Annotated in this window: 52 protein-coding genes and 1 pseudogene; 30 read left to right on the forward strand and 23 right to left on the reverse strand. The window is 71.6% G+C overall.

The annotated features are described in order from the left end of the window. The first annotated feature begins 605 nt into the window (after positions 1-605). Positions 606-2162, forward strand: coding sequence for an MFS transporter (locus ABT106_RS06320; RefSeq protein ID WP_351273237.1), 1557 nt, complete (start codon positions 606-608; stop codon positions 2160-2162). A gap of 171 nt (positions 2163-2333) precedes the next feature. Here ABT106_RS06320 and ABT106_RS06325 read toward each other — a convergent pair whose 3' ends face one another. Continuing rightward, positions 2334-3095 (reverse strand): class I SAM-dependent methyltransferase, encoded by a 762-nt coding sequence (locus tag ABT106_RS06325; protein WP_351273079.1) that lies wholly within the window; start codon positions 3093-3095, stop codon positions 2334-2336. Between the two features lie 290 nt (positions 3096-3385). Here ABT106_RS06325 and ABT106_RS06330 point away from each other — a divergent pair, with 290 nt between their 5' ends. Together ABT106_RS06330 and ABT106_RS06335 are read left to right on the forward strand one after the other, a co-directional pair. After that, on the forward strand, positions 3386-4603 hold the full coding sequence (locus ABT106_RS06330) for a cytochrome P450 (protein ID WP_351273081.1): 1218 nt from the start codon (positions 3386-3388) through the stop codon (positions 4601-4603). Positions 4604-4703: 100 nt separating this feature from the next. Continuing rightward, complete coding sequence (locus ABT106_RS06335; RefSeq protein WP_351273084.1) at positions 4704-5477, forward strand: thioesterase II family protein; 774 nt, start codon at positions 4704-4706, stop codon at positions 5475-5477. Between the two features lie 160 nt (positions 5478-5637). Here the strand turns inward: ABT106_RS06335 and ABT106_RS06340 are convergent, their stop codons facing one another. Further along, positions 5638-6633 (reverse strand): TauD/TfdA dioxygenase family protein, encoded by a 996-nt coding sequence (locus ABT106_RS06340; RefSeq protein ID WP_351273087.1) that lies wholly within the window; start codon positions 6631-6633, stop codon positions 5638-5640. A 1418-nt stretch (positions 6634-8051) separates the two neighbouring features. On the opposite strand from ABT106_RS06340, the gene ABT106_RS06345 reads away from it, so the two are divergent. Beyond that, positions 8052-9032, forward strand: coding sequence for a nuclear transport factor 2 family protein (locus ABT106_RS06345; protein ID WP_351273090.1), 981 nt, complete (start codon positions 8052-8054; stop codon positions 9030-9032). A 216-nt stretch (positions 9033-9248) separates the two neighbouring features. Here the strand turns inward: ABT106_RS06345 and ABT106_RS06350 are convergent, their stop codons facing one another. Continuing rightward, positions 9249-10502 carry an MFS transporter gene (locus ABT106_RS06350; protein WP_351273093.1) on the reverse strand — a complete coding sequence of 418 codons (1254 nt, stop codon included), beginning with the start codon at positions 10500-10502 and terminating at the stop codon, positions 9249-9251. Between the two features lie 333 nt (positions 10503-10835). On the opposite strand from ABT106_RS06350, the gene ABT106_RS06355 reads away from it, so the two are divergent. Together ABT106_RS06355 and ABT106_RS06360 are read left to right on the forward strand one after the other, a co-directional pair. Then, the gene (locus ABT106_RS06355; RefSeq protein WP_351273096.1) at positions 10836-11597 is read left to right on the forward strand and encodes a class I SAM-dependent methyltransferase; all 762 of its coding nucleotides are present in this window, start codon (positions 10836-10838) and stop codon (positions 11595-11597) included. A gap of 221 nt (positions 11598-11818) precedes the next feature. Beyond that, positions 11819-12751 carry a LysR family transcriptional regulator gene (locus tag ABT106_RS06360; RefSeq protein ID WP_351273099.1) on the forward strand — a complete coding sequence of 311 codons (933 nt, stop codon included), beginning with the start codon at positions 11819-11821 and terminating at the stop codon, positions 12749-12751. A 154-nt stretch (positions 12752-12905) separates the two neighbouring features. On the opposite strand, the gene ABT106_RS06365 is transcribed toward ABT106_RS06360, so the two are convergent. Further along, a complete protein-coding gene (locus tag ABT106_RS06365) occupies positions 12906-13754 on the reverse strand; it encodes a hypothetical protein (RefSeq protein WP_351273101.1) in 849 nt (282 codons plus the stop codon). A 507-nt stretch (positions 13755-14261) separates the two neighbouring features. Between ABT106_RS06365 and ABT106_RS06370 the strand changes: the two genes are divergently transcribed. Continuing rightward, positions 14262-14843 (forward strand): isochorismatase family protein, encoded by a 582-nt coding sequence (locus ABT106_RS06370; RefSeq protein ID WP_351273102.1) that lies wholly within the window; start codon positions 14262-14264, stop codon positions 14841-14843. 245 nt (positions 14844-15088) lie between these two features. Here the strand turns inward: ABT106_RS06370 and ABT106_RS06375 are convergent, their stop codons facing one another. Next, positions 15089-15439 (reverse strand): DUF6300 family protein, encoded by a 351-nt coding sequence (locus tag ABT106_RS06375; RefSeq protein ID WP_351273104.1) that lies wholly within the window; start codon positions 15437-15439, stop codon positions 15089-15091. A 365-nt stretch (positions 15440-15804) separates the two neighbouring features. Here ABT106_RS06375 and ABT106_RS32120 point away from each other — a divergent pair. Then, a pseudogene (locus ABT106_RS32120) lies at positions 15805-16003 on the forward strand (hypothetical protein); the annotation flags it as partial. A gap of 120 nt (positions 16004-16123) precedes the next feature. Here ABT106_RS32120 and ABT106_RS06380 read toward each other — a convergent pair. The 4 genes from ABT106_RS06380 to ABT106_RS06400 form a co-directional block, all read right to left on the reverse strand. Beyond that, a complete protein-coding gene (locus ABT106_RS06380; protein WP_351273106.1) occupies positions 16124-16528 on the reverse strand; it encodes an NUDIX hydrolase in 405 nt (134 codons plus the stop codon). Further along, positions 16525-17100, reverse strand: a complete 576-nt coding sequence (locus tag ABT106_RS06385) for a flavoprotein (RefSeq protein WP_351273108.1) — start codon at positions 17098-17100, stop codon at positions 16525-16527. The genes ABT106_RS06380 and ABT106_RS06385 overlap by 4 nt, the downstream gene beginning before the upstream one ends. A 407-nt stretch (positions 17101-17507) precedes the next feature. Further along, the gene (locus ABT106_RS06395; protein ID WP_351273111.1) at positions 17508-18035 is read right to left on the reverse strand and encodes a GNAT family N-acetyltransferase; all 528 of its coding nucleotides are present in this window, start codon (positions 18033-18035) and stop codon (positions 17508-17510) included. Next, a complete protein-coding gene (locus ABT106_RS06400) occupies positions 18032-19282 on the reverse strand; it encodes a helix-turn-helix domain-containing protein (protein WP_351273113.1) in 1251 nt (416 codons plus the stop codon). The genes ABT106_RS06395 and ABT106_RS06400 overlap by 4 nt, the downstream gene beginning before the upstream one ends. An 821-nt stretch (positions 19283-20103) precedes the next feature. On the opposite strand from ABT106_RS06400, the gene ABT106_RS06405 reads away from it, so the two are divergent. Genes ABT106_RS06405 through ABT106_RS06420 form a run of 4 tightly spaced genes read left to right on the forward strand, consistent with a single transcriptional unit; the run spans position 20104 to position 23091 of the window. Beyond that, positions 20104-20277 (forward strand): hypothetical protein, encoded by a 174-nt coding sequence (locus tag ABT106_RS06405; RefSeq protein ID WP_351273115.1) that lies wholly within the window; start codon positions 20104-20106, stop codon positions 20275-20277. 9 nt (positions 20278-20286) lie between these two features. Further along, complete coding sequence (locus tag ABT106_RS06410) at positions 20287-21507, forward strand: JmjC domain-containing protein (protein ID WP_351273117.1); 1221 nt, start codon at positions 20287-20289, stop codon at positions 21505-21507. 2 nt (positions 21508-21509) lie between these two features. Beyond that, the gene (locus ABT106_RS06415; protein WP_351273120.1) at positions 21510-22268 is read left to right on the forward strand and encodes an aldo/keto reductase; all 759 of its coding nucleotides are present in this window, start codon (positions 21510-21512) and stop codon (positions 22266-22268) included. Continuing rightward, positions 22249-23091 carry an aminoglycoside phosphotransferase gene (locus ABT106_RS06420; RefSeq protein WP_351273122.1) on the forward strand — a complete coding sequence of 281 codons (843 nt, stop codon included), beginning with the start codon at positions 22249-22251 and terminating at the stop codon, positions 23089-23091. The genes ABT106_RS06415 and ABT106_RS06420 overlap by 20 nt, the downstream gene beginning before the upstream one ends. A 238-nt stretch (positions 23092-23329) precedes the next feature. Here the strand turns inward: ABT106_RS06420 and ABT106_RS06425 are convergent, their stop codons facing one another. Beyond that, positions 23330-24295: a pirin family protein gene (locus ABT106_RS06425; protein WP_351273124.1), complete on the reverse strand. Its 966-nt coding sequence runs from the start codon at positions 24293-24295 to the stop codon at positions 23330-23332. A gap of 104 nt (positions 24296-24399) precedes the next feature. Here ABT106_RS06425 and ABT106_RS06430 point away from each other — a divergent pair, with 104 nt between their 5' ends. Both ABT106_RS06430 and ABT106_RS06435 read left to right on the forward strand, forming a co-directional pair. Continuing rightward, complete coding sequence (locus ABT106_RS06430; RefSeq protein WP_351273126.1) at positions 24400-24750, forward strand: tetratricopeptide repeat protein; 351 nt, start codon at positions 24400-24402, stop codon at positions 24748-24750. 226 nt (positions 24751-24976) lie between these two features. Beyond that, complete coding sequence (locus ABT106_RS06435) at positions 24977-26170, forward strand: methyltransferase (RefSeq protein WP_502979240.1); 1194 nt, start codon at positions 24977-24979, stop codon at positions 26168-26170. 618 nt (positions 26171-26788) lie between these two features. On the opposite strand, the gene ABT106_RS06440 is transcribed toward ABT106_RS06435, so the two are convergent. Further along, positions 26789-27604: an AzlC family ABC transporter permease gene (locus tag ABT106_RS06440; RefSeq protein WP_351273132.1), complete on the reverse strand. Its 816-nt coding sequence runs from the start codon at positions 27602-27604 to the stop codon at positions 26789-26791. A gap of 37 nt (positions 27605-27641) precedes the next feature. Beyond that, positions 27642-27956 (reverse strand): AzlD domain-containing protein, encoded by a 315-nt coding sequence (locus ABT106_RS06445; RefSeq protein ID WP_351273135.1) that lies wholly within the window; start codon positions 27954-27956, stop codon positions 27642-27644. A 1199-nt stretch (positions 27957-29155) separates the two neighbouring features. Between ABT106_RS06445 and ABT106_RS06450 the strand changes: the two genes are divergently transcribed. The 6 genes from ABT106_RS06450 to ABT106_RS06475 all read left to right on the forward strand — a co-directional run bounded on the left by ABT106_RS06450 (position 29156) and on the right by ABT106_RS06475 (position 34786). Next, positions 29156-30226 (forward strand): beta-ketoacyl-ACP synthase 3, encoded by a 1071-nt coding sequence (locus ABT106_RS06450; RefSeq protein WP_351273138.1) that lies wholly within the window; start codon positions 29156-29158, stop codon positions 30224-30226. Between the two features lie 74 nt (positions 30227-30300). Beyond that, complete coding sequence (locus ABT106_RS06455) at positions 30301-30549, forward strand: phosphopantetheine-binding protein (RefSeq protein WP_351273141.1); 249 nt, start codon at positions 30301-30303, stop codon at positions 30547-30549. Next, a complete protein-coding gene (locus tag ABT106_RS06460; RefSeq protein ID WP_351273144.1) occupies positions 30546-31793 on the forward strand; it encodes a beta-ketoacyl-[acyl-carrier-protein] synthase family protein in 1248 nt (415 codons plus the stop codon). Before ABT106_RS06455 ends, ABT106_RS06460 begins: the two co-directional genes overlap by 4 nt. A gap of 47 nt (positions 31794-31840) precedes the next feature. Next, on the forward strand, positions 31841-32836 hold the full coding sequence (locus ABT106_RS06465; RefSeq protein ID WP_351273147.1) for a 3-oxoacyl-ACP synthase III family protein: 996 nt from the start codon (positions 31841-31843) through the stop codon (positions 32834-32836). A gap of 4 nt (positions 32837-32840) precedes the next feature. Then, a complete protein-coding gene (locus ABT106_RS06470) occupies positions 32841-33551 on the forward strand; it encodes a carboxymuconolactone decarboxylase family protein (RefSeq protein ID WP_351273150.1) in 711 nt (236 codons plus the stop codon). An 11-nt stretch (positions 33552-33562) separates the two neighbouring features. Then, a complete protein-coding gene (locus ABT106_RS06475; RefSeq protein ID WP_351273153.1) occupies positions 33563-34786 on the forward strand; it encodes a cytochrome P450 in 1224 nt (407 codons plus the stop codon). 19 nt (positions 34787-34805) lie between these two features. Here the strand turns inward: ABT106_RS06475 and ABT106_RS06480 are convergent, their stop codons facing one another. Continuing rightward, positions 34806-34895: an LPXTG cell wall anchor domain-containing protein gene (locus tag ABT106_RS06480; RefSeq protein WP_351273244.1), complete on the reverse strand. Its 90-nt coding sequence runs from the start codon at positions 34893-34895 to the stop codon at positions 34806-34808. Between the two features lie 755 nt (positions 34896-35650). On the opposite strand from ABT106_RS06480, the gene ABT106_RS06490 reads away from it, so the two are divergent. Continuing rightward, positions 35651-37534 (forward strand): PAS domain S-box protein, encoded by a 1884-nt coding sequence (locus ABT106_RS06490; protein ID WP_351273156.1) that lies wholly within the window; start codon positions 35651-35653, stop codon positions 37532-37534. A 55-nt stretch (positions 37535-37589) separates the two neighbouring features. Here ABT106_RS06490 and ABT106_RS06495 read toward each other — a convergent pair whose 3' ends face one another. The 5 genes from ABT106_RS06495 to ABT106_RS06515 all read right to left on the reverse strand — a co-directional run bounded on the left by ABT106_RS06495 (position 37590) and on the right by ABT106_RS06515 (position 43705). Next, positions 37590-39020 (reverse strand): dihydrolipoyl dehydrogenase family protein, encoded by a 1431-nt coding sequence (locus ABT106_RS06495; protein ID WP_351273159.1) that lies wholly within the window; start codon positions 39018-39020, stop codon positions 37590-37592. Positions 39021-39061: 41 nt separating this feature from the next. Beyond that, positions 39062-39478 carry a thioredoxin family protein gene (locus tag ABT106_RS06500; protein WP_351273162.1) on the reverse strand — a complete coding sequence of 139 codons (417 nt, stop codon included), beginning with the start codon at positions 39476-39478 and terminating at the stop codon, positions 39062-39064. Positions 39479-39573: 95 nt separating this feature from the next. Then, complete coding sequence (locus ABT106_RS06505) at positions 39574-41013, reverse strand: aldehyde dehydrogenase family protein (RefSeq protein ID WP_351273165.1); 1440 nt, start codon at positions 41011-41013, stop codon at positions 39574-39576. Between the two features lie 137 nt (positions 41014-41150). Then, a complete protein-coding gene (locus ABT106_RS06510) occupies positions 41151-42350 on the reverse strand; it encodes a thiolase family protein (RefSeq protein ID WP_351273168.1) in 1200 nt (399 codons plus the stop codon). A gap of 299 nt (positions 42351-42649) precedes the next feature. Beyond that, entirely contained in the window at positions 42650-43705 is a 1056-nt protein-coding gene (locus ABT106_RS06515) for a LacI family DNA-binding transcriptional regulator (protein WP_351273171.1), read from the reverse strand. A gap of 545 nt (positions 43706-44250) precedes the next feature. Between ABT106_RS06515 and ABT106_RS06520 the strand changes: the two genes are divergently transcribed. From ABT106_RS06520 to ABT106_RS06535, 4 genes are all read left to right on the forward strand, one after another. Then, entirely contained in the window at positions 44251-45504 is a 1254-nt protein-coding gene (locus ABT106_RS06520) for an MFS transporter (RefSeq protein ID WP_351273174.1), read from the forward strand. Positions 45505-45635: 131 nt separating this feature from the next. After that, entirely contained in the window at positions 45636-45812 is a 177-nt protein-coding gene (locus ABT106_RS06525; protein ID WP_351273177.1) for a hypothetical protein, read from the forward strand. Between the two features lie 245 nt (positions 45813-46057). Next, positions 46058-47419: an amidase gene (locus tag ABT106_RS06530; RefSeq protein ID WP_502979241.1), complete on the forward strand. Its 1362-nt coding sequence runs from the start codon at positions 46058-46060 to the stop codon at positions 47417-47419. A 105-nt stretch (positions 47420-47524) separates the two neighbouring features. Beyond that, positions 47525-47989: a type II toxin-antitoxin system PemK/MazF family toxin gene (locus ABT106_RS06535; RefSeq protein WP_351273180.1), complete on the forward strand. Its 465-nt coding sequence runs from the start codon at positions 47525-47527 to the stop codon at positions 47987-47989. A 101-nt stretch (positions 47990-48090) separates the two neighbouring features. Here ABT106_RS06535 and ABT106_RS06540 read toward each other — a convergent pair whose 3' ends face one another. After that, positions 48091-49011 (reverse strand): TIGR02452 family protein, encoded by a 921-nt coding sequence (locus ABT106_RS06540; RefSeq protein ID WP_351273182.1) that lies wholly within the window; start codon positions 49009-49011, stop codon positions 48091-48093. 106 nt (positions 49012-49117) lie between these two features. On the opposite strand from ABT106_RS06540, the gene egtA reads away from it, so the two are divergent. The 4 genes from egtA to egtD are packed head-to-tail and all read left to right on the forward strand — an operon-like array spanning position 49118 to position 53506. After that, positions 49118-50440 carry an ergothioneine biosynthesis glutamate--cysteine ligase EgtA gene (gene egtA / locus ABT106_RS06545; protein ID WP_351273185.1) on the forward strand — a complete coding sequence of 441 codons (1323 nt, stop codon included), beginning with the start codon at positions 49118-49120 and terminating at the stop codon, positions 50438-50440. Continuing rightward, entirely contained in the window at positions 50437-51759 is a 1323-nt protein-coding gene (gene egtB, locus ABT106_RS06550; protein ID WP_351273188.1) for an ergothioneine biosynthesis protein EgtB, read from the forward strand. The genes egtA and egtB overlap by 4 nt, the downstream gene beginning before the upstream one ends. Further along, complete coding sequence (gene egtC / locus ABT106_RS06555; protein ID WP_351273191.1) at positions 51759-52535, forward strand: ergothioneine biosynthesis protein EgtC; 777 nt, start codon at positions 51759-51761, stop codon at positions 52533-52535. Before egtB ends, egtC begins: the two co-directional genes overlap by 1 nt. Next, positions 52532-53506, forward strand: coding sequence for an L-histidine N(alpha)-methyltransferase (gene egtD, locus ABT106_RS06560; protein WP_351273194.1), 975 nt, complete (start codon positions 52532-52534; stop codon positions 53504-53506). Before egtC ends, egtD begins: the two co-directional genes overlap by 4 nt. On the opposite strand, the gene ABT106_RS06565 is transcribed toward egtD, so the two are convergent. The 3 genes from ABT106_RS06565 to ABT106_RS06575 form a co-directional block, all read right to left on the reverse strand. Then, positions 53389-54327: a lysophospholipid acyltransferase family protein gene (locus ABT106_RS06565; RefSeq protein WP_351273197.1), complete on the reverse strand. Its 939-nt coding sequence runs from the start codon at positions 54325-54327 to the stop codon at positions 53389-53391. The genes egtD and ABT106_RS06565 overlap by 118 nt on opposite strands. Then, on the reverse strand, positions 54324-55160 hold the full coding sequence (locus ABT106_RS06570; RefSeq protein ID WP_351273199.1) for a GNAT family N-acetyltransferase: 837 nt from the start codon (positions 55158-55160) through the stop codon (positions 54324-54326). Before ABT106_RS06570 ends, ABT106_RS06565 begins: the two co-directional genes overlap by 4 nt. 186 nt (positions 55161-55346) lie before the next feature. Continuing rightward, positions 55347-56609, reverse strand: a complete 1263-nt coding sequence (locus ABT106_RS06575; protein WP_502979238.1) for an extracellular solute-binding protein — start codon at positions 56607-56609, stop codon at positions 55347-55349. A 165-nt stretch (positions 56610-56774) separates the two neighbouring features. On the opposite strand from ABT106_RS06575, the gene ABT106_RS06580 reads away from it, so the two are divergent. Further along, positions 56775-56990 (forward strand): dodecin, encoded by a 216-nt coding sequence (locus ABT106_RS06580; RefSeq protein WP_351273202.1) that lies wholly within the window; start codon positions 56775-56777, stop codon positions 56988-56990. Positions 56991-57051: 61 nt separating this feature from the next. On the opposite strand, the gene ABT106_RS06585 is transcribed toward ABT106_RS06580, so the two are convergent. Further along, positions 57052-57543, reverse strand: a complete 492-nt coding sequence (locus tag ABT106_RS06585) for a phosphatase domain-containing protein (RefSeq protein ID WP_351273205.1) — start codon at positions 57541-57543, stop codon at positions 57052-57054. Positions 57544-57671 lie beyond the last annotated feature (128 nt).

The following is a 57671-nucleotide window of genomic DNA, read 5'->3' on the forward strand; positions in this document are numbered from 1 at the left end:
GCCCTGGTCCTCGCAGTCGGGGCGCGGGGGGGGGGGCGCGGGCGCCCGGCCGCCCGCCCGCCCCCCCCGCACCCCCCCCCCCGGGCGGCCGGGGGGGGGTCGCGGCCGGGGGCCCGCCCTGGTGTGCGTTCCGCGCGGCCGGCCTGACGGCCGGCCTGGCGGCCGCGCACCACCGCTGCGCCAGGCACGGGCTCGCCCGCGTGCGGCGCCCGCCGCCGCGCTGAAGCAGCCGACGGGCCGCTGGAGTTACCAGCCTTCACCACGGCCTCACATCTCTTCACATTCGACTCTCTCGCACCACGCGGAATGTCGGACCAAAGTTCAATTGACACTCAGGCGCAATATCGCGTAAAACACATTTCAGCATCGACCGATTTTGGCTGGGATCCAGCGCAACTTTTGTACACACCCGTGCATTTGAGGGGCAGAGGGGTTCCGGGTGCACATCGAGCCGATCATCGACACAGGGCAGGGAAATCTCTTCTGCCGGGATCTGACCTCGGATCTGTTCGAATTCCATGAGCTCCGCTGCAGCGAGCTCGTGTCGGGCGGCTCCATCCCCGGGGAACCGGTTCCGGCCGCGCGCTCCCGCGCTTCTCGTGATCATGCGGGTGGAGAGAACCGGTACACGGTCGTGGCGTGGGAAAAGTCAGATCCGCCAGCATCTGGAAGGGACCGGCGTAGTGTCAAATTATCTGGAGCGGACAGGCGACAGACCAGAGTCTGATGTCCGGGACAGCGTGGTCCGAGGACCGCTGTGGTACGTCGCGGCAATAGCGTGCGTCGCGCACTTCATGGTGCAATTCGACAACGCGGTCGTAAGCATCGCACTTCCGACCATTCAGCGCAGCCTCAGTCTGGATCTGAGCGGGCTCCTGTGGATCGTGAACTCCTACAACCTGGGAATCGCCGGGTTCCTCCTGCTCAGCGGTCGGCTCAGTGACCTCTTCGGCCGGCGAGAGGTCTTCCTCGCGGGACTCTGGGTGTTCACCCTCGGCAGTGTGCTGGGTGGTTTCGCGCAGAACGGCTGGCAGTTGATCGCGGCCCGGGCCTCTCACGGAGTCAGTGCGGCGATCCTCCTTCCCTCCTCGCTCAGCTTGATCATCGCTGCGTTCCCGGACAGGAACCAGAGGAACCGCGCGATCTCCATCTGGGGCGCGGCCAGCATCATCGGCGGCGTCACCGGGGCCGTGCTCGGCGGTGTACTGACCCAGCACTGGGGCTGGCGTTCGACGCTGTTCTTCTGCCTGCCGATCGGCTGCGTGCTGCTGGTCTTCGGCACGCGTACGCTCACCCACCGGACGACGGCGCGTCCCAAGGTCCCGTCACTGGACATACCGGGAGCGCTCTGCGTGGTGGGCGCGGTGACCGCCGCCGTGTACGCCACCATCGGTCTCAGGAAGCATGCATGGCAGTCCCCCGAGACGATCGTGCCGTTCACCCTGTCGATCCTTCTCCTGGGGGCGTTCGTCCTCATCGAGTCACGCGCGAAACAACCGATAGTCCCGCTGGGCATCTTCAGATCCCGGTCTATCTCGATGGCCAACCTGGTGTCGCTCGTGGCCACCATCTCCATGAGCGCTCAGGTCATCCTCGTCCTGCTCTACATACAGAAGGTGTTGGGCTACAACCCGCAGGAAGCCGGCTTGGCCGAACTTCCCGGTGGCCTGACCACGTTCATCGTCGCCTTCCTGACCGCACGACTGGTGAAGCGGATCGGTGCGCGGTCACTGCTGATCGTCGGTCTGCTGGTGTACGCGGCCGGCGTCGTGTGGATCGCCCGCGTGCCCGTCGACAGCGGCTACTTCAGCGCCGTCTTCTTCCCGATGGAACTGCTGTGCCTGGGCATGGGACTCACTCTTCCCTGTCTGACGATCACGGCCACCGCCGGCGCTCCCAAGGACAGCGCGGGTCTCTACTCGGGAGTGGCCACGACAACGCGTCAGATCGGCAGCGCCGTCGGTGTCGCCGTGTTCGTCAGCTATGCCGCGGCGGTGACCGCGGACGCCACCGGAACGTCTCAGGCCGTACTCGCCACCGGCTACCGCTCGGCACTGCTCGGCGCTGCCGCCGTTTCCGTCATCGCCGCCCTGATGTCGCTCGCGATCCCCAATGACCACCTCCGAACGGTCCCCGGCGACAAGCCGTTGATCACCTCGTAGGGGCTGCGGCCCCACCGGTCCCGGCCGGTGGTTCACGAGCACTCGGAGAGGGTCGCCGCCCGCCGTGGTGCGTTCCGCCTAGGAACGCACCACGGCGGGCGGCCGGCGGTTCCGGGGGCGGGGGCCCGGGCGGGCGGGCGGTGCGCTTCCGCCCCCGCACGAGCACGGGTGTCAGAGCAGCGTGGCGGACATCAGATAGGTGGAGAACGTCATGCTGAACGCCCCGCCGAAACGGTCGATGGTGCCGCCGATCTCGTCGAACAGGTTCTGCCGTACATCGGCCGGCAGCGCCGCGTGATCGGTGTGCGTGCCGAGTTCGTCGATCCACTGGTCACGCGTGTAGGTCGCACTCCACGGAAACGACCTGGCCGGCTCCTCCACCATGTGCGCGAAGGCGCGGGGTGATCCGGTCACCACACTGAAGTCGAGCGGCAGGTCGCTGGACCGGCTCACGGCATAGCCGAGGGTCATCTTGGGCGAGTCGGCCGGGAGAACCCGCTCATAGGCGGCTGCCAGCGCGTCCGCGAGATCGTCCGGGTGGTGGCCCGCGCTCCAGAACAGGCAGAGCCGGCCGCCCGGCCGGATCACGGAGGCGGCTTTCAGCGCGCTGCTGAACGGATCCATCCAGTGCCACGCCTGGGCGCACGTGACCCGGTCGAATGTGCGCCCCGCCGAGTCCCATGTCTCGAACGGAGCGAGTTCGGTGACGATGCCGTGCTGTTCGGCGACGGCGCTCATCCCGGTACTCATATCGAGCCCGATGACATCGGCGCCCCGGCTCTTCATCTGCCGCGAAGCGATTCCGGTACCGGACCCCACATCGAGCACCGACAATTCTTCGGAAACGTCGCCCAGGATCTCGTCAATCACATCATCGGGGTAGCTCGGCCTCGATCGGTCGTACTGTTCAGCCATCTGGTCGTACAGTTTCACCCGGTCTCGCCTGTCCATCGATTCCCACCCCTCTTGATATATCCTCACACGCTTAATTCACTCCTATCAAATCGCATTCGTACATGTAAATTGAACCTTCGTCCACTGGTATTTCATTCACGAGACGGGCAGGATCTCAGCGTGTGCGGAAATATCCCGCTCGATTCAGAGGAACATTCTTCACTGCCGGCCAGTCATGGCCGCGAGCGAGGTTCCGAAGGAATTTCCATGTGTGACCGGAGTCCCGCGTCTCGCCTCGGACCAGCGGCGTGGACCGAGAGGAGCAAGTGGTGACGGAATCCAGCCAGACAGCACTAGGTTCTGAGAACGAAGAGGACTACTCCGTTCCAACGGTGGTACGCGAGTTCTGGCGGCAGGCTCCCGTCCGGGAGGTCACCACCGAGGACGGTGGCACGGCCTGGCTGATCAGCGGTATGGCCGAGGTACGGACCGTCCTCTCCGACCCCCGCTTCAGCAGGGCGGAGGCACACCGCCGCGGCGCGGGAACCGGCCGCGCGGCGGTCTTCTCCCGGCCGGGGATGCACGACCTCGACCCGCCCGAGCACACACGGTTGCGCCAGGCCGCCGCATCGGCGTTCAGTGTCCGGAGAATCCGCGCGCTGCGGCCGCGGATCGAGCAGATCACCGGCGAACTGCTCGCCGGGATACACGACGCAGGACCTCCCGCCGACATCAACGCCGAGTTGTGCTTTCCGCTGCCCGTCGCGGTGATCTGCGAGATTCTCGGCGTGCCCTATGAGGACCGGCACCGCTTCCGCCCGTGGTCGGAACTCATCACGTCGACCAACGCCTACCCGCCGGACCAGGCCATGGAAGCCCGGCGGGCACTGGTCGCGTACATCGCCGAGCTCGCAGCCGACGTACAACGGTGCCCGGAAGGCAGCCTGCTGCGGGATCTGGTCACCGCGCGCGACGTGGAGGGCCGGCTGAACGAGGAGGAAGTCGTCCAGATCGTCTTCGGTGTGCTGGTCGCCGGGCACGAGACGACGGCGAACATGCTGGGCAAGGGCCTGGTCGCGCTGCTGGATCACCCGGACCAGTTCGCGGCGGTGCGCGCCGACCCCTCGCTGGTGCCCTCCGTCATCGACGAGGTGCTGCGGTACGTGGTGCTGAGCGCGAGTACCGATCCGCACGAAGGACTGCACCTGGTGACGACGTGTGAGGTCGAGCTGGGCGGCGTCGTCATTCCCGCGCACAGTGTGGTCCTGGCCAGCCCCAGCGCGGCCAACCTGGACCCGAGGGCCTTCCCGGAGCCCGATCGGTTCGACCTGGGACGGGCCAATGCCGGGGACCACGTGGCGTTCGGGCACGGAATGCACCGTTGCCTGGGCGCCCAACTCGCCCGGCTCGAGCTGGAAGTGGCCTACACCGGGCTCCTGCGCGAGTTTCCCGGGCTGAGGCTGGACGTACCGGTCGACAAGCTCACGTACACGAGCGGGATGATACTCAAGGGGCTGCGAGCGCTGCCCGTCACGTGGACCACCTGAAGAGGCGACTCACCCTTCGCGAACCGTCCACGGTGTGACGGTCGGCCGCAGTGGCCGTCACACCGCCGGTGCCAGCCCGAGCCGATCCGGAGTTCCCCACGTGACCACGCGCAGCGAGAACAGGGATCTGTGGATCCGCCGCTACCACCCTGCCGACGACAGTGCCGTCCGGCTGCTCTGCCTGCCGCACGCGGGTGGCTCGGCCAGCTTCTACTTCCCGGTCTCGCGATCCCTCTCACCGCGGATCGAGGTGCTCGCCGCACAGTACCCGGGCCGTCAGGACCGGCGCATGGAGCCCTGTCCCGAAAGCATCGCCGAACTGGCCGACGGTCTCCTGCCGTTGCTGGTGGACGAGTGGGCCGACCGGCCCCTGGCGCTGTTCGGTCACAGCATGGGCGCGTTGCTGGCGTTCGAACTGGCCGGTCTGCTGGAACAGCGGGCGGGGATCGTTCCGGTGATGCTGTTCGCCTCGGGCCGCCGGGCGCCGTCCCTCCTCAAACCGGAGGACGACGTGCACATGCTCGGTGACGAGGCTCTGCTCTCCGATGTCAAGCAGCTGGCCGGCACGGACAGCCGGGTCCTCGGCGACGACGAGGTGCTCCGCATGGTGCTGCCCGCGATCCGCAGCGACTACCGGATCACCGAGCTGTACCGCCCCGAGCGGGTGCACCGGGTGAGCTGCCCGGTGATGGCGCTGGTGGGCGACCACGATCCCAAGGCGGAGCTCGACGACACGCGAGCGTGGCAGCATCACACGAGTGGTGCGTTCACCATGGAGGTGTTCCCCGGGGGCCACTTCTATCTCACCGAGCAGGCGCCCCGGCTGATCACGCGGATCGACGACGTACTGACCGCGGTGCTGGCGGACCGCTGACGTCGACCGGGGCAGCGGCCGGACGGGGAACCGGGCCGGCGTCACGTGGTGCCGTCGCTCGGGAGCGGGCGGCGACAGCGCGGCCACCCGCTCCCCCCGGCCACGAGGGCCGCCCGTTCCAGGGCGCCGTCGAGCCGGCCGAGCACTGAGGGCATACGGCTCAGGACATCTGCTCCTGGGCCGCTCGGTCGCTCCTGTCGAAGAACGTCGAGGCGAAGGGCGGCTCCGACCCGAGACCGGGTCCCTCGATCGCTTCCGACTCCAGCCCGTCCGGTCCTACCGGCACCTCTCCGATCAGCGTCACGCGGTGCAGCACCCGCTCGACGTCGAGGTGGTCGAGGTCACGCGGAGGAATGTGGCAGGTAGCCCGGTTGTCCCAGAAGATCACGCTTCCCGGGGCCCACCGGAAGCGGACGGTGTACTCGGGCCTGGCGATCTCGTCGAACAGGTAGCCGAGAATGAGACGGCTCTCGATCGGCGACGTCCCGACGATGTGGTCGGTGTAGATCGGGTTCACGAACAGGGCCTTCTCCCCGGTCCGCGGGTGCACCCGCACGACCGGGTGGTGGGAGACCAGGGCGTTCTCCTCGGCGCGCTTCTGGAATCCGGCCACGCTGGGCTGCGGCATTCCGGACCAGTTCGCACCGTAACGGTGCTCCGCGCGCAGCGAGTCCACGAACCTCTTGAACGGCTCCGAGAGGCCCTGGTAAGCGGCCACGAGGTTCGTGTACTGCGTATCGCCGCCGTAATTCGGCAATACCTCGGAACGCAGGATCGCCCCGGCCGGCGGGTTGACGAACGGGGTGAGGTCGGAGTGCCAGCCGTTGTTCCCGGCATAGGCGTACGAGCGCTGCTTCCGCGTGGCGTCGCCGCCGAGCAGCTTCTCGAAGCGCCGGTGCTGGATCGTGTAGATCTCCGGAGCATCCTTGGGCGGCTCGTGGTGGGGGTGACCGAAGGTCAGCTCACCGAACTGGCGCGCGAACGCGGTGTGCGTCACATGGTCGAGGTGCTGATTCCGGAAGATGATGACCTTCCATTCGTCAAGCGCCTGCTGGATGGTACGGATCGACTCGGCGTCGAGCGGGCGGGAGATGTCCACGCCCTCGATTTCCGCACCGATGCGTCCGGCGGCAGGGTTGACGGTGATGCCAGTCATTCTGCGGTATCTCCTTGAGTATGGCGGCGAGGCGGGTCTCCGCTGCCGCGTTGTAGAGCGGGATGCCACTGTCGTCGGGCAGCCTCCCGCCCCGGCCTTCGGCTGGGCTGTCCGCTGGTGTCCGGGCACGGTCCGTGGAGACTCCGCCGCTTCGACGCACAGGGGAACACCGGTCGCCTCGACCCCCGGTCCGCAGGGTTCACGCGTTCGGCCGGTTCGCCCAGTACGCCTTCACGTCCTCAACCGGACGGCAGAGGCACCACCGCCGCCTGGCCGGGCCTCCCCCCGTGCCTCGAATCTCGGACAGGCCGTTCAGGGATTCGCCGCCTCATCGTGGCCGGCCCCCGAATGCGGCGTAGCGGGTAAAGCCCCGCCTCTGTCCGTGGAAATCAAAGGATCCGGAATGCATGGTCGGGAACCGACCGTTTCCGATCGACGGCCCGATCGCCTGCCCACAATGGATTAATGGTCTCCCCATTCCCACCCATGGAATTCCCTGTACAAATCAGCAGCTTACGACCTCCGAGGAGCAGCGTGAATGGGACCTTCGTGCATGCAACGTGCGACGGCTTTGGCCGGAAGGCAGCGGCGTGACCGCACGGTCTCCGCCCCGGCGTGGACGGCTGCCGGGCCCGGGCGTCTCCTCGGGTGAAGCAGCCGGCCACGAGGCCGCGTGGCCGCTCCACCAGCCGATCGGCCGCTGCGCCGGGCCACCCCCCGGGGACGTACGGTCCGGAACCCGGTCGGCGGGTCCCCCACCTCCTGCCCCACTTGGCCGAAAGGGACGGCTCGCCTCGCACCTCGTACCCGGTGCGCCCGGGGTCGACGGGCCTCGAACGGCCGGCGGACGGGTCGGGCGGATTCCCGTCACACCGATGTGACCCACCGCGGCGGGCAGCACAAGACCCACCTCCGGTGTGCCGGAACGCGTACGGCCGGAAAGGTCTGCCAGGTCGCGGTGTCCGGTACCCCGCGCCGCGACCCGGTGAACCCTTTCCGGTCACAACAGCACCTCCTGGGGACACACAACGCCCCGGCGGATTCAGATCCGGCCCGGCCGAGTACGGCGGCGACACCGCAGAGGTCCGGGGACGTTCGGCGAAGCAGCGCGGTCGGGCCGACGGGCTCGGACACCGGCCCCCGCGCAGCGGAGCGTGATGCCGCCGGCCACCCGCCTCCGGGAGCAGCCGCTGACCGGCCTCTGCCCTCGGTGACGTTTCGCCGCGCTGAAGATCAGTTCAACGTGTATCGAGAGCTTTCACCTGAACGGACCATTCCGGCCATCAGGCCGACTACGCTCCTACGCACCGAACTTCGGCTGAATCCCAGCGGTAGAGGCAGAAGCACGGCCTGCTCCACCTCGTCTCGGACCAGCCCGTTTTCGCGGGGTGAGTCCAACCACCCCTTCGTTGCAGCGCTTGGAGACCATCGTGATGCTCAGCACCACCCTGTTAGCCCGGAAGACCGTCGCCACTCTGCTGGCCGCAGCAAGCATCACTGCCCTGGCCGGTTTCGCCCCCGCGTACGGCGCCTCCGCGCCGCTCCGCGGCGGTGTGTCCACCATCGACTCCCAGCACACGGGCCACCTCGCCCAGGAGCGCAACAAGCTCACGGCCGTCCACGTTCTCACCCAGCTCTACGAACGGGCTAACCTGCGGGTCGCGGACCGGCACATCCGTGCCGACTACATCCAGCACAGCCCCGCCATCGCCGATGGCCGGGAAGCGTTCAAGAACTTCACCCGCGACCTGCACACGCGCTACCCGAACTTCAAGTACAACGTGAAGCGGGTGCTCGCCGAGGGCGACCTGGTCATGGTGCACGCGAACCCGGTCAACGAACCCGGCACCCGCGGCGTGGCGGTGCTCGACATATTCCGCTTCGACGAGAACGGGAAGATAGCCGAGCACTGGGACACGGTCCAGGACGTGCCGGCGACCACGGCCAACGGCAACGACATGTTCGGCACGGTCAGCAATCCGAACACGAACCAGCCGAGCGGGCCGGCCTGGCAGACCCCCTTGAGCAGAAGGGTCGTCGTCGGCTACTTCAACACCCTCCTCGTCGACAGAAACCCCGACGCGGTCGCGTACCTCGACCCGAAGCTCTACCAGCACAACCCCGCCGTTCCCAACGGAACGACCGACATGCGCGAGCACCTCACCACGTTCTTCCAGCAGTTTCCGAACGTGACCGCGGACCTGAAGCGAGTCATCGCCGACAAGGACTACGTCGCCGTGCACTTCCGCTACCGTCTGCGCCCCGAGGACACCGGACAGGCCATCATGGGCATCTTCCGCGTGGAGAGGCAGCCGAACGGAGAGCTGAAGATAATCGAGCACTGGGACGTCATCCAGAACATCCCGGCCACCTCCGCCAACGGCAACACCATGTTCTAAGCCCTCCCCGATCGCCCGCGCGGCCCGTTGCCAACGGCCCGGGCCACGAGGCGCTTCCACGCGGGTAGGGGCGATCCATGATCAGCGAGTCAGCTCACGGCCGTCCTGGGCGCGCCCACGACCGTGCACGCCTCTCTCGCGGTCATCGGAGGCGGGCCGGTCCTCGCGGAACAACAGAGGACCGGCCCCGCTTCCCCTACCCCCGCTCCGCTGGAATCACACGGACTTTCGAACAAGATCGCCGTCCTGTTCGTGAGCCAACGGCGCGGGGCCGGGTTCGCGGGGCAGCAGCAGCGGGCTGGTGAGGATGGCGAGTCCGGCGACCGCGAGCGCGATGCGCGGACTGGTGACTTCCGCCAGCAGCCCTGCCAGCGCGGTGCAGAGCGCGATCCCCGCCTGCTGGCCGATCAACCATGCCGAGAGCGTACGGGCGACCTTGTGGCCGGGGGTCTGTTCGAGCCGGTAGGTGGCCACAACCGGGGTGTACAGACTCATGCTGAAGATGATCGCCAGCTCGACGGCGATCACGGTCACGAGGCCGACGACACCGGGACCGACGAAGACCAGCCCGATCAGCCAGATCACGCGGAGGGCGCCCACGGTGCGCAGCACACGGTGCTGTCCGTAACGGGCCACGGCACGGGGCGCCAGTCGGGAGCCGATGAGCCCTCCGATACAGGGGACGGCGAAGGCGAGGCCGTACTGCCAGACCGGGAACCCGAGCTCCCGCAGCAGGAGCACGGCCAGCAGCGGTTCGGTGGCCATGACGAGCCCGGAGACGAGCATGTTGTTGAGGAAGAGGGCGCGCAGACCGGGGTGCGCCATGATGTGCCGCCAGCCGTCCAGCAGGTCGTCGGCCCGGAGCCTCTTACCGCCCGATCTGCGCGGTGTCTCCTCCCGGCCCCGGATCGCGGTGAGGGCGAATGCCGAGAACAGGTAGCTGACCGCGTCGACCATGATGGTGACGAGGGGGCCGAAGAGGCCGACCGCCGCACCGCCCAGGGGTGGTCCGATCGCGATGGAGCTCCAGTTCGTGGATTCGAACCGGGCGTTCGCGACGAGCAGGTCGTCCGGCCGGACGACGGTCTGGAGGTAGGCGCCGCTGGCCGCGTGGAAGGCGATCTTGGTGGCGGCGACCACGGCCGAGGTGACGAGCAACTGGACGAAACTGAGCCAGCCGAGGGCGTAGAAGAGCGGAACGCTCGCCATCACCGCGAACCGGACCAGGTCCATCACGATCATGACGGGGCGCTTGCGCCGGTACTCCACCCAGGGCGCCAGGGGCAGCGCGATCAGCGCGCCGACGGTCGGGCCCACCGCGGACAGGGCGGCGATCTCCGCGGTACTGGCGTCCAGTGCGAGCAACGCGATCAACGGGAAGGCGCCGAATCCCAATCCGGAACCGTAGGCGCTCACCGCATAAGCCGCCCACAGCCAGTTGAACTGCCGGCCCAGGGATCGTCTTGCCATGAAGTATCAGCCCTTCCCCTCACTCGCGGCTCGCGCCTTTGGGCTCCACGCATCAAAGCAAGGCTGCGGACCCGACACAAACAACCGATCCTTCGAACAAATACAACCATTCGTTGGGTCTGTGGAAGTGCGCGAACCAACAGTTGTACGAGCAGGCAGAGGAGTCCGTGGAGTGGGCGGAAGGGTCGCCGTCCGCCGTATGACGCTTGGCGGAAAATATGTACCAAGGTTCACTCTACGCAGTTCATTTGGTGCGATAGGACTTAAGGTGTGACGTCGAGCGAATCGGCGAGTGGGCGCGCACAATGCGCATTGTTGCGAATGGGATGGTTCATGAGTAATTCGGGCGAGGGACAACAGCGCGGAACGTCGTTCGGGTCGAATGCGGCCGCGTACGCCGAACATCGGCCGGACTACCCGCGCGAGGCCATCGAGTGGGCTCTCGCCCCGCTCTCGGGCCGGGGGCAGTTGACGGTTCTCGATCTGGGCGCGGGTACCGGGCAGCTGACCAGGGGCCTGCTGGACCTGGGAGCGAAGGTGCTCGCCGTGGAGCCCGACGCGCGCATGCGGTCCGAGCTGGTCCGCAGCCACCCCACGGTCGGGGCCCATCCCGGCACGGCGGAGGAGATCCCACTGCCCGACGCGTCGGTCGACGCGGTCCTCGTGGGCAACGCCTTCCACTGGTTCGACCAGGAGCGCGCCTTCCCTGAGATCGCGAGGGTGCTGCGGCCCGGCGGGGTGGCCGCCGCGCTGTGGAACGACGACGACGCGCGCGCGGACTGGATCGCCGGCCTGGCGGAGATCTTCGGCTGGGGGAAGACCGCGTCCCCCGTCGAGCGGGTTCGGCAGCACCCGCTGTTCAAGGACCTGGAGCACACCGACTTCCGGCATGGCCAGCGCAGCACCACCGACTCGATGGTCGCCCGCATGGGAACCCTCTCTCCCGTGCTGGCCTTGCCGGAACAAGAGCGCGTCGAGCTGCTGGACCGTATCCGCCGGCATCTGAACACCCATCCGGACACCGAGAAGGGTGAGTTCGATCTGCCGATCGTGACCTCGGTGACCCGGGCGGAGCTGCGCGGAGCGAACGGCTAGGGGTTCCCCCACACCGCCCGGTCCCGCGTCCGTCGGCGCGGCGCCGGTGGCGGCCGTGACGGCCGGTGATCCGTGCGACCGGATCTGTTACTCCTGCCCTGCCCGGTGGGCTGCGCCGGGCAGGGCAGCGTGCGTCGCTCCGGCTCCACGTGCGGTTCTCCGGCTCCGACGGAAGGAGGGGTGCGTCACGGCGCCCCTCGCGGGGGAGTAGGTTCTGCTCCGTGGATCTCAATGCCGTTCGTACATTCGTGGCTGTCGCCGACAGTGGTCAGTACCAAGCCGCTGCCGACCATCTGAGGATCACCCAGCAGGGAGCCTCGAAGCGAGTGGCGAGCCTGGAGAAGGAACTCGGCGTACGGCTCTTCACACGGGTCGCCCGAGGTGTCCGGCTCACCGTCGACGGGCAGGCACTGCTACCCCGCGCCCGGGAGCTGCTCCGTGCCGCCGAGCGCTTCACCGCCGCGGTGTCCCCGACCCCCAGGCCCCTGCGGATCGATGTGATCGGCCGGCGGATCGCACCCTCCAACATCCTTCGGGACTTCTACCGGGAGCACCCCGACATCGAGCTCGATGTGGTGACCCTGGCCAATGCCGACACCACGACGGCGATGGCGGAGATCAGCGCGGGAACCCTGGACGCCACGTTCAGATCCCTCCGGGCTTCCACCCTCGTGGTCCCTGCGGGGCTCCGGTCATCCCGGGTGATCGACGACCGTCACGAACTCCTGGTCGGCCCACTGCACCCCCTGGCGAACGCCAGGACCGTGACGCTGGCTGAGCTCGCCCACCATCCCGTATGGATGCCGGGCATGGCCGATGCCGAGCCGATGGGCTACTACGAGGACCTGGCGAAGACGTTCGGACTCACGATCGACACGATAGGGCCGAGCTTCGGCGTCGAAGCCCTCCTCACCGAGATCGCCCACTCCAGCCGGCTCGCCACCTTCGTCGGCGAGGGCTCCCGGTATCTGTGGCCCGAGAGCTACGACCTCTGCCGGATCCCCATCGTCGACCCGGCCCCCGTCTACCCCCTGTCGGTGATCTGGCGAGCGGACAACCCGCACCCCGTACTCGCCGCCTTCCTCGAGTACCTGCACGTCAGGTACCGGACGACGGCCCGTGACGATGTCTGGGCCCCGGCCTGGGCAGGCTGATGACGCGGCGGTCCAGGCCCGGCCGGCCGACCAGACGCGGGTACGTGGCAGTCTCGACCGCACCGACCGGTTTCCGGCCAACTGTGCCGAGCGGATCGGCGCCGCCAGGACAGGACGCGGGATCCGCTCCCACGTCCCGTCCGCCCCGGGGTGCCTAACAGGAGCGGCGCCAGATCCCGCTGCGGGTCGCGCCACCAGACCGATAGTCGCTGATCACCGCGCCGTCCTCGGTGATGCCCAGCAGGTTCAGACCGGTGGGGACGGGGCTGTTCAGGTCCTGGGTGCCGCCGTCGCGCCACACCGTCTTGATCCCTCCGGTCCGCGTCCCGACGACGGCCCCGGAGGAGTTCACCTCGGAGGGAACGCCGTTGGGGATCTGCCGGACGATCGCGCCGTCCAGGCCCCACTCCACGACGTTGTGCGGGGCGGACGAGCCGGTGTACCCGACGATCCGGCCTCCTTGGTAGGCCAGCGGCTGACCGCCCTGGAGACGCGCGATCTCACGCCCGTCGCCGTCGACCATCACGCCCGTCGACAGGACCACCCGCCGGGAATCGTCGATGCCCGCGCTGTATCCCTCCCCGAAGCCGGTCACGCTCCCGGGACGATCGGTGCGCCACATGACCGCGTCCGTCCTGGCCCCTCCCGTGAAGTCCCGGCTGAAGCCCACGACGTCGCCCCTGCCGTTGATGGAGGTGGGCACCGAGACCTGGGTACCGATTCCGGGAAGGAACTGATACCGCCCGCTCTGGTAGCGCCACGCGCTGGTCGTGCCGTCGTTGCCGACCCAGTAGCCGGCGATCACGCCCGAGGGGTTGACCTCGCTGGGGTAGTTCGAACCGGGGGTACTCCGGGGCTGTGGCAGGACAGCCGGTACCCCTTCGGTCCACACGACGCCCTCGCGGTGATCGGCCTTCCACGCGGTGCCCACCACCTTTCCCGTGCCCGCGTGTCCCCGTGCCTCGGCGGTGGTGTAGCCGGAGGGGACCGGCAGGTCGGACATCCTCCACGTGCACGCGGCGGCGCCCGAGGCGCTGTACGGGCCGCGTTCCACCCCTGGGGGCGTACTCGCCGCGGCGGGGGCCATGAGAGTTCCGCCGAACGCTGTCGCGACGGCGACTGTGACCAAGGAGTTGATCCTCAAAGTATCGCTCCCGTTTCCGACCTGAGGTACCGTCCGAGCCGTGTCAGTGTATTGGCGCGGCGAGCACCCCGGCATGCTTTTCACCTCACGCGGTCACCGCGACGCGGTAGGGTTTCGTGCGCCGCCGGGTACTGATCGGCAGAACGGATCCGGTGGCGATCCGGTCGAACAGCTCGGTACGAGCCGGTCGGCCGCAACCTGTTTCTTCCCCCACGCCACGAACCACGCGCGCACCGCTTTGGAGTCCACGGCTCAGCCCCCGATCGCCGAACAGCCGCTGGACGTAAAGAAATGACCAAAACGGTTCGCTCAACAGGGGGTGGCGTAATACTGAATGCTGCGAGCATCAAAACGAAAGGGCGCAACGTGCCGATTACCAAACTCGATACGGGAACTGCTCTCGTACTCATCGACGTGCAGAATGCCACGGTCGGTGCACCCTGTGTGCCGCACAGCGGCTCCGATGTCGTGACCCGTTCCGCCTTACTCGCGGATGCGTTCCGCGAGCACGGTGCCACCGTCGTCCTGGTCCGCGTCACTCAGGCCGAGGACCACGCGGACGGGACGCCCGGCCGCAAGGACGCACCGAGCTACATAGGGGCCATGCCGGCCGGCTGGGACGAGATCGTCGAGGACCTCCAGGGTCACCCCGGCGACATCCTGGTGACGAAGCGCAACTGGGGCGCGTTCTACGGCACCGACCTCGACCTGCAACTGCGCCGCCGTGGCATCACCCAAGTCGTGCTCGCCGGCATTGCCACGAGCATCGGCGTGGAGTCCACCGCCCGCAACGCGCACGAACTCGGTTACCACGTCACGCTCGCCACCGATGCGATGGCCGACATGCATCCTGAGGCGCACCGCAACAGCATCGAGCGCATCTTCCCGCTGCTCGGGGAGTGTGGCACGTCCTCAGAGATCGTCGAGGTCCTGGCCAAGAGCCGCTGACGCGCGGTGGGGTGAACTGATCACGGGCGTCGCCGACGCCCGCCGGGTCGGACCCTGAACCAGACGAAGACCTCCGCCGTGGTGGGAAACGAAACCACCACGCGGGGGTCTTCGTGTCGCACAGCGGTACCGCGACGGTGCTCACGACACAAGCGGAAGCGTCGTCGTTCCCACGGGATGGGCGCTCACGGCGCCCACGGGCGGGGTCTGCAACTGCGACCCGGTGGACCTCTCCGGCCACGGCACTAGAGTTCGCCGCGCCGCCACAGCTCCTGTTCACGTTCCAGGTGATCGAGGTCCACAGCCTTCTGCTCGGCCTCGTCCAACCAGTTGTCCACGAGGACGCCGAACGCCTCCATGTTCGCCAGACCGACCTGCCCGTCGACGGCGAACAGCGCCATTAACTCGTCGGCGCCAGGACGTCCGCGATCACACACCTGACATAACACCACCTGCCGTAAACCGACTACATCGCGTCCGCTCTCGTTCTGCCAGCGGTGCGGCACCCGTGCGCTGAGCAGGCAACCTCTGCCACACCGGCCACACTCGGGCGGGTCGGTGAGGAGGATCTCGATCTCGCGCTCTGCCGAGGTCACGGCATCCCTTTCCACGTGTCAGAACCGAACGTTCCCCTGGAAGCGGATTCCGCTGCTCGCGTCGCGGTCCGCGCCTGTGACATCAGCCCGGGTACGGACCTGCTGGGCGGTCGCCGTGATCACGGGGAGCTTGGAGTCCTGGCGCCGGGGCCGCCATCGAGCGATGTCTGACGAGAACCGCGGCTTCGGTGTGATCGTCCAGTCGAACAAGGCTCTCAGCCACCGGTCAGCCCTCCGAGGATCGGTTCGAGGCATCCCCAACCCTAACGGCCGCGGCAGCCAAGGAGACCGAAAGGCTCCTTCTCAACATCCATTGACTGAACGCAAGTTGAGTCGCGGCGTGCGCCGATGGAGGCCGTACGCAGCGCGTGGAACACGCCCTGCGGGTGCGATTGGACCGGCAACGCTCTGGTGGACAAGCGCCGCTCCTTGAGTGGCCGTACGGAGCGGGATACGTGGGTGCGCGTCGAGCGGCGGGGATTCGAGCGGATCGGCCCGCGGGGCTGGAACGGGACCGAGGCCGCTGCCGCTGCCGTGCTGCACGGGGTCGCGGTGCCCGAGTGGAACTTCAGCCATGCCCAGGCCCTCCCTCGACCGCGATGTCGGGAAGCCCTTCCTCCGTGACATCCATCAGCGGAAAGGCTGGTCCGACGCTTTCAGTCATCGTGCCGTAGCAGGGCGGAATCACGACAGCTCGGTATCCAGGTACCTCCGCACAGGCGTGTAGATCCCATGGGGGACGTACCGAAGGAGCTCCTCGTGCGGCACCCAGGCCACTTCCGCGACCTCCCGCGGGGCGGCCGCATGCGCCGTTCCCTCGATCACCACGCAGGCCGTGTAGGAGATCAGCCTGCCGGTAGCCGGATGAACCCGTTCTCCGAGGAAGCTGTGGGCGGCGACGCTCACTCCCGTCTCCTCACGCGTTTCGCGCACGGCCGCCTCCTCTCGAGATTCGCCGGGCTCGACCTTCCCCGCAGGGAACTGCCATGAGAGCTCGCCTTCAGCGACCCGACGCCGTATCAACAGCACACGGCGGTTCCATACGACGACGGCTGCCGCCACAGCAGGCCGATCCGCGGCGCGGGTCACAGCGCTCCGCGCCGGGGCGGTCGGACATCTCCGACGCGGGAGACGGAGCAAGAGAGCAGATCAAGGCCCTCCTCCCAGCGAAAGCGATCCGCTCCCCCGCCGGCCTTGGGCCGGTGCGGCTCGTACCCGCCGACCAGAACGCCCATCTCCCGGAGCTCAGCGAGGCTTCTCCGGTAGGCGGGGTGGGCGGCCAGGGCGGAGTTCACGTAGGGCAGGACAACGGTGGGGATGTCCATGCCGTACGCCTCGCAGAGGACGGCGAGCGCGAGGTTGTCGGCGAAGCCCGCGGCCCACTTGTTGACCGTGTTGAAGGTCGCCGGAGCGACCACGATGGCGTCGGCCGGCGGCAGGGGCCGATCGTCACCCGGTGCTCTCCAGGCGGAACGGATCTGGAAGCCCGTCTGCGTCTCTACCGCCGGGACGTCGAGGAAGGGCAGCGCATGCGGGGTGGCGATGACCCCGACGTCCCAGTTCCGTCCGTGGGCCGCCGTGATCAGCCTGCCGACATCGTCGGCGATCCCGGCGGCGCAGACGACGACGTACAGGAACGGCTTGCGTTGCGGCTGCGTCACGCACGTGCTCCTCAGCGCCAGTAGTCCGCGAGCATCTCCGCCGGCCAGCGGTTCGCGTACGTCGCCCCGCGGTCCCATCTCCTGAAAGTACGGGGCGCGCAGTCGTTTCCCCGCCTGGTGAAGGTAGCCGGTGCGGCCGGTGGTGGTTGCGGTGCACGAACATGCCCGTCGGCGGCCGGGCCGGATCGTTGCGGGGGCTCCGCGCGTGAAGCGCAGACGACAAGCCATTCGCTGAGGGATCGAACACCGGCAGGCGGCACTACGCCATCGCCTGCTGCCCTTGGGTACCGCGGCACAGCCGCTTCCCGGTGAGACCTCAAGGGTCGACCGCCCAAGAGTCTGCGTCCGCCACCTACCTAGGCCCTCTGCCAGGGTCCCGACTGGCAGTTTCGACCCTCCAGACCAGTTCAACGGATCGGTCGGATCATCATCACCAACGGCGGGGAATCAGGTGACGGCTGCACGCTACCGATGCCTCGGTATCCCCACGTCTCGTACAGCCCCTGCACTTTGCCCTCACCGGCCGCCGGGTTGACCATGAGTGAGACGGAGGACTCGTCACGTCTGTCGAGCAACTCGTCGTGGACGCGTCGCGCCAGACCCGTACCCCGGTAGGGCTCAACCACTCCGATCTCCTTCAGAGCCAAAGTCGGCGAGACGGTGAACTGCGTTTCGACGCAGTCCATTCGCTTCCACCACCGGTCTCCGGCCTCGACCGTGTTGCCGTACGCGTACCCAACCGGCTGGCCTGCGTCTTCGAAAGCAATCACCGCTTCGAAGCCCGGGTCCACACCATGGCGCTCCAGCCGCTCCGTGAAGGTGGAGACTGCGTAGTTCGGTAGGTGGAGAAGAGGTTCCCGCACCTTCGCGTATACGGCGATCAGAGGCGGGGCGGCCTGCTCGATGTCGGTGAAGCGGCGCAGTCGCGGCGTCATGCGGGTGCCCTCCAGGTATCCCGGGCGTACTGATCCCACGCCGAAGCGCCGGTACTGTCGGGCGCGATGTGGTTCAGGCGGGTGCCGAATCCGGTCAGCATCCGGGTAACCCTGGGGTGACGGGTAGCCGCATCGGCTGGTACCGACATGGCGGTTGCCACCGCGGGCTCCACGTCACCCTGTTCGAGCTGGGCGCGGGCGAGGCGTGTGGTGGTGATGGCCTTGGACCGGTGCATGTGGGGACGCAGAGCGTACAGGCATCGGTGAGCGTGGGCTTCGGCCGTGGGGTAGTCAGCGAGCGCGAGATGGGCGGACAGGGCGAGGCTGTCGAGTTCTGCCTGGTCGTAGAAGGCGTTCATCCACACCGGCCTGTACTCGCCGAAGTCCGCGCGAAGCATGGCGTCCTGGGCCTGGTCGAAAGCCCGGCGGGTCGCGACGGCGTCTCCTGCGGCACCGTAGATCGCGGCATGGCGTGCCAGTCCGAGCGAGGCGAACATCGGATCACGGCGCGTGAGGCTGAGTCCTCTGGCCACATTGTTGGCTGCGGCCGCCTCAGCCTGACGCCCCATGTGTCGATACATGGTGCCCGCGTGGGACCAGATGCGGAATTTGATGAAGGGGTCACCGGCCATCTCGGCGAGTTCCTGGGCGATGCGCATGTGGCCGGTCGCGTCATCGAATCGACGGCCGTCGATCGCTGCCCACATGGCGGAGGAGCGGAAGGCTGCGGCTGAGGCGTACACCTGGCTGCGGATGCGCTGGCTGGCGGTGCCGGACTCTTGGAGGGCAAGGGCTTCATCCGCCATCGCGGCGGCCTTCTGCTCGGTGCCGCGCTGGCCGCCATGGCGGTGGTCGCTGGCGATGATGTCGGCGAAGCGGCGTTGAAGGCGTTCGATGTCACTGGAGCCGATGCGGCGTGGGGAGCCGACGGCAGGAGCGGCCGCAGTGAGGGCCACGGAGGTGATGAAGGTGCGGCGGAGCACGGGATCCTCCCGGGGTCTTGCTGTGCTGGGTGGAGCGAACCCTAATTCCGCGATCGGGCAGCCGAACACCCTTTCCAGGGCGACGCATGTCCGGCCGATCGGGCGGGTGGTGGTGCCGTTGAGCAGGTTACGGACCGTGCGCGCGGAGAAGCCTCCGGGCCGGCCGGTGAGCGGCTCAAGGGCCGCGTTCATCTGACCTGCGAGTTCGTCCTGCGTGAGGCCCAGTTCACCCATCCGGGCTCTGAGGACGGCATTGGCTCCCATTGCACCGACGGTAGCTACGAAGTCACCTGTGGCGCAGCCCCGTACGCATTCCCCTCGTAAAGTCTTCCGGTTCGGCACGTGGTCCATTCCATCAACTCTTCCTGTTCTCCTTGCTCTTGTAGCCGTTGACTGGCCATAGCCACCAGGGACCACCGAAGGCACGACGCCCGGGCGGCCCCCGCCATGGCGCCCCGCTCCCGCGCACCCCCTGGAGAGCGGGGGCTGCCGCCACCCCGACGACTGCCGAGGCTCACGTGACCGCCATGACCCAGGGATCCCGACCGTCCGGCACCGGACGCCCCTCCTACAGCGAGACGCTTCCGTGTGAGGCTGCATCGGCCCGCCGGGCCCGGTTGCCCGTCTCCGCCGCGCTCCGCACCTGGGGCATAGACGAGTTGGCTGATGTTGCGAGCGATGAGCGCTCGATCGGGCTGCGATCGCCACCGACGGGGGAAGAGCGTCTGGGCCGAGCTCGGCGTGACCGACCGGTGATGGCTGCTCCCCCCTTGCGATCACTGTCCGCAGCCGAGCTGGTCGGCGCCCGCGCCCGCCTGCCTGCGTGGAGGCCGTCTTCGCCCCGCTCCGACACGAGGAAGACGCCGTTGTCTTTCCGACGCCGTGGCGGATCACCCCCGCCGATGGGAGACCGAGCTGACCCTGGGCGAGATGCGTGCGGAGGTCTGGAGGGCCGGCGCTCGGGATGTCGTCCCTCGGGTCCCCGGCGCCACGCACGACGGACCGGAAGAACCCTTCCGGTCCGGGCAAGGAACACCCCTCATGCACCCGTCGGTCCATGGCGGGACTCGAGAAGGAGAGCGCTGATGAGCAACAACGCATCCACGCAGGGTGGGACCAGCCCCGCCCTGCTGATCGCGGTCGAGGAACTCGCGACCGCTCACGACCGCAGCGAGTCCGAGCGGTCCGACGTCACCAGCTCGCAGAACAGTGCGGGCGACGACGGCGACAACCGTGACCTGAACCTCCCCAAGGAGTAGGAGGAACCCGTGGAACACCGGCTCGTCACCCACATCGAGAAGGCACTCGGCTGGGACGGGCCGGGTTCCGTGGGGACCGCGTTCGCACGCGGTCGTCTCACGGACCCGGACTTGGTTTCCCGCCTGATGACCCCGCACCGCCTGCTCGACCTGATCAAGCGTCGCCATCTCGCGAATCCCCAGTTACGCTGCTACGCCGGAGGCGACGAGGTACACCCGTCGCTCTTCCTGTCCACCAACGTCAATCGGCGTCGTCAAGCCGTGAGCCAGGCCGATATGGCGGCCCTCGGCCGCATCCTGGCCGGCGGCGGAACCGTCGTCCTCGACCACGTCGACTTCTTCGATCCGACACTGGAAGTCGCCTGCCGGGCACTGGGCTGGTGGTCGGGTGAACTCACCTCCGCCAACGCCTACCTCGCCGTCGGCGATACCGACGGATTCCATCTGCACTGGGACGACCACGAGGTCATCGCCGTGCAGCTCTCGGGCGAGAAGTCGTGGGAGGTTCGCGGACCCTCCCGGCGAGCGCCGATGTACCGCGACGCGGAGCGCAACCGAGAGCCCTCGGAAGAGGTGCTGTGGAAGGGCACCATGCGGGCCGGAGACGTCATGCACATCCCGCGGGGGTTCTGGCACACGGCCACTCGCCTCGGTTCCGGCGACGCCGGCCACTCGCTGCATGTGACGTTCGGGTTCACGAAGCGGACCGGCGTGACGTGGGTGAACTTCCTGTCCGACGCCGCCCGTGCCGACGAAGCGTTCCGCGTCGACCTGGACAGCAACCTGAACAACGTCCTGGACGACACAGTGCACGAGGACCTGGTGCACAAACTTACCGCTTTGGCCCGCTCCTACAGCCCCCGTGGGTACCTGGAGGAGCTGCGGGCCAGCACTCCGCCCGCGCGGCACACGCCCCACGTCCCCGCCCTCGGTGCCCCGCAGGCCGTCGCGGCCGTTACCGAGTTCGCGCCGGTCATCGCCCGGGATGGCGGCACCGTCCAGGTCTCCGCCGGAGGCAAACGGCTGACCTTCCACCAGCGCGCCGAACCGAGCCTTCGAGCCCTGCTCTCCGGCCACCCCGTCCGCTTGAACGGCGCCGACGACGACCTCATCACCCTGGCCAACCTGCTGATCTCGGAGGGACTGTGCGAGACCCTGACCGACGTGTCGTCCTCGGCCTATACCGGTCTGGTCACTCCCGTGACCTTCTCGAATCGGCCCTCGACCTAGGCGTGACGCAGCTCGACACCGCGTTCAACTACCACCACTTCGCCTCGCACCGTACGTTGGCGGCCACCGGGCTCATGCAGCACTTCGAGATCACGACGAAGGTCGGCTTCCACACCGACGGCCACAGCCTCGACCCCCAACACCTCCGAAGCGCGGTCGAAACCACCGTTCGTGAGCTCGGGCGTGAGCCGGACACCGTCCTCCTCCACAACCCGGAGCGAGACCCCGAAGCCGTCACTCCCGCGTGCGGCGAGTTGCTTCGCATGCGAGACATGGGGCTCTTCCGCTCGTGGGGGATCTCGTCCTGGGACCCTCGCGGACTCGTCGACCACCCGTGGGTGAACAACGCCCCGGACGTGCTGATGATCCGCGCGGGTCTCGCCGTACCCGTCCATGTTCTCGATGCCGGGGAGAAGCTGGCCGCCTCCACCGGAGCCCAGCAGCTTCGAGGCATGTCCCCGTTCGGTGGCTTCGCCACCGCAGACGTCTGGAGCCGGTTCGACGCCCGGGTCTTCCTAGCCGACGGACCGGCAGCGGGTGGGCTCCAAGCGGTCTTCGCCGCCGCCTTCGCCCTCCCACCAGTCACCCAGATCGCGGTCGGCACCTCAAGCCCCGAGCACCTCGCAGAACTGGTTCGTGCCTCCAGGTTCAGCGTCAACACCGCGAAGGTCGACGAGTACCGCCGGCTGCTGGCTGAGCGGGCTACGGTGACTCACAAGCCGGACCCGAAGGGGAGCACCAGTGCAGCCGTCCTTGGATGACCTGTCCACCACCGACATCCGTGACGTCCTCACCACCACCGAGCAGCGTCTCGGACGGCGCCTCGAACAGGACAACGGCCACTACTCGAAGTGGAACGGCACTGCCGGGTTCCCGACCGACGCCGGCACCTGGGTGCGGCTCGCGTGGCGTCGGGAGAACAAGCTCGACGCCCAGCAGTGGACCGGCTTCGAGGCCGCTGCTGCCATCGAAGGCGTTCCCCGCCCCCGCTGGTTCGGCGCGGCCGTGTGGTCCGACGAGTCGCGCGGGGTCGTCTGGCGGGCGGATGAGATGACGCTGGTCCAGGACGGAGCGCTCTCCCCCACCGGCGACATCACCACCCTCCCGAAGCTGCCCGAGTCCTGGTGGACAGACCTGCAAGCCGCCCTCGGCGCCCTCGCAAGCCACCCCACCAGCCGTGTCAGCATGAGCCGGCAACACCTCACGAACCGGATCCACGAGGTGTACGGAGACCAGGTCGACACCACGGTCACCGACTGGGCCACCGCCCACGGAGACGTCGGGTACGCCAACCTCTGCGGGCCCGGCTTCGCCCTTCTGGACTGGGAGAGCTGGGGCCTCGCCCCCGCCGGATGGGACGCGGCCTGCCTGTGGTCCGCGTCCCTGTCCGTCGAACCCCTCGCCGAGAAGGTCCTCACCCTCTTCGAGGACTCCCTGGCGACGAAGTCCGGTGTCCTCTCCCGACTGCTCCTGTGCGCCAACGTGGAACGCGCCTACCGGCGCACCGGCCGGGAAACCCCGATGACCAAGACCATGGCGGGCATCGCCGAGGGTCTACTCGGCAAACTGTCTGTCTCCGCCTGACCGTCAGAACACCGCGGGCAACCTGAAAGGTCATGCCGGTGGCTTGGAGGCGGACTCAGCGCGACGGCACTGGGGCCGCCTCGGCCGGTGCCGGTGCGTCTGGTCGTCGCGAGCGCCCGCCCGGCGCCGGGCAACACGGCCGACGCCCACGTATGACGCGAGTCAGACCTGCCAGGCGCGGGACACGGCCCCTCTCCGGCTGATCTCGACTTGTCGGGCTACTTTGGAAACCAGCAGGTCAGCGCACCCGCCCGCGTGCCTTCAGCGGCCCCGGCGGGAGCCCGGGAGCGGGGATCGGAGGGCCGTCGTAGCCCTTTACTTCGCCGTAGCGGGTGCCTTCCATCCAGTCCTTGCGGAACTGGACGATCTCCTCGTTGCTCCGGCCGATCCAGTTCCAGAACATGACGATCTCTTCCTCGAACGGTTCGCCGCCCAGGAGCATCAGGCCCGCGTCCGACACCGCCCGCAGGGGGAGGTCCGTGCGGCCGCAGCCCAGGTAGAGCATCGAGCCCGGGAGGACCGGGACGCCGTCCACGTGGGCCTCGCCCGACATCGACAGGACCGCGTACTCGAAGTCCGGGTCGAGCGGGAGCCTGGTCTCGGTGCCGGCCGCCAGGGTCAGGTCGGCGCCGACGATCGGGCTGTACGCCGTGCCGGGCGAGGTCGCCGTGTCCAGGGTGCCGAGGATGACGGTCGCCGTCAGGCCCGGGGCCGTGACCTGCGGGAGGTCGGCGTGGTGCTGGAAGTGCGGGGCCACGTCGCGGTGGGCGTCCGGGAGGGCCACCCACAGCTGCGCGCCGTGCAGGAGCCGGGCGTGCGGGCGCGGGCTCTCCTCGGAGTGGCTGATGCCGCGGCCGGAGGTCATGAGGCCCAGTTCACGGGGGCGGATCGTCTCCAGGCTGCCGACGCTGTCGCGGTGCAGCACCTCGCCCTCGTGGAGCCAGCTCACGGTCTGCAGCCCGGAATGCGGGTGGGGTGCGACCTGCATGCCGGGTTCCTCGGCGATGTCGTCCGGGCCGTAGTGGTCCACGAAGCACCAGGCGCCCACCATGCGGCGGCCCAGGTTCGGCAGGAGGCGGCGGACCTCCGTGGACTCCCCCAGCTTGACCGTGCGCGGGCTGAGGAGCTCGCGGACCGGTTCGGCCACGACGAAGCCGCGGCCGCCGCAGGCGGAGAGAGCGGGCTGGCGATCGAGATTGCTCATGCGGACAACCTAGCCGCGCGCGGCGGCCGCGCAGAGCGGAATGTTCCGCCGCACAGGCGTGTTGGAGGCAGCGAACAGACCACACGACCGGCGGAAGGGACACGATGAACGGGCCGACGACGTACCTCGGGCACGGGACCGCGGCCGAGCGCTGGGAGCGCGCCCGGCTCTTCTTCGACGCGAAGGAGTACGCGACCGCCGCCCGCGTCCTGGAGCCGCTGACGCAGGAGGCCCCCGAGCAGCTGGCGCCCCGGCTGCTGCTGGCCCGCGCCTACTACCACTCCGCCCAGCTCTCGCGCGCCGAGGCCGAGCTCCGCGCCGTACTGGAGCGCTGGCCCGTGGAGGACTACGCCCAGCTGATGCTCGGTCGCACACTGGAGCGGCTCGGCCGGGCCGCCGAGGCCCGTCCGCACCTGCGGATGGCCGCCGCGATGGCGGGCGACCTGCCTGAGTAGGGACCCGAGTGGGCCCGCCCAGGGGCCCGAGCGGGACGGGACCATCGGACGCGGCTTCGGCCCGTCCGATGGCGGATCCGGGCCCGTCCGATGGCGGATCCGGGCCCTCCGGTGAGGGCTTCGGACCCCTCCGCTGGGGGCTCCGGACCCGTCCGATCGGGGCTCTGGCCCCGTCCATGCGGGGCTCGGCCCCGGCCTCGGTTAGCCTGGGGCCAATATGAACCGTCTGACCACGCCTTTCGGCTCCTACGAGCTCACCCGCTTCCCCGAGGACCCGCGCGACCGGCTCTTCGCATGGGACGCCGCTGACGAGTACCTCCTGCGCCACCTCGACTCCGGTACGGGCGAACGCGGCCCGGTGGACCTGGCCGGCGCCGGGCAGATCACCGTGCTCGGGGACCGCTGGGGGGCGCTGACCACGGCGCTCGCCGCCTACCACCCGGCGCAGATCACCGACTCCTCGCTGACGCGTTCCGCCACTGCCGCGAACCTGGACCGGGCCGGCATCGGCACGTCGAAGTCGACGGTGTCGCTGCTGACCACGCAGGACGTGCCGCCGGAGCGGATCGACGTCCTGCTGGTGCGCGTGCCGAAGAGCCTGGCGCTGCTGGAGGACCAGTTGCACCGGGTGGCCCCGCACGTCCACGCGGGAACCGTGGTCGTCGGCGCCGGCATGGTCAAGGAGATCCACACCTCCACCCTGCGGCTCTTCGAGCGAATCCTGGGCCCGACGAAGACCTCCCTCGCCGAGAAGAAGGCGCGGCTGATCTTCTGTACGCCGGGCACCCCCGGCGCCACCCGTCCCACGACCCCCGGGCCGTGGCCGCTGACGTACACGGTCGACGAGGACGGCGGCTCGGGAGCCGGGCTGACCGTGGTCAACCACGCCGGCATCTTCTGCGCCGACCGCCTCGACATCGGCACCCGCTTCCTGCTGCAGAACCTGCCGACCAACACCGACGGGGCCCGGGTCGTGGACCTGGGCTGTGGCAACGGCGTCGTCGGCACGGCGGTCCAGGTCGCCGATCCCGACGCCGAGGTCGTCTTCACCGACGAGTCGTACCAGGCCGTCGCCTCGGCGCAGGCCACCTACCGGGCGAACGTCCGCGAGGGGCGGCGCACCGCCGAGTTCCTCGTCGGGGACGGCGTGTCCATGCTGTCCCCGGGTTCCGTGGACCTGGTGCTGAACAATCCGCCGTTCCACTCCCACCAGGCCACGACGGACGCGACCGCGCTGCGGATGTTCGCGCAGTCGCGCAAGGTGCTGCGGCCGGGCGGCGAGCTGTGGGTGGTGGCCAACCGGCACATGGGCTACCACACGCATCTGCGGCGGCTGTTCGGCAACAGTGAAGTCGTCGCGAGCGAGCCGAAGTTCGTCGTCCTGCGGGCGGTCAAGCAGGATCGTCCGCGGGCTATGTGACCTGGCGGGGGCGGCCGGCGCCGAGGTGCGTGCCTCGCGCCCGGGAAGGCAGGATCGCCCCCTACTCCGACGGGCGCCTGATCCGGCTGCGGCTGCGGCTGGTCAATGACCCGCCCGGGCGCGGCTGCACGGTCCACCGCATCGCCGAGCCACTGAACGCGCGGGAGCGCGGCGGCGGGCTTGCCCGACTCCCGTGCCTGGAACGGGAGATGACCCGCTCCTGGGCGCGACGTGATCGGCGCGGAGGGGCTGGAGCCCCTGTCGGCCACACGCGGATCCAGCCCATCCCGCGGGCGGTGGCGGCGCTGCGCCCGGTCGCCGGCGGGGTCGTGGCCACGGAGTCCGCCGGATGGGTGCGCCCCCTGACCGTCGGTATCGCACACGCTCGCCGCCTCCACCCTCGGCATGGGGCCGGACGACGCGCAGGGGGGTGCGGGATCTCTTCACCCACCGGCGGATACGGTTCTGCGTCCTGCCAGTGGCCCCGCTGAACCTCGTGCTCCAGCAGGGTGTGCAGGCGTCCCGTCCGTCCTGACGGGCAAGTCCCCCTTGCCCACGCACTGCGTCTCCCCGAACTCCGCCGGCCCCGAGGGGGCGGTGCGGCCTGCCGGAGGGTGCTCAGCGCGGACTGCTGCCGACCTCTCGGTCCGGCGCCTCCTCGCCCGCGGGCTGCGGCTGTGCCGGGCGCGGCTCCGGCGGCTTCGGGTCCGTGGCGGCGTCACCGGCGGAGACACGCGCCTTGCTCTCCAGGAAGGCCGCCACCGACGTACCGGCGAGCGTGGCCAGGAACAGGCCGCTCTGGTACGGCAGATGGCTCAGCAGGAGGCCGCCGGCTCCCGCGATGAGTCCGATGACGAGCGCGCGGCGGGTCGTGAAGGAGGAGACGACCAGGCCGATGTACGAGGCGTAGACCGCGAAGTCCAGTCCCCAGGAGCTCAGATCGGCGAGGGTCTGGCCGAAGGTCCAGCCGCAGAGGGTGGCGAGGTTCCAGGCGACGTAGATGGCGGCGGCGTTGCTCAGCACATACCAGCGCCGGTTGTCCTGTTCCGGCGTGGGCTCGCCGAACCGCTTCGCCGCGAGGGCGTAGACGGCGTCGGTCATGCCGAAGGCGATGGCCGCGCGCCAGACCGCGGGCATCGGCCGGACGTACGGGGACAGCGCCGCGGAGTAGAAGACGTGCCGCAGGTTGATCAGCAGGACCGTCATCACGGTCAGCGGCCACGCGGCACCCGAGGTGATCATGCCGAGGCCGATCATCTGGGCGGAACCGGAGTTGACCACCAGGCTCATCAGCATGGTGTTGACCACGTCCAGGCCCTGCCCCTCGGCGAGCGCGCCGAACAGCAGGCCGAACGGCACCGCGCCGATGATGACGGGGACGCCGGCCAGGGCACCTTGCAGTGCCTCACCCCCGCGGCTGTGTCGGGGCAACATCAATTCGACCTCGTTCCGGAGCAAGGGCGGGGCTGGTTCACAGCGCGAACTTGGTGACCATGAAGCCGGCCATGGCGACCGCGAACACCAGGAAGAAGGCGTCCCGCTTGAACGCGCCCACCGTGAACCCGCAGACCGCACCCACCAGGTACGGGGCGACCGTCTTCGGGTCGCCGGAGTCCCCGGCCAGCACCACCGACGGCACGATGATCGCCATCAGCACGGCGGGCATCACGTAGGGCAGGGTGCTGCGGATGCGGGTGGGCAGGTGCTCGGGGCCGATCGGTCCGAAGAGCGCGTAGCGGACGGCGAACGTCACCGCCCCGCAGAGGATGATGGTCAAGGGGGTCATCGACATCTCGCCTTGGTCAGGAGGTCCCTCGGCAGGTCGCCCCGTCTGGCGCCCGCGCGCGGGATGGCGTGCAGGACCACGGTGTTGACGAGGTGAACAGTTCCGCGCGGTGGGCGTGCGCCGGTACATCCGGCGTGCGCTCGACCTGGGCGACGAACAGCTCGCCCGAGCGCACGGGGGAAGCGGTGGTCCCGGTCGGCGGCGATCTCGCTGACGGCGATCTCGCTGACGGCGATCTCGCTGACGGCGATTCCGAGGCTGCCGGAACGGGACTCGATAATCGTGGTACCGGGCTTCAGTCTGTCTACTGTTTCGGCTACCGATATCAGCGCCTCAGCCGTTTCAGCGTTGACGGATCCAAGGATATTCGACCCATCACATTCCGGCGAATGGATATGCCGCCAGGGCGGAGTACGGGACACACGAAGAGACGTTAGCCGACGGAAGACCCAAAGGCCAGCGAGTAATGATGGAGGATCATCCAGCCGCCGCACCGGAGGGCCGACCTGCTCCCATCGACGAAGCGCGCGATTTCTGGTGCATTATTCACACTTGCACCACGGTGAAATCGGCGGATCGAGTTCGTCCGGTTTACCTCCCGCAAGACCTCCGCCCGAGCATCTGCGGCGGGCCGCCCACCAGGGCACGTTCTACGCGAGTAGTTTCATGCGGAAATTATTTCCAAAAGGGACTTCCATGACGAATGAATCAAACAGATCCCGCAATCACACCCGGCGAGTAGCGTCCACGGCCCACACGGGGACCTCACCCCCGCAGCGCGAATGGAGAGGCACCCGGAGCGGCCCCAGGCCCGTGCGGCGCGTTCGCCCGAGCCCCGGTCATCACGTCCATCACGCCCCATCGCATCCATCACGTTCAACACCTTCAACAGGGCTTCCCCGGCCGCACCGTTGCTCCCCGCACACCGCCGCGGTTAGTCCCCCGGGAATGCCGATCGCACCGGGCCGTCAGCCGGACGTCTGGACGGCCGTACCAAATTCAACCTTTAGGGCGACACCCGGATGGCCCAGCGGCCGTAACGTTTCTTCCCGCACGCCCCTGAGCTGCGCCGATGCCGTCCCACCGCGCGCTCCGCACATCCGTTCTGCCGTGCCGCCGGACCGGCCGTGATCTTGAACCGCCCTACAGTCGTGCCGCTCCCCCAAGATCGCTCCTGAGAGACGTGCGTGACTTCCCCCTTGGCTTGCGCAGAAGACCAGTTGACACCCTCCGCCAACCGACCCGCGCCCTCGGCAGCGGTGTTGGACGGCATCGCCGGGTACGTCCCCGCGGGCGTGGTCGCCAACGCCGGGCTCCCCTCCGCCTGGGACGTCGACGATGCCTGGGTACGCCGCCGCACCGGGATCCGCGAACGGCGGCGGGCCGCACCCGGCGTCTCCACCGGCGACCTCGCCCTCGAGGCGGGCCGCCGGGCCCTGACCGTGGCGGGCGGCGCCCCCGTGGACACGGTGCTCGTCGCGACCTCCACCCCGGACCGGCCGATGCCCGCCATGGCTCCGCTGCTGGCCACCCGTCTCGGCCTCGGCGGCGCGGCCGCCTGGGACGTGAGCGCCGCGTGCAGCGGCTTCGTGTACGGGCTGGCGACGGCCTCCGGCGCACTGCTCTCCGGGTGCGCGGACCGGGTCCTGCTGGTCGCCGCCGAGGTGTACTCCACCCTCCTCGACCCCGACGACCGCTCGGCCGGCATCGTCTTCGGCGACGGCGCCGGCGCCGTGGTGCTGCGGCGCGGCCGGCTCGGCGAGCCCGGGAGCGTCCTCGCCTTCGACCTCGGCAGCGACGGATCGGGCGACGAGCTGATCGAGGTGAGCGGCGGCGGCGCGCGCGAGCGGGCGACGCCCGGCGCCTACGGACCCGGGGACCGGTTCTTCCGCATGCGGGGCCGCGAGGTGTTCCAGCACGCCGTGACGCGGATGACCCAGTCCTCTCAGACCGTGCTGAAGCACGCGGGCTGGTCGCCCGAGGACGTGGACCGCTTCTGCGCCCACCAGGCCAACGCCCGCATCCTGACCGCCGTCGGGGAGCGGGTCCCGATCCCGGGGCCGCGCCACGTGACGAACATCGAGCGGGTCGGCAACACCGGCGCCGCCTCCATTCCGCTCGCCCTGGCCGATGCCGCCTCCCGAGGTGAACTCCAACCGGGAGAAAGGGTGTTGCTCACCACCTTCGGCGCCGGGCTCACCTGGGGCTCGGCGGCCGTCCTCTGGCCGGAGCTCGGCCGCCCGGTGCCCGGAATCGAACCGGCCCGCTGAACCGCCGAGCTCCTCCGGCCCCCCTTCCCCCTGCCCCTCCCTCCTCCCCCACCGTCCCGGAAGGACGTACCGCCATGCCCCCTGTCCAGACCGTCGTCACCACCGTGCTCACCGAGAAGTTCGAGGTGTCCCCGGAGAGCGTCCTGCCCGACGCCACCTTGGAGAGCCTCGACCTCGACTCCCTCGCCCTCGCCGAACTCGCCCTCGCGCTCCAGGAGGAACTCGGCGTCAAGGTCGAGGAACACGAGGCCGCCAAGCGCACCACCGTCGGCGAGCTCGTGGCCGCCCTCCACGCCAAGCGGGCCGAACGGGACTCCCTGTGACCGCTGTTCCGCGCCGGGGCGCCGTCACCGTCACCGGACTGGGAATGATCACCCCGGCCGGTGTGGGGAGGGAGGCCACCTGGGCCGGCGTGCTGCGGGGCCGATCCACCGCGGCCACCGATCCCGAACTCAAAGGCTGTCCGGTCGACTTCTCCTGCCGGATCCCCGCCATGACTCCCGAGCAGGGCCGGATCGGCGGCGGCAGGGCCTGGCGGATGGGCCGCTTCACCCAACTCGCGGTCCTGGCCGCCCGGGAGGCGGTCGCCGATGCCGGGCTGGCACCTGCTTCCTGGGACGGTGCGCGCGTCGCCGTCGTGATCGGCTCCGGGCTGGCCGGAGCGGCCCACCTGGAGACCCAGACCCTGCGCCACCACCAGGGCGGCCCCGACCTGGTGTCCCCCTCGCTCGTCCCGATGCTCATCCCGAACATGGCCGCCGGGGAGGTGTCCGCGGACCTCGGCGCCCACGGCCCCTCCCTGGCCACCGAAACCGCCTGCGCGTCCGGGGCCACCGCCCTGGCCGTCGCCCGCGACCTGCTGCTCTCCGGCTCCTGCGACATCGCCGTGGCGGGTGGCGCGGAGGCCGCCGTCACGCCGGTGGTCACCACCGGGTTCGCCCGGATGGGCGCGCTGTCCGGGCGGGCCGACGCGCCGGAGCTGGCCTCCCGTCCCTTCGCCGCCGACCGCGACGGCTTCGTGATCGCCGAGGGGGCCGCCGTACTCGTACTGGAACGTACGCGGGACGCCGCGGCCCGGGGCCGGCGCGGCTACGCGCTGCTCGCCGGCGCGGGCCTCACCTCGGACGCCCACCACCCGACGGCCCCGGCCCCCGGCGGAGAGTACGCCGAGGCGGCGCTGCGCACGGCCCTGGCCCAGGCCGGCCTGTCCCCGGCGGACGTCGACCACGTCAACGCCCACGGCACGTCCACCCCGCTCAACGACAGCACCGAGGCCGCGCTCATCGCCCGTGTCCTGCCGCACGGGCCCAGCGTCACCGCGCCCAAGGGGGTCCTCGGGCACAGCCTGGGCGCCGCCGGTGCGGTGGAGGCGGCGCTCACCGCGCTGACGATCCGGGACTCGCGCGTCGCGCCCGTCGCCAACCTCACGGCCGACGGCCTCAGCGGCGCCGGTCACGCCGTCGACTGCGTCACCGGGGCGGTGCGCGAGCAGCGGGTCGGCGCCGCCGTCAGCCACTCGTTCGGCTTCGGCGGGCACAACGTGGTCCTCGTGCTCACCGCGCCCTGAGCCCACCCCCGCCCCTCCTCCCCCCACCACGAGAAGGCTCCGCACCCTTGGCCGTTCACAGCGCGATCGTCCACGCCACCGTCCACGTGCCCGAGGAACGGCAGAGCGTCGCCGTCGTCGAGGACCGCTTCCGGGCGGGCAGCCCCGGCATCCCGATGTCCCGGGGCGTCCTCCAGCACATGTACGGCCTGGCCCAGCGCACCGTGGCCCCGGCCGAGGAGCAGCCGTCCGACCTGGCCGTGCACGCGGCGCGGACCCTGCTCGACGAGACCGGCACCCGGCCCGGCGACGTGGACCTGCTCCTGTACGCCGGCATCCTCGCCGACATGGAGGAGCCCGCCACCGCGCACGTGGTGGCGGCGAAACTCGGCCTGGGATGCCCGGTGTTCGACCTGAAGAACGCCTGCAACGGGGTGCTCAACGCGCTGGAGGTGGCCGACGCGCTCATCCGCGGCGGGCAGTACCGGCGGGTGCTGGTGACCAGCGCCGAGGTCAGTACCCGGGAGAGCCGCTGGAGCGTGACGGATCCGGGCGAGGTGCTGAACGCGCTGCCGAGCCTGAGCACCGGCGACATGGGCTCGGCCGTCCTGGTCGCGGCGAGCGGCCGGCCGGGCATCCTCGGGTCCCGGTTCTTCGCCAACTCCTGGGGCTGGGAGGCCGCGACGCTCCCGAACCCGTACGCCAACCACCGCCGGATGGGGCGGCTGGAGATCGACTCGGCGCGGCTGGTGGCCTCGTTCGACGGGATGCCGGCCAAGGTGCGGGGCGCGGTCGGCGACATCGGGGTGTCGGTGGACGACTTCGACCTGGTCTGCGTCCACCAGCCGTCCGTGCCGTTCACCCGGATCGCCTGCGGCTGGGTGGGGGTGGACCCGGACCGCGTCCTGGCCACCTTTCCGGCACACGGCAACGTCGCCACCAACACCATCCCGCTCCAGCTGGCCACGGCCCTGGGGTCGGGGCGGCTGCGGGCGGGCGACCTGGTCGGCATGTTCGGGTTCGCGAGCGGCGCGAGCGCCGGCGTCGTCGTCTGCCGGTGGTGAAGCGATGACCGGAACCCACCACGGCTCCGCACCCGGCGGGCCCGGCGCACACGCCGAGTCCGCCGAGACCGCCGAGCCCGCCGAGCCCGCCGCGCATCCGGCCCCGGCCCCTCCCGCCGGGCACACCGCGCCCGTCGAGCCCGCGCCCCACGCGCCCCTGCGCCCCGCGCCCTCCGCGCGCATCATGCCGCTGCCGCCCGAGCGGTGGCCGCCGGACCTGCGCGACCTGCTCGCGGCCTCCCACAAGGACGGTCCCGGCCGGGTCAACCTGTTCGGCACGCTCGCGCACCATCCCGCGCTGGCCCGCGCCTGGCTCTCGCTGGCCCGGGTCCTCACCCACGAAGGCACGCTGACGCCTCGTCAGCGCGAACTGGTGATCCTGCGCACCGCCCACCGCCGGGGCGGTTCCTTCGTCTACGAACGGCACCGCGCGGTCGCCTCGGACGCGGGTCTCACCCCGTCCGAGACCTCCGCCACCGCCGCCCCGCCGGCCTCACACCCCTGGGCCGCGGACGACCTCGCCCTCCTGGGGGCCTGCGACGCGCTCGCCGCCGGAGAACCCCTCCCCCCGGCGCTCTGGGACCGGCTGGCCGCCGCCCTGCGCCCCGACCAGCTGATCGAACTCCTGATCCTCGCCGGCCAGTGCGCCACCATGTGCGCCACGCTCGGCGCCCTCCACACCCCGCCCGACGGCGGCCGAACCCCCTCCGGATGAGATCCGCCACCATGACCGTGACCGCCGCCCCGAGCGCGCTCGCCCTCCCCGCCCCGTACGGAAGCTGCCCCTACGACCCGCCGCCCGGCTACACGGCGGCGGCCGCCCGGGCACCCGTCAGCCGGTCCGTCCTGCCCGACGGCACCCCGTGCTGGCTCGTCACCGGCCACGAGGAGGTGCGCGCCGTCCTGGCCGACGCCCGCTTCAGCGCCGACGCCCGCACGCCCGGCTTCCCCTTCCTTTCTCCCGGCCAGCGCCAACTGGCCACCGCTCAGCCCAGTTTCATCCGCATGGACGATCCCGAGCACGCCCGGCTGCGCCGCATGGTCGCGAAGGACTTCCTGGCTCGCCGGATCCGCGAGACGCGTCCCCGCATCCAGGAGGTGGTGGAGTCGGCGGTGGACGCCCTGACCGCGGACGGCCGGCGCTCCGCCGACCTCGTGGGTGACTTCGCCCTTCCCGTGCCCTCACTGGTCATCTGCCTGATGCTGGGAGTCCCGTACGAGGACCACGCACTGTTCCAGTCCCTCAGCCGGACCATGCTCGACAACACCACCGGACCCGAGCGCGCCTCGGCCGCGCACCGGGAGCTGATGGGCTACCTCGCGCGGCTCGCGGAACTCAAGCGCGACACCCCCGCGGACGACATCCTCAGCCGGCTCGCCGCCCGGCCGGACCTGACCCCCCAGGAGACGGCCTCGCTCGGCTTCATGCTCCTGATCACCGGGCACGAGAGCACCACCAACATGGCCGCCCTGTCCGTCCTCGCCCTGCTGCGCAGCCCCGGACAAGCCGCCCGGCTGCGGGCCGATCCCGGCCTGGTGCCGGGAGCCGTGGAGGAGTTGCTGCGCTACCTGACCATCATCCACCTGGGCCTGGGCCGGGCGGCCACCGAGGACGTGACGGTGGGCGGTGCGGCGATCCGGGCCGGGGACGGGGTGATCTGCATGCTGTCCACCGCCAACCGGCAGCCGGATCTGTTCGCTCCAGAGGAGCCGGGCGGAGCCTGCCCTGCCGAGCTGGACGTGACCCGCGACGCCCGCCGGCACCTGGCCTTCGGGCACGGGGCGCACCAGTGCCTGGGGCACACCCTGGCCCGGGTCGAGCTCCAGGTCATCCTGGAGACGGTGCTGCGCCGGCTGCCGGGGCTGCGGCTCACCGTGCCGCAGGACCGGCTGGTCTTCCAGCGCGACACCATCGTCTACGGGCTGCGGGCACTCCCCGTCGCCTGGTGACGGGGAGTGCCGCCCGGCCTCAGGCCGTGGTGGTGCGCGGGCGCTTGCGGCGGACCAGCGCCCAGCCTGCCGCCGTGAGCACGACCGCGGCGCCCGCGAGGGTGGCCACGGCCGCTCCCGTGGAGGCGAGCGCGCCGCCGGCGGGCGGGGCGCCCCCACCGCCGACGGAACCGGCGGAGGTGTCGGAGCCTCGGGCCGGGGAGGAGGCCCCGCCGGTCGCGGAGGCGTCGCCGGACGAACCGCTGCCGCCGGTGGCCGTGGGCAGGGTGCCGCCGAAGGTGTTGTCGATCCAGTGCGAGGCGCCGGTGGTGCCGGCCTGGTCCGAACCGCCGGGACACGGGGTGTCGGCTTGTTCGCGCCCTGCGCCCCGTTCGCCGCGCAGAGGCCCCCGTATATGCCCTTGGCCGTGTTGGGTCCGCTGCCGGAGACCGTGACGTTCTGTCCGGCCGTGGCAGCGGTGCCGGGCGCCGTGACGCTGAGGGTGTAGGTCGCGCCGTCGGTGACCGTACGCGTGGTGGTCGCTGCCGAGGCGGAGCCGACGGCGCCGACGGCGAGCGCCACGGATCGCCCACCCGCGGGCATGCCACGTGGATCGAGGTGAAGCGGAGTTGACGGCGACACGGCGCCTGCGGCGGGATCCGGACACGGGGGCCGACACCGAGGCCGGATGGAGCCGGGCACCGGACGGGAGCCACATGGCCTGACGAGGCCGGACCGGGCTTCCGCGCACCCGCCCCGGCTCCTCGCCTCACGTGTGTTCACACCCGGTCAATTGGGTGCGGGTTCCGGTCAACTCGCGGAGCGAAGGGTGAGGGCGTGGTCGGATGTTCGCTTCGGTGGTATCCGGCGAGTGCGAGGCGCAACATGACGACGACGGCAGAGGAGCCCTTCCGCGCCCTCCTGGAGGCGGCGCCGGACGCGATGGTGATCGTCGACGACGCCGGTGCGATCCGGCTGGTGAACGCGCAGGCGGAGACATTGTTCGGCTACTCGCGGCAGGAGCTGCTGGGGCGCCCCATCGACATCCTCGTACCGGAGCGCTTCCGGGAACACCACCCGCACCACCGGACCGGGTACGCCGCCAGCCGCCAAGTACGTCCGATGGGTGCGGGTTTGGAGCTGTACGGGCTGCGCCGGGACGGGCGCGAGTTCCCCGTGGAGATCAGCCTCAGCCCGCTGGAGACCACGGACGGTCTGCTCATCTCGGCGGCCGTGCGCGACGTGAGCGAGCGCAGAGCGGCGGAGGAGCTGTTCCGCGCGCTCCTGGAGGCCGCGCCGGACGCGATGGTGATCGTCGACGACCGCGGCACGATCCGTCTGGTCAACGCCCAGACGGAGGCCCTGTTCGGCCACACCAGGGCGGACCTCCTGGGGCGGCCCGTCGAGGTCCTCGTACCGGAGAGGTTCCGGGGGCACCACTCCGCCTTCCGACAGGGCTACTTCGTCAACCGCCAGGTCAGACCCATGGGCGCCGGGCTGGAGTTGCACGGCCTGCGCCGCGACGGCCGCGAGTTCCCGGTCGAGATCAGCCTGAGTCCCCTGGAGACCCCGGACGGCACCCTCGTGTCGGCGGCCATCCGCGACGTCAGCGACCGCAAGGCCGCCGAGGAGAAGCTCGCCGAACTCTACGAACAGCAGCGCCACGTGGCCCTCACCCTGCAGCGCAGCCTCATGGGCTCGCCTCCCGAGGTACCGGGCATGCCGACGGCCAGCCGGTACTTCCCCGCCCGGCAGGGCGCGGGCGTGGGCGGCGACTGGTTCGACCTGATCCCGCTGGGCGGCGGCCGCGTCGGCGTCATGATCGGCGACGTGATGGGACGCGGCCTCGAGGCGGCCGCCGTCATGGGACAGCTCCGCTCCGCGTCGCACGCGCTCGCGAAGACCGGGATGCCGCCCCGGCAGTTGATGCGCGCCCTCGACGCGGTTGTCAGCGAACTCCCGGACCAGTTCGTCACCTGCTGCTACCTGGTGGTCGACGCGGACGCCGCCGAGCTGACCGTGTGCTCGGCCGGACACCTGCCGGTCCTCATGGCCACCCCCGACGGGCAGGTGAGCCGGCTCCCGGTGGACGTCAGCGTGCCGCTCGGCGTCGGCGAGGTTCCGCACCACGAGAGCCGCCACGCCGTGGAACCCGGCTCCCTGCTCGCCCTCTACACGGACGGGCTGGTCGAAACCCCGGGCAGTGACATCGAGGAGCAACTCGACATCCTCACGTCGGTGTTCGGCAAGGCGTTCCACAACGCCGGGGGCCTCGAAGCGGTGGCTGACGCCCTCCTCGCCGAGATGCTGCCCGATGCGGACGAGAACACCGACGACGTCACCCTGCTGCTCGTACGCGTCCCCGACACACCGGTGACCTCGCACACCGTGGTGCTGGCCGCCCGACCGAGCAGCGTCGGCGAGGGGCGGCGGTTCCTGCGCTCGGCCCTCGGCGCGTGGGAGGGCGTCGACGACCAGTTGTGCGAGACCGCGTGCCTGCTCGCGTCCGAGCTGCTCACCAACGCGGTGAGCCACAGCCACGGCCCGGTCCGGCTGCGGCTGCGCCGGGCCGGCCGGGAACTCAGCGTGGAGGTGTGCGACGGCAGCCCCGTCCTGCCCCAGGCACGGTTCGCTCCCCCGGACGCCGAGTCCGGCCGGGGCCTGCTCCTCGTCGACTCCCTCGCCGAGTCCTGGGGCACGCTCCCGACGGAGGAGGGCAAGGCCGTCTGGTTCTCGCTGCCGCTGCCCGCCCCCCGCCGGACGGCGTGAGGGGCGGCCAGCGTGACGGGCGGACGGCGGCAGCGGGCCGCCGCCGCGGCGGCGCTCAGCCCCGGTACGTCTCCAGCAGGCGCAGCCAGACCTCGCTGATCGTCGGGAAGGCCGGAACCGCGTGCCACAGCCGATCGATCGGAACCTCCGCCGCGACCGCGATGGTCGCCGCGTGAAGCAGTTCGGCGGCTCCCGGGCCGACGAAGGTGGCGCCCAGGACGATCTCGCGGTCCAGGTCGACGATCATCCGGGCCCGGCCGCGGTATCCGTCGGCGTACAGCCCCGCGCCGGAGACCTTCCCCAGGTCGTAGTCGACGGCGCGCACCCGCAGGCCCGCCCGCTCCGCGTCGGCCAGGGACAGCCCCACCGCCGCGGCCTCAGGGTCGGTGAAGACCACCTGCGGCAGTGCCTGCGTGTCGGCGGTCGCCACGTGCGCGCCCCAGCGGCCGGTGTCCAGCGCGGCGTCGCCCGCCGCGCGGGCCGCGATGGCGGCGCCCGCGATCCTGGCCTGGTACTTGCCCTGGTGGGTCAGCAGCGCGCGGTGGTTGACGTCCCCGACGGCGTACAGCCAGTCGTGGCCCGGGACCCGGCAGCCGTCGTCGACGCCGATCCATGCGCCGGCGGTCAGGCCCACCGTGTCCAGGCCGATGTCCTCGGTCCGCGGCGAACGGCCCGTCGCCACCAGCAGTTCGTCGCCCTCCAGGGTCTCGCCGCCCTCCAAGACGACGGTGACGGGCCCGGTCGAGCCGTCCCGTACGACCGACTCGACGGACACGCCGGTACGGACCACCGCGCCCGCCTCGCGCAGCGCGTCGGCCACCAGCTCCCCGGCGAAGGGCTCCATCCGCGGCAGCAGCCGCGACCCGCGCACCAGCACCGTGACCTGTGAGCCGAGCGCCTGCCAGGCGGTGGCCATCTCGGCGGCGACCACCGACCCGCCCACGATCAGCAGCCGGCCGGGCACCGCCCGCGCGGAGGTCGCCTCTCGGCTGGTCCAGGGCCGGGCGCCTGCCATCCCGGGCAGGTCCGGCACGAGCGCCCGGGTGCCGGTGGCGACGACCACCGCGTGCTTGGCGGTGAGCACGTGGTGCTCACCCTCCGGGCTGGTGACGGCGACCTTGCGGACGCCGTAGAGCCGCCCGTGTCCTCGGTACACGTGCGCGCCGATGGAATCGAGCCAGTCGATCTGGCCCTCGTCCTTCCAGTCGCCCGTCCAGTAGTCGCGGTGCGCGAACACCGCCGCCGCGTCCAGCGGCCCCTGCACGGCTCCGGCCAGACCCGGCACCCGGCGGGCGTCCGCCCGGGCCAGCGCCGGGCGTAGCAGGGCCTTGCTCGGGACGCAGGCCCAGTACGAGCACTCCCCGCCCACGAGCTCGCTCTCCACCACCGCCGTGCTCAGCCCGGCGGCCCGGGTCCGGTCGGCGACATTCTCGCCGGCCGGTCCCCCGCCGAGCACCACGACGTCGTACTCCACCGCATCAGTCATACGGGCCAGTGTCACCGCTGGTCGGGCGCCGCGTCACGCAATCAGGTCTCCGGCGTGCCGGACCCCCGCGCGTCCGGGGTGCCGGTGCCCTGGGCGGCCTGCTGCTCCGCGGCGATCTTCGCCCGTACCTCGTCCATGTCGAGCGCGCGGGCCTGTCCGATGATGTCGGTGAGGGCCGCCTCCGGCAGGGCGCCGGGCTGCGCGAAGATCGCCACCTGGTCGCGGACGATCATCAGCGTCGGAATGGAGCTGATGTCGAACGCGGCGGCCAGCTCCTGCTGCGCCTCGGTGTCGACCTTGGCGAAGACCAGGTCGGGATGGGCCTCGGAGGCCTTCTCGTAGACCGGGGCGAACTGCAGGCACGGCCGGCACCAGCCCGCCCAGAAGTCGATCAGCAGGAACGGGTTCTCGCTGACCGTCTGGTCGAAGTTTTCCTTGGTGAGCTCGACTGTAGCCACGGTGTCCAAACCTCCAGATGAGAGCCGTCTGCCTGCTTGAACGAACGGCGTGCCCGCATCATTCCGTCCCGGTCCGGCACCCTGCCGGTCACCCTCTAGAAGGGGTGGCCCGCCGGGCTGGTGCGGGCCGTGGTCCAGCGCAGCTCCGTGAAGGCGTCCAGGTTCGCCTCGCCGCCGAAGCGGGCGCCGTTGCCCGACGCGCCGACCCCGCCGAAGGGCGCGACGGCCTCGTCGTTCACCGTCTGGTCGTTGACGTGGGCGATCCCGGTCGGGATGCGCTCGGCCAGGTCCAGACCGCGCCCCGCGTCGCGGGTCACGATGCCGAGGGAGAGCCCGTACGGGCCGGCGGAGGCCAGTGCCACCGCCTCGTCCTCCGTCGCGAAGGAGCGTACGGGCGCGACGGGGCCGAACACCTCCTCGGCGTACGCGGGGGTGTCGTCCCCGACGCCCGCCAGCACGGTGGGCCGGTAGAAGAGCTCGCGGTGGGTGCCGCCCGCGACGAGCTTCGCACCCTGGGCGGTGCTCGCCTCCACCAGGGCGTGGACGCGTTCCGCCTGGCGCCGGTCGATCAGCGGGCCGAGGTGCACCTGCTCGCGGTACGGGTCGCCCACCGCCAGGGCCTCGGCGCGCGCGGCGAGCCGCTCGACGTACTCGTCGTACAGCGAGGCGTGCACGAGGTGGCGTCCGGCGGTCATGCAGATCTGGCCCTGGTGGAAGAAGGAGCCCCAGGAGGCCTGCGCGACGGCCGCCTCGATGTCGGCGTCGCGCAGCACGACGAGGGCGGAGTTACCGCCCAACTCCAGGTGGGCCCGCTTGAGGTGACGCCCCGCCAGTTCTCCCACGATACGGCCGGCCGCCGTGGACCCGGTGAAGGACACGACCCGGACCCGGGGGTCGGCGACGACCGCGGCGCCGGTCTCGGCGCCTCCGGGCAGGACGTGCAGCAGGCCGCCCGGCAGGCCGGCGGCGGCGAGGACCGCGGCGAGGACCAGGCCGCCCGACACGGCCGTGCGGCGGTCCGGCTTGAGCAGGACGGCGTTGCCCAGCGCCAGCGCGGGCGCGACCGAGCGGATCGACAGGATCAGCGGGGCGTTGAACGGCGCCACGACCCCGACCACGCCGGCCGGCACCCGGCGGGTGAAGGACAGCCGGGGCGCCTCGCTCGGCAGCACCTGCCCGGTCGGGCGTGAGGCCAGGGCAGCGGCTTCGTAGCACTCCTGGGCGGCGACGTGCAGTTCGAAGGCCGCCTTGCCGGGTATCGACCCCGACTCCCGCACCAGCCACTCCCCCAGTTCGTCGGCGTGGGCGGCGAACAGGTCCCCGGCGCGGCGCAGTACGGCGGCCCGCTCCAGGTGGGTGGTGCGGGACCAGTCCCGCTGCGCGGCCCCGGCCCGTACGGCGGCCTCGGCCACGTCGGCCGGGGCGGCGAGCTCGAAGGTGGCGAGGGTGCGGCCCGTGGCGGGTTCCACGACGGGAGCGGCGCCGCCGGTGAGGGTGGGTCCGTCCTGCCAGAGCGTCGGATCGAGGAGCGGCATGGCGCGGGGCCTCCGGTGGGGATGGTCGGGGCGGGGGGCGGCAGCACGCGCCATCGTGCCAGACCTGCGGCCTCACTTCTGTTCAGTTATTGGGCAGTTGACATTCGCACATGACCGGAAACGATCGACGCCCGTGCTCAGCGTTCCAGGACCAGCGCGATTCCCTGCCCGACGCCGATGCACAGCGCCGCCATGCCCGTGCCGGACCCGGCCGCCGCCAGCTGGTGGGCGACCGAACCGGCCAGCCGGGCACCCGACGCCCCGAGGGGATGGCCGATCGCGATGGCCCCGCCGCGCGGGTTGACCACGGCCGCGTCCAGCTCCGGCCACGCGGCGAGGCAGCCCAACGCCTGCGCCGCGAAAGCCTCGTTGAGTTCCAGGACGGAGAGGTCCGCCAGCCCGCGGCCGGCCTTGCCGAGGGCCCGCCGGACCGCTTCCACCGGGCCGAGGCCGAACAGCTGGGGCTCGATCCCGGTGACGGCGGACGCACTGATCCGGGCGAGCGGCTCGCGCCCGGTGGCCGCGAGACCCGCCTCGTCGGTCAGCAGCAAGGCGGCCGCGCCGTCGTTGAGCGGGGAGGCGTTCGCGGCGGTGACCGTGCCGGAGCCGTCGGTCCGGAAGGCGGGCTTGAGCCGGGCCAGCGCCTCGGGGGTGGAGCCCTCCCGTACGCACTCGTCGCGCAGCAGGTCCACACCCGCGTACGGGACGACCTCCCCGTCGTACTGCCCGGCGGCCCAGGCGGCCGCGGCCTTGCGGTGGCTCTCCAGGGCGAAGGCGTCCTGCGCCTCGCGGGTGACGCCGTACTTCTCGGCGATCAGCTCGGCGCCCTCGCCGAGCGAGCCGGTCCACTCGGCGGGCATGCGCGGGTTGGTCATGCGCCACCCGAGGGTGGTGGACCACATCTGCTGGTGACCGGCGGGGAACGCCCGCTCGGGCTTCTGGACCACCCAGGGGGCGCGGCTCATCGACTCGACGCCGCCGGCGATGGCGACGGAGGCGTCGCCGAGGGCGATGGCGCGGGCGGCCTGGATCACGGCTTCGAGGCCGGATCCGCAGAGCCGGTTGACGGTGACGCCGGGGACGGTCACGGGCAGCCCCGCGAGCAGCACCGCCATGCGGGCGACGTCGCGGTTGTCCTCGCCCGCGCCGTTGGCGTCGCCGAAGACCACGTCGTCGATGCGGGCCGGGTCAAGGGCGGGCGTACGGTCCACCAGCGCGCGCACCACGTGCGCGGCGAGGTCGTCCGGCCGGACTCCGGCGAGGGCCCCGCCGAACTTGCCGATCGGGGTGCGGACGGCGTCGACCACGTAGACGTCGCGGACGGTGCGGCTGCTCATGGGGTCTCTCCTGGGCGGATCCGTACGGGCAGGCGGGTGGAGCGGGGCCGGAGCCGGGTGGCGGGGCGCACGGTGCCTTCGTGGGTACCGGGCGCACGGCCGGGTGCGCCCGGTGGGGCGCGCCCGCAGTCTCCGTCCGCACGTCACCGCCTGTCAACGGCCTCCGGGCGGGACGGGGCCGGGCGCTGGGCGCCGGGGGTGCGGGAGCGTGCCGGGCGCGCCCGCGGACCGGTCGGGCACGGACCGGGCGGATGCGGACCGGGCGGATGCGGACCGGGCGGGCGCGCCGGGCGTACGGATCAGGTCGACTCGCGCCGGATGGCCGCGGCCGCCATCAGGTCGTGCCGCTGGGTGACCTCCGACGGCTCGCGCACGGCGCGGTCCACCAGCGACGCGAGGTGGTCCCCGGTCGGCATCTCGATCTGGACGGTGCTCAGCCGGGGCCGCAGCAGCCTTCCGATGAGCAGGTCGTCGGCGCCGATGACGGCGACGTCCTCGGGGATGCGCAGCCCCTCGTCCTGGAAGGCCCGCATCAGCAGCATCGCGTACTCGTCGTTGTAGGCGAAGGCCGCGTCCCGTCCGAGCCCGCGCCAGCGGGCGGCGAGGGCGGCCGCCGACTCCTCCGTGTAGGACATCGGGAAGGTCTCGATCTCCGCGCCCTTCACCGAGCGCGCACCCTCCAGCCGGGGTCCGGAGAACAGCTCCAGCCCCTCCTCCTCGGGCACGATCACGCCGATCCGGCGCCGGCCGCGCTCCACGAGGTGGGCGGCGGCCCGGGCCCCGACCTCCCGCTGGTCCATGACGAGCGCGTGCGCGCCCGGCACGCCGACCGGGCCCATCGTTATCACCGCGCGGGCACCGGCGCGCTTCAGGGTGGCGACGTTGTGCGCGGAGAGGGTGATCTCGCCGAGGGAGATCACCGCCACCGGGCGCAGTTCCGCCCACGCGCGCGCGGCCTCGTCCCCGGTGAGGCCGAGGCTGCCGTACTGGACCACGGTGTAGTCGAGGCGGCGCAGGGCCCACTGGAGCTCGTTCAGGAAGGTGCTGTACAGCGGGCCGACCGGGACGTGGGAGGTGGGCAGCAGGACGAGCCGGGTGTGCCCGGCGCGCAGGCTGCGGGCGGCCGCGTGCGGGACGTAGCCGAGTTCCTCGGCGGCCCGGCGGACCTTGACGCGGGTCGGCTCGCTGATGCGGACGGCTTCCGCGTTGTTCAGCACGTACGAGACGGTCGCGCGCGACACGCCGGCGAGGCGGGCCACGTCGGCGCTGGTCGGGACGGGAGGGGGAGGCGGCGGCGTGGGAGCCGGTCCGGAGGCCGGTGCCGGCGGCTTCGGCGACTTCGATGACTGAGACATTGCCGTGGCATCCTTCCAGACCGGTCGCACCGGAGGCCCGGCAGATGGCCTGAAAGGCATGCTACACAGCGATGACACGCGTCATCGGCGCGCGCCGGACGCCCGTGAACGCACCCCTCGGGAGCGGAACCGGTCCCCCGCCTCCGGCCGCCGTCCGACCGGCCGCCGCACCCCGGCTCCCGACCGGCTCGGTGCGCCAACTCCGGCCCGCCACAGGGCTGTCGGCCCCCGTCACCCGCCAACGGCCCTGGCGGCGCCGCCGCCCGAAGCCACGGCCGGGGCGCGGCACGTACCGCGTCCGCACCGGCCCCCCGGGGGCGGCGGGACGCGGATTGGCGGATACCGATCCCGAGTCGGGGGGCGCGACCGGCGGGCGGGGGCGGGGACTGGGCGGTGGCACACCTCGTGTAACGGTCCGGTCGCGGGTCTGGCGGAACACCGAGTGGCTGGGATACACAGTGTTCACACGCCGCGTTGACACGTGTAACCACACTGTCATCCGCCCGTCATCCCTCATCCGCTCACGCCTGCCTCGGAGGTCCCCCGTGGCCAAAACCGCACCCGAGCCGCGCACCGGCACCGCCGATGCCAGCCCCTCAGCGCCGGCCTCCCCCGGCCGCGGACTGCTCCCGCTGCTGCTCGTCGGCAACAGCGCCATGTACGCCCTCTACATCGGCGTCGCCGGCGTCCTCCTCGCCCTCCAGGTCGAGGACATCGACCCGGCGCGCAAGGTCGCGAACTTCGGCTTGATCGCCGGGGTCTCGGCCGTCTTCGCCACCGTCTTCAACCCCGTCGCCGGCGCCCTGTCCGACCGCAGCGGGCGGCGCAACCCGTGGATCCTCGGCGGCGGCCTCGCCGCCGTACCGGCCATGTTCCTCCTCGGCCTCGCCGACACGATCCTGCTGATCACCATCGCCTGGTGCCTCGGCCAGGCCGTCATGAACGTCTACCAGGCCGCCATCACCTCCGTCGTCCCCGACCGGGTGCCCGTGACCGCCCGCGGCAAAGCCTCCGCGGCCGTCGGGCTCGGCCTCCCCTTCGGCTCGACCCTCGGCGCCCTGACCGGCGCGGCGTTCTCCGAGGACTACCGCACCGGCTACCTCGTCTTCGGCGCGCTCGTGGCGGGGGCCGCGGTCCTGTTCACCGCCTGCACGCGGGAGGAACGGCTCCCGGTCCGCGCCCCGCTCCCCGTCAAGGCCCAGTTCGCCGCGTTCGCGAGCGCCCTCAGGGACCACGACTTCCGGTGGGCGTTCATCGGTCGGGCACTGCTCGTCCTCGGGTACTTCGCGGTGAGCGGCTACCAGTTGTACATCCTGCAGGACCACACCGTCCTCCCCGACGGCATGAAGCCCGAGGCCGCCGTCGCGGTGCTGATGCCGCTGACCAGCGTCGCGATGGTCGTCTCCACCGTCCTCGGCGGCTACCTCTCCGACCGGTTCGACCGCCGCAAGCTCTTCGTCGGCGCCTCCGCCCTGCTGTCGGCCGTCGCGCTCGTCATCCCGGCCCTGTCGACCAGCTGGACCGCGATGCTGACCTTCGCCGTGATCAACGGGCTCGCCTTCGGCTGCTACATGGCCGTGGACACCGCGCTCGTGACGATGGTCCTCCCCAAGGCCGAGGACGCCGCCCGCGACATGGGCGTACTCAACATCGCCAACGCGGGACCTCAGATCATCGCGCCGTTCATCGCCTCGGTGGTCGTCTCGCTCAGCGGCGGGTACACCGCGCTGTTCGTCCTGGCGGCGGTCCTGGCGCTGGCCGGCGCCCTGGCGGTGAAGCCCATCCGCAGCGTGCGCTGACCCACCCGCCCCCCGAACGCCGACCGCGCGCACCGGTGCCGCCACCGCCGCACCCCCACGGACCGGCGCCCGACCCCGTCACACACCCGCAAGAAGGGCACCTCGGTGCGGACCTGCTGCCGGCCGCGCCGGTGGTTCCTTCCCTGGTCCAGCTCGGGGACCCGAGCACGCTGATCTCACCGCACCGCGCGGCCCTCCTCACGTCCCGCGGATCCGAGGTCCGTTCGGTCGCCGGCGCCGGCGCCGGACACACCATTCACCGGGACGACTTCGGTGCGTTCATGACCTCCCTGGAGGGCTGGATCTGAGCCGTGGCGTCCGGCGCGCGCCGGACGGCGCGAACCCTCGCGGGATCCGGGAGAAGGACGGCCTGGCCTCACCGCCCGCTCCCCGTTACCGTCTTCCTACCGATCGGTAATGGGGAGTGGTCACGGTGCCGGATTCGCCTTCGCCTTCGTCTTCGCCCGTGGTGCCGTCCGGCGCGGCCACAGCCGCTCCCACCGGACTCACGGCCGCTCCGGCCCTCGCGCCCGCACCCGAGGGCCTGGTGGGGATGGCGGCCGCGCTCGCCGAAGGAGGCGTCTCCGCGCGCTGGTTGACCGAGCGGGCCCTGCACCGGATCGCGGCCGCACAGCCCCGGTTCAACGCCTTCCGGAGCGTACGCGCCGAGGCCGCGCTCGCCGAGGCGGACGCCGCGGACCGGCGGCTCGCCGCGGGCGAGCGGCTGCCGCTGCTCGGCGTCCCGATCGCGGTCAAGGACGACATGGACCTCGCCGGGGAGCCGACCGCCTTCGGCTGCGCGGGGGCGTTCACGGCGAAGACCGCGGACAGCGAGGCCGTACGCAGGCTCCGCGCGGCCGGCGCGGTGATCGTCGGGAAGACCCAGACTCCGGAACTGGGCCAGTGGCCCTTCACCGAGGGCGCGGCCTTCGGCCAGACCCGCAATCCGTGGAACCCGGACCACACCCCCGGCGGCTCCTCGGGCGGTTCGGCGGCCGCCGTGGCGGCGGGGCTGGTCCCGGCGGCCCTCGGATCCGACGGAGCGGGCTCGGTACGGATGCCGGCGGCCTGGACCCACCTGATCGGTGTGAAGCCGCAGCGCGGCCGGATCTCCACCTGGCCGGAGCCCGAGTCCTTCAACGGGCTCACGGTCAACGGCGTGCTGGCCCGCACGGTCGCCGACGCGGCGCTGCTGCTGGACGCCGCCGCCGGCCAGCACGCGGAGGACCTGCACCGCCCCGCCCGCGTCCGGGCCGCCGAGGCCGCCCGGCGTGCCCCCCGGCGGCTGCGGATCGCGCTCTCCTTCGGCATGCCGTTCACGGCGACGGCGAAGTCCTTGGACCCCGAGGTCCGTTCGGCGGTGGAGCGGCTGGCCGGGCGGCTGGAGTCGCTGGGCCACGAGGTGGTGCCGGAGGACCCCCGGTACGGTCCGATCGGCCTGACTTTCGTACCCCGGGCGACCGCGGGCGTACGGGACTGGGCGGCGCGGGTGCCGGACCGTGCGCTGCTGGACCGGCGTACGCACGAGGCCGTCCGCACCGGCCGGATCCTGGGCGGGCTGCCCCTGCGGCTCTCCCGCCGTTCGGAGGCGGGTCTCGCCTGGCGGGTGGGTGAGATATTCGGCCGCTACGACGTGGTCCTGACCCCGACGACGGCGACGCCACCGCTGCGGATCGGCGCGCTGGCGGGCCTGGGCGCGATGGCCACGGACCGGGCGATGATCGCCGCCTGCCCGTACGCCTGGACCTGGAACGTCCTGGGATGGCCGGGTGTGAACGTTCCGGCGGGCTTCACCACCACGGGACTCCCCCTCGGGGCCCAACTCCTGGGCCCGGCCCACTCGGAGCCCCTGCTGCTGGCGCTGGCCGCCCAGGCGGAGGCAGCCGGAGCCTGGCTGCCGGCCCTCCCGTCCTGACCGGCGGCACGGAGCCGCCCGGGCGGGCGGAGCCGCCTGGGGCCGGGCCCGCTCCCCACCGGCCGGCGCCGGGACCGGGCCGCCGAACCCAGTAGCCTCACCCGGATGACGGCACTTTCGCATCAGAGCAACGGTCACGCCGACCAGCCCGGCCGGGACGGCGCCGGCGCCACCACCGAGGCCGATCCGCGCGCCATCGGTCCCGTGCGCACCGAGTACGCGCCCGACCCCGACGGGGATCCGGACCCCGGCGAGATCGTGTGGACCTGGGTCCCGTACGAGGAGAACGACGGCCGCGGCAAGGACCGTCCGGTGCTGGTCGTGGCCCGGGAGCCGCGCGGGCGGACCCTGCTCGCCGTCCAGCTGTCCAGCAAGCGGCACGACCACGACCGGGAGTGGGTGCCGATCGGCACGGGCCCCTGGGACACCTCGGGGCGGGAGTCCTGGGTGGCCGTGGACCGGGTGCTGCGCGTGCACGAGTCCGGGATGCGGCGCGAGGCGTGCGCCCTGGAGCGGGCGCGGTTCCAGCTCGTGGTCGACCGGCTGCGCGAGCGCTACGGCTGGCAGTAGCCCGCCCGTTCCAGGGCCCCGCGGGGCCGTGGGTCCATGAGCCCGCAGGCCCGCGGACTCGCGCCGACGCCTTCCCGGACCGCCGCCCTCCGCCGCCCGCGTCACCCCTTGGGGTGAGTTCCGTCCCCGGGCAGACACGGCCGCTCAGGCCCGCCCGGGCCTCCCAGGTCCGGCGGCCGGGCGGCCGGTCCGGCCGCCCGGTCCGGGAAGGCCCGGGCGAAGGCGGCGCGGGGCCCCGGGTCACGGTCCAGGATGCCGAACACGACCCGTTCGAACGTGTCCGTGAACCGGCCGGTCAGAAGGGTCCGGAAGGCGTCGGCCACCTGCCCGGGGTCGTTGCGGAACACCCCGCACCCCCATGCCCCCAACACCAGCCGCCGGTAGCCGTGCAGCGCGGCGACCTCCAGCACGCGTTCCCCGCGCCGCAGCAGGGCGCCGGGGATCTCGTCGGTCCGCTCGGGCTCCTGGCGGCGGATCGTGCCCGCGTTCGGCGCCGGGGAGGTGAGGAAGCCGGCCCGGAAGGGGGTCTCCAGCAGCGCGCCCCGGTCGTCGCGGAAGACGGGGACCCCGGGCGAGTGAATCACCCGGTCGGTGTAGAAGGTGCTGCGTTCCGCCCGGTGGACCTCGTAGTACTCCGGCGCCTCGAGCAGGGTCTCGTACAGGGCTGAGGCGCGGCACAGGGCCTCCTCCTGGGCCTTGGCCCCGCGCACGTATCCGCCCCCGGGGTTCCGGGCCGAGGCGAAGTTCAGAACCGCCACGGAAGTGGTCCCGGAGTCCCGCGTCGCGAGCCTGCGGGCCGCCACCGTGCTGCTCTCTCCCGTGACCTCGAACGCCGTCGGACCGCATCCCCCCGATGGCAGCTCGTCTGGAATGACAGGGTTTGGTCCATATATCCTGGTTCCTGCCTTGGCTTCCGCCAGGGCGGCTGCCAGGGAAACCTGCCGCCCCGACCGCGTCCGGTAGCCGCCGGCCGCCAGGACCTCGGAGTTCTCCCGCGCGACCGCGCGCAATCTGCTGCTCACACCTCATCCTGGGCATCGCGGCCCTGGGAAACAAAGGAATTTGTGCTCCGAGGACGGGTAGGCACCGGTGATGTCACGGCCTACGACAGGAGACGAGGACCCGGTCATGTCACACGACTCAGCCGTTCCCGCACCACAGGCCCCCCACCCGGCCGCGCCTGCCCCCGGCGCGACCCTCAGCGAGACGGAGGCCGAGGACCTGCTCCACGGCATCTGTTTCAAGACCGGCCCGCCACGGCTCATCGGCGCCGAGCTCGAATGGCTCGTCGTGGACGCCGAGCGCCCCGGCCTGCCCGTGCCGCCCGAGCGGCTGCGCTCCGCGCACGCCGCCGCCCGCGCCCTGCCCCTGCACTCCTCGGTGACCGTCGAACCCGGCGGCCAGCTGGAGCTCAGTTCCGCCCCGTCGGACTCCCTCACCGGGTGCGTGGACGACCTCCGGTCCGACCTCGCGGCCGTCCGGGCCGCGCTGCTCCCCCGCGGCCTGGTCCTGCGCGGCCTCGGCCAGGACCCGCGCCGCCCGTACCACCGGCTGCTGCACAGCCCGCGCTACGAGGCGATGGAGGCCCACTTCGACCGCACCGGCCCGGCCGGCCGCGCCATGATGTGCGGCTCCGCGTCCGTGCAGGTCTGCGTGGACGCCGGACAGGAGGAGCCCGGCCTGTTCGGCCTCGGCCGCCGCTGGCGCCTCGCCCACCTGCTCGGCGCGGTGCTGGTGGCCGCGTTCGCCAACTCCCCGGGTCCGGAAGGCCCGTACGCCGGCTGGCGCAGCGCCCGCCAGGGGAACTGGGCCGACATCGACAGCCGGCGCGCCCTCGCCCCGCCGATGGACACCGCGCCCCGGTCCGGGTGGGTCCGGCAGGCACTGGACACCGAGCTGATGTGCGTACGGTCCTACGACGGCGACCCGTGGACGGTGCCCCGCGGGATGACCTTCCGGGACTGGCTGCGCGGCGGCGGGCCCCCGGGGCTGCGGCGCCCGGACGCCGAAGACCTCGACTACCACCTCAGCACGCTGTTCCCGCCGGTCCGCCCCCGCGGCCACCTCGAACTGCGGATGATCGACGCGCAGCCCGGCGACGACGGCTGGGTGGTGCCCCTGGCCGTCGTCCACGCGCTGTTCGACGACCCGGAGGCCGCCGAGACGGCGTACCGGGTGGCGAAGGCGCTGGCGGACTCCTACGGCCACGCGCCCGCGCCCCGCAACCCGCTCTGGAGGTCCGCCGCCCGGCACGGGCTGGCCGACCCCGAGCTGCGCGGCGCGGCGACCGCCTGCTTCCGGGCCGCCGCCGAGGCGCTGCCCCGGCTCGGTGCGAGCACGCGCGTACGGGACACGGTCGCGGCGTTCGCCGACCGGTACGTCCTGCGCGGCCGATGTCCGGCCGACGACCCGCCCGAGCGGCTGCTCGCCGGAGCGGAGGTCCGCCCGTGACCACCGAAGCGCACCGCGCGCCCCCCGAGGACCTGAGGGAGCGGGCGGCCGCCGCGCTGACCGCCGCCCGCGCCCGTACGGCCGCACTCACCGACCCCGTGAGCGAGCCCGACCTGGTCGCGCAGCACTCGCCCCTCATGTCCCCGCTGGTCTGGGACCTGGCGCACATCGGGAACATGGAGGAGCTGTGGCTGCTGCGCAACGTCGCGGGCCGCCCGTCCATGCACCCCGAGATCGACCCGCTGTACGACGCCTTCGAGCACCCGCGCGCCGAGCGGCCGAAGCTGCCGCTGCTGGCCCCCGACGAGGCCCGCCGGTACGCGGCCGAGGTGCGGGGCCGGGTCTTCGACCTGCTGGAGCACACCCCTCTGGAAGGGACGGAGCTGCTGGACTCCGGCTACGTGTTCGGCATGATCGCCCAGCACGAACAGCAGCACGACGAGACCATGCTGATCACACATCAGCTCCGGCCGGGCGCCCCCGTACTGACGGCTCCGGAGCCGGACGCGCCGTTCGTTCCGCCGTCCGCGGCCGAAGTCCTCGTCCCCGGTGGCCCGTTCACGATGGGCACCTCCGCCGAACCGTGGTCGCTCGACAACGAACGCCCCGCCCACACCCGGGAGACCGGGCCGTTCTGGATCGACACGGCCCCGGTGACCAATGCCGCGTACGAGGAGTTCATCGCGGACGGCGGCTACCGCGACCCCCGCTGGTGGGCGCCGCCCGGCTGGGAGCAGATCCGCGCCCACGGCATCGCCGCGCCCCTGTTCTGGCGCCGGGAGGACGGCCAGTGGCTGCGCCGCCGCTTCGGGGTGACCGAGCCGGTTCCGGCCGAGGAGCCGGTGCTGCACGTCAGCTGGTACGAGGCGGACGCGTACGCCCGCTGGGCGGGCCGCCGGCTGCCCACGGAGGAGGAGTGGGAGAAGGCCGCCCGGCACGATCCGGCGACCGGCCGCTCGACCCGCTACCCCTGGGGCGACGCCGACCCGACCCCCGCCCACGCCAACCTCGGCCAGCGCCACCTGCGCCCGGCCCGGGCGGGCAGCTACCCCGCCGGGGCCTCCGCCCTCGGGGTGCGCCAGCTGATCGGCGACGTGTGGGAGTGGACGGCCTCCGACTTCCTGCCGTACCCGGGGTTCCGGCCGTTCCCGTACCGGGAGTACTCGGAGGTGTTCTTCGGGCCGGAGCACAAGGTGCTGCGCGGCGGCTCCTTCGCGGTCGACCAGGTCGCGTGCCGCGGCACGTTCCGCAACTGGGACCTCCCGGTGCGCCGGCAGATCTTCTCCGGGTTCCGCACGGCACGGGACGGTGCCGCCTGATGTGCCGTCACCTCGCCTATCTGGGGCCCGAGGTGGCCCTCGGGCGACTGCTGAGCGAGCCCGGGCACTCCCTCGTTCGCCAGTCCTGGGAGCCGCGCCGGCAACGCAACGGCACGGTCAACGCCGACGGCTTCGGCGTCGGCTGGTACGCGGAGGGCGACCCCGTTCCGGGCCGCTACCGCCGGTCGGGCCCCGTCTGGGGCGACGAGACCTTCACCGACCTCGCCCGCGTGGTGCGCAGCGGGGCCCTGCTGGCCGCCGTACGGGACGCCACCCGGGCCGGGGCCGACGGCGAGGCCGCGGCGGCGCCGTTCGCGGACGGGCCGTGGCTGTTCAGCCACAACGGCGCGGTGCGGGACTGGCCCGACGCGGTGGCGCCGCTCGCGGCCGCGCTGCCGCCACGGGAGCTGCTCCGGCTGTCCGCGCGCACGGATTCGGCGTTCGTGTGGGCCCTGGTCCTGCGCCGGCTGCGTGCCGGGGACGGTCTGGGCACGGCGCTCGCCGAGGCGGTCCGGGAGGTGGCCACCGCCGCGCCCGGCTCCCGGCTGAACCTGCTGCTGACCGACGGGGCGGCCATCGCCGCGACGGCCTGGGGCGATTCGCTCTGGTACCTGGCCGATCCGGAGGCCCGCCGCACGGTGGTGGCCTCCGAGCCGTACGACGACGACACCCGCTGGTGCGAGGTGCCCGACCGGACCTTGCTGACCGCCACCCGTACGCGGGTCGAACTGACCCCTCTCAAGGAGACCCCGCTCGGGGAGAAGGAGCGCTCGTGAGTGACTTCCAGTTGACCCGGACCCTCGACGAGAACGCCGCGGAGGCCGCGCTGCGCACGGACGTCCTGCACGGGCTGACGAGCACCCCCAAGGCGCTGCCGCCCAAGTGGTTCTACGACGCACGGGGCAGCGAGCTGTTCGAGGAGATCACCCGGCTGCCCGAGTACTACCCGACCCGGGCGGAGCGGGAGATCCTGCTGGAGCGGGCCGGTGAGATCGCCGCGGCGAGCGGGGCCCGGACCCTGGTGGAGCTGGGCTCCGGATCCTCGGAGAAGACCCGGCACCTGATCGAGGCGATGCCCGGGCTGGACACGTACGTACCGGTGGACGTGAGCGAGAGCGCCCTCAGGGGGGCCGCGGAATCCCTCCTGGAGGCGCATCCGAGGCTGCGCGTGCACGCGCTGGTGGCCGACTTCACGCGGGCCCTGCGGCTTCCGCAGTCCCCCGGGCCGCGGCTGGTGGTGTTCCTGGGCGGCACCATCGGCAACCTGCTGCCGCCGGAGCGGGCCCTGTTCCTGGCCTCCGTACGGGCGATGCTCTCGCCGGGGGACGCGCTGCTGATGGGGACGGACCTGGTGAAGGAGGAGGCCGTACTGGTGGCGGCGTACGACGACGGCCGGGGGGTGACGGCGGAGTTCAACAAGAACGTCCTGGCCGTCGTCAACCGGGAGTTGAACGCGGACTTCCACACCGCCGACTTCGATCACGTGGCGGTGTGGAACCGGGAGCGGGAGTGGATCGAGATGCGGCTGCGGGCCCGGTCGGACCTGCTGGTGAAGATCCGGGCGCTGGACGTGGTGGTGCCGTTCGCGGCGGGCGAGGAGATCCTGACGGAGATCTCGGCGAAGTTCCGTCAGGAGGGGGTGCGCAAGGAACTGGCCGCTGTGGGGCTGGAGTTGACCCAGTGGTGGACGGACGCGGCGGGCCGCTTCGCGCTGTCCCTGTCGGTCGCCCACGCCCCGGCCGGCTGAGCGGGGATCCCGGGTGACGGCGCCGGGCCCGCGGCGGCGCTGACGGCCGCCTGAGCCGCGGCCGCGAGGTCCCGCCGGTCCGCGTACCGGCCCGGCGGGATCCGCGGCAGCAGCCTGACCTCGGCCCGCACGCCGCGGGCACGGGCGGTCCGCCACAGGGAGGCGGTCAGCGGATCGTCACCGACGAAGGCGGGCTCCCCGGCCGGCTCCCCGTCGCCCCGCAGGTACGCGAGGTGCACGGGCTGTACGGGGACCCGCGCGTCCAGGGCGGCCTGGAAGGCGGCCCTGCGGAAGAGCCCCCGGGCGCGCCCGCACCAGGTGGATCCCTCGGGGAAGACGGTGACCCGGCCCCCGGCCAGCAGCACGCCGGTGACCTCCCCGATGGTGGCGGGCAGGGAGCGGATCCGGTCGCGTTCGATGAACAGGGTTCCGGCCCGCCGGGCGAGGCGGCCGAGGACCGGCCACCCCCGGAGGTCGCTCTTGGCCAGCATCCGGGAGGGGAGGACGGCGAGGACGAGCGGGATGTCCAGCCAGGAGATGTGGTTGGCGACGATCAGGCGGCCCCCGTCCGGGCCGGGGCTGCCGTACGGGACGACGCGTATCCCGAAGGACCGTACGAGCGCGGCGGCCCAGGCCCGCAGCACCGCGTGCCGGGGGCCGGCCGGCAGCAGCCGGACCGGCGGGGCGCACAGGACGCCGGCGAGGAGCAGTGCCAGGGCGGTGGTCAGCCGGAGCACCGCCCGCGGCAGGCCCGCGGTGCGCCCCTGGTGGGCGGCGCAGCCCTCGGGGGTGCACGGCGAGGTGGGCAGCCAGCCGCTCATGCGGCCGGGGCGAGCGAGAGGAAGTGCCTGAGGTAGCGCGGGTTCGTACGGCGCAGGGAGAGCAGGACGTACAGATCGGCGCAGCCGAACCCGGCGTCGAGGGCCGGCTCGCCGCAGACCCAGGCGCCCAGGCGCAGGTAGCCGCGGAGCAGCGGGGGCACCTCCATCCGGCCGGGGTGGGTGATGCCCGCGGGGTTCCAGGGGAGGTGCGGGGTGACGCGGTACTCCTCGGGGGCGAGGTTACGGGCCAGGGTGGTCTCCCGGGTGGCGGCGGCCAGGACTCCGCCATCGGCGAGCGGGATCGAGCAGCACCCGGCGAGCCAGTTGTGCCCGGAGCGGTCCATGTAGCGGGCGAGGCCGGCCCAGATGAGGGCGATGACGGCGCCGTTGCGGTGGTCGGGGTGGACGCAGGAGCGGCCGACCTCGACGAGGTCGGGGCGGATGGGGTCGAGGGCGGAGAGGTCGAACTCGCCCTCGGAGTAGAGGCGTCCGGCGACGGCGGCGCGCTGCGGGGGCAGCAGCCGGTAGGTGCCGACGACCTGGCCGGTCTCCTCGTCGAGGACGAGGAGGTGGTCGCAGTACGCGTCGAAGGCGTCGGCGTCGAGACCCGGCTCCGGGCCGTCCAGGCGGGCGCCGAACTCTCCGGCGAAGACCTGGTGGCGCAGGCGCTGGGCGGCGCGCACCTCGTCCTCGTCGCGCGCGAGGCGGACGGCGTAGTGGGCGGGGAGGGCCGCGGCGGCCACCGCGCCGGGGACCGGGGCGGGAACCGGGACGGGGGTGGCGGTGGCCGGGGCGCTGAGGAGGGGGGACGGGGACAGGGGTGCGATCGTCATGGCGACTCCTGAGCCGGGCACGGAGAGCCAGGCCGGCGGGTGTGCGGCCTGGCTCCTTACTTCTTCCGTGGCGGACTGGATTCGACATGGCCGCTCCGAGGCCCCCGGATGTGCGGACGCTGAACTCGGCGCTCGGCGGGTGGCCCGCGGCCGTGCGCCGGGGGCGCGGGAGGTGCCGCGCGGCGCTCAGCGGTCGGAGCCGAGGACCCTGCTGATCGTGTCGGAAGCCGCCTGAGCGGCCTGCTTGGGGTCCTGGCCGGTGAGGACGGCCGTCATGTACGGCTTGATCGGGTTCTCGGCCTCCACCTCGGCCCACCGGGCGGACTTCGGGGTGGCCCGGCCCTGGGCCGCTCCGGGGGCCATGGCCATCGCCCCCTCGTTGCCCTCGACCACGTGGGCCAGGGACGTCCGGTTCGGCACGTAGCTCATGGTGCGGGCGAGCTCGGTCTGCCACTTCTCGCTGACCAGGGCGGTGATCACGTCCACCGCGTGAGCCCGCTGCCGGGTCTTCTCCGGGATGATCAGGTCGGAGCCGCCGGTGAAGACGGCGCCCGCCTTCTCCGAGGTCTTGCCGGGGATCGGGAAGAAGCCGAGCTTGTCCTTCAGGGCGGGGTTGGCGGCCTCGATCTCCTTGACCTGGCTGGGCGGGCCGATGATCTGCGCGACCTGCCCTCGGGCGAAGACCTCCGACTGCGGAGGCGTCTCCTCGTCGGCGTCCTTGGGGCCGTCGCCGAGGCCCTGGAGCTGCTTGTAGAACTCCATGCCGGCCAGTGCCCTGTCGTCGTGGAGCGTGCCCGTCCACTTGCCGCTGTTCTCGACGGCGAGGTCACCGCCCTCGTCCCAGACGAATCCGGCGAGGACGTACCAGTTCTGGCCCGCGAGGTAGATGCCCTGCTGGTCGCCCTTGTCGAGCCGCTGGGTGGCCTGGATCCACTCCTGGCGGTTCTTGGGCAGGGCCTTGATCCCGGCCCCGGCGAAGAGGTCCTTGTTGTAGATGACCACGCGGTTGGCGGCGTACCAGGGGACGCCGTACTGGGCGCCGTTGACACTGCCGGGGTCGGAGAGGCCCTTGAGCCAGTCCTTGTTGCCCCACTCGCGCAGGCCCTCGAGGGTGAGTTCGGAGAGGCCGCCGACCTCGATGTACCGGGACACCTGGGTGTTGCCCACCTCTATGACGTCGGCTCTCTCCTTGCTCTCGCCGGAGAGGACGCCGCTCACCTTGTCGCCGATGCCCGTCCAGTCCTGGATCTTCACCTCCAGGTCGACGCCGGAATGCTCCTGTTCGAACGACGCGGTGAACTTGGCGATGAAGTCGTCCGAGGCGCTGCCCTTCATCAGCCACAGCGTCACCTTCTGTGGTCCTCCGGCCGAGTCGGCCAACTGGCTGCAGCCCGTGAGGGCGGCCGCGGCCGCGAGGGCGGTACACACGGCAAGGAAGCGCATCTTCACGAAGGTCACCTTCTGGGAACGGGGCTCAGATGGCTTGAAATTGGCATAGACCAATAGGCGGGTCAAGAGGGTTTGGCCCGTGACTCTTCGCGCAAAGTTCGCGGAGCAGGACTAACTGGGGCACCGTAGAACAAGGCAACAGCCACCCAGTGTCGGGAGACCCCCATGTCCAATCACACGTACCGGGTGACCGAGATCGTCGGCACTTCCCCCGAGGGCATCGATCAGGCCATCAGCAACGGGATCACCCGGGCGGGGCAGCACTTGCGCAACCTGGACTGGTTCGAAGTCGTACAGGTGCGCGGGCACATCGAGAACGGCGAGGTGGCGCACTACCAAGTGGGCCTCAAGGTCGGCTTCCGCCTCGACGAGGACGCCTGAGCCCGGGGCCGACCGGCCCTGCCCTGTTCGCCCCGGGCCTGCCCGCTCAGGTGCGGTCCGCTCAGGTGCGGCCCTCGCCTTCCTGGGCCGCCTTGAGCTCCGGCGCGTCCGCGGCCCAGTCCGCCAGGACCACCCGGAAGCCCGCGGCGCGTGCCGCCCCGCACACCAGCTCGTCGTCGTCGACGAGCATCCGCACCTCCCGGCCCCGGGCGATCCGCTTGAGCACCTCCAGCTTCGTCGTCCGGGCCGGCCGCCGGTCCTGGTTCCCGCGCATCGACAGCGTTCCCTCGGGCAGGCCGTGCCGCGCGAGCCAGTCGACCGTGTCCTTGCGGCACCGTTCGGGACGGCCCGTCAGGTACACCAGCTCGCACTCCCGCGCGCTCTCCCGCGCCAGCGCCACCCCGCGGGCGAGCGGCGGATCGGCCGGGGCCGCCTTGAAGAAACCGTTCCAGTCGCGGGGCCGACCCTCCAGGAAGTGCTGGCGGTGGCCGGTGTCGGCCAGGGTGTTGTCGATGTCGAAGACGGCCAGCGGCCGCACGGTGCTCTCGGTCATCCCGCCACCCTAGGGCGCCCCCGGAAGGGCCGGCGGGGAGGAGGGCGGGCCAGGCGGCGCGAGCGGGCGGAGAGGGCGGAGTGGGCGGAGAGGGCAAACGCGCCTGCGGCCGGCCTCCCCGCCCCGGT

This window comes from Streptomyces sp. NPDC002044, from assembly GCF_040296725.1.
Taxonomy (GTDB): domain Bacteria; phylum Actinomycetota; class Actinomycetes; order Streptomycetales; family Streptomycetaceae; genus Streptomyces; species Streptomyces antarcticus.

Coding starts and splice junctions, on each gene's coding strand:
- ABT106_RS06405 (WP_351273115.1), top strand. CDS start 20,104: ATGAGCAACAACGCATCCACGCAGGGTGGGACCAGCCCCGCCCTGCTG.
- ABT106_RS06495 (WP_351273159.1), bottom strand. CDS start 39,020: ATGACTGATGCGGTGGAGTACGACGTCGTGGTGCTCGGCGGGGGACCG.
- egtA (WP_351273185.1), top strand. CDS start 49,118: ATGTCACACGACTCAGCCGTTCCCGCACCACAGGCCCCCCACCCGGCC.
- ABT106_RS06430 (WP_351273126.1), top strand. CDS start 24,400: ATGAACGGGCCGACGACGTACCTCGGGCACGGGACCGCGGCCGAGCGC.
- ABT106_RS06365 (WP_351273101.1), bottom strand. CDS start 13,754: ATGTCCGACCTGCCGGTCCCCTCCGGCTACACCACCGCCGAGGCACGG.
- ABT106_RS06515 (WP_351273171.1), bottom strand. CDS start 43,705: ATGTCTCAGTCATCGAAGTCGCCGAAGCCGCCGGCACCGGCCTCCGGA.
- ABT106_RS06505 (WP_351273165.1), bottom strand. CDS start 41,013: ATGCCGCTCCTCGATCCGACGCTCTGGCAGGACGGACCCACCCTCACC.
- ABT106_RS06440 (WP_351273132.1), bottom strand. CDS start 27,604: ATGTTGCCCCGACACAGCCGCGGGGGTGAGGCACTGCAAGGTGCCCTG.
- ABT106_RS06455 (WP_351273141.1), top strand. CDS start 30,301: ATGCCCCCTGTCCAGACCGTCGTCACCACCGTGCTCACCGAGAAGTTC.
- ABT106_RS06570 (WP_351273199.1), bottom strand. CDS start 55,160: ATGACGATCGCACCCCTGTCCCCGTCCCCCCTCCTCAGCGCCCCGGCC.
- ABT106_RS06340 (WP_351273087.1), bottom strand. CDS start 6,633: ATGACTGGCATCACCGTCAACCCTGCCGCCGGACGCATCGGTGCGGAA.
- ABT106_RS06580 (WP_351273202.1), top strand. CDS start 56,775: ATGTCCAATCACACGTACCGGGTGACCGAGATCGTCGGCACTTCCCCC.
- ABT106_RS06470 (WP_351273150.1), top strand. CDS start 32,841: ATGACCGGAACCCACCACGGCTCCGCACCCGGCGGGCCCGGCGCACAC.
- egtC (WP_351273191.1), top strand. CDS start 51,759: ATGTGCCGTCACCTCGCCTATCTGGGGCCCGAGGTGGCCCTCGGGCGA.
- ABT106_RS06530 (WP_502979241.1), top strand. CDS start 46,058: ATGGCGGCCGCGCTCGCCGAAGGAGGCGTCTCCGCGCGCTGGTTGACC.
- ABT106_RS06395 (WP_351273111.1), bottom strand. CDS start 18,035: ATGACGCCGCGACTGCGCCGCTTCACCGACATCGAGCAGGCCGCCCCG.
- ABT106_RS06400 (WP_351273113.1), bottom strand. CDS start 19,282: ATGGGAGCCAATGCCGTCCTCAGAGCCCGGATGGGTGAACTGGGCCTC.
- ABT106_RS06510 (WP_351273168.1), bottom strand. CDS start 42,350: ATGAGCAGCCGCACCGTCCGCGACGTCTACGTGGTCGACGCCGTCCGC.
- ABT106_RS06320 (WP_351273237.1), top strand. CDS start 606: ATGCGGGTGGAGAGAACCGGTACACGGTCGTGGCGTGGGAAAAGTCAG.
- ABT106_RS06490 (WP_351273156.1), top strand. CDS start 35,651: ATGACGACGACGGCAGAGGAGCCCTTCCGCGCCCTCCTGGAGGCGGCG.
- ABT106_RS06585 (WP_351273205.1), bottom strand. CDS start 57,543: ATGACCGAGAGCACCGTGCGGCCGCTGGCCGTCTTCGACATCGACAAC.
- ABT106_RS06565 (WP_351273197.1), bottom strand. CDS start 54,327: ATGAGCGGCTGGCTGCCCACCTCGCCGTGCACCCCCGAGGGCTGCGCC.
- ABT106_RS06535 (WP_351273180.1), top strand. CDS start 47,525: ATGACGGCACTTTCGCATCAGAGCAACGGTCACGCCGACCAGCCCGGC.
- ABT106_RS06475 (WP_351273153.1), top strand. CDS start 33,563: ATGACCGTGACCGCCGCCCCGAGCGCGCTCGCCCTCCCCGCCCCGTAC.
- ABT106_RS06445 (WP_351273135.1), bottom strand. CDS start 27,956: ATGACCCCCTTGACCATCATCCTCTGCGGGGCGGTGACGTTCGCCGTC.
- ABT106_RS06355 (WP_351273096.1), top strand. CDS start 10,836: ATGAGTAATTCGGGCGAGGGACAACAGCGCGGAACGTCGTTCGGGTCG.
- ABT106_RS06350 (WP_351273093.1), bottom strand. CDS start 10,502: ATGGCAAGACGATCCCTGGGCCGGCAGTTCAACTGGCTGTGGGCGGCT.
- ABT106_RS06425 (WP_351273124.1), bottom strand. CDS start 24,295: ATGAGCAATCTCGATCGCCAGCCCGCTCTCTCCGCCTGCGGCGGCCGC.